The organism is Hoyosella altamirensis (genome assembly GCF_014191505.1).
Lineage (GTDB): Bacteria > Actinomycetota > Actinomycetes > Mycobacteriales > Mycobacteriaceae > Hoyosella > Hoyosella altamirensis.
The window spans coordinates 1-56398 of the sequence record NZ_JACHWS010000004.1 but is presented as its reverse complement, the minus strand read 5'-3'; the positions used below and the strand labels follow the sequence as shown (position 1 = coordinate 56398).

The 56398-nt window shown below is 62.0% G+C and carries 59 protein-coding genes and 1 riboswitch (1 of these 60 cut by a window edge); of the genes, 35 read left to right on the top strand and 24 right to left on the bottom strand.

The window, feature by feature from the left end:
* A protein-coding gene (locus FHU29_RS19430; protein ID WP_064438471.1) for an amidohydrolase family protein crosses the window boundary here: on the top strand, positions 1 to 94 show its final stretch. Its footprint begins 1322 nt before the window's first position; only the last 94 of its 1416 coding nucleotides appear in the window; the start codon falls outside the window, past its left edge; it ends in the stop codon at positions 92 to 94.
* 249 nt (positions 95 to 343) lie between these two features.
* Here FHU29_RS19430 and pucL read toward each other — a convergent pair whose 3' ends face one another.
* Complete coding sequence (pucL, locus tag FHU29_RS19425) at positions 344 to 1252, bottom strand: factor-independent urate hydroxylase (RefSeq protein ID WP_064438472.1); 909 nt, start codon at positions 1250 to 1252, stop codon at positions 344 to 346.
* A gap of 17 nt (positions 1253 to 1269) precedes the next feature.
* Positions 1270 to 1761 (bottom strand): 2-oxo-4-hydroxy-4-carboxy-5-ureidoimidazoline decarboxylase, encoded by a 492-nt coding sequence (gene uraD / locus FHU29_RS19420; RefSeq protein WP_183377625.1) that lies wholly within the window; start codon positions 1759 to 1761, stop codon positions 1270 to 1272.
* Positions 1762 to 1908: 147 nt separating this feature from the next.
* Between uraD and FHU29_RS19415 the strand changes: the two genes are divergently transcribed.
* From FHU29_RS19415 to FHU29_RS19400, 4 genes are all read left to right on the top strand, one after another.
* Positions 1909 to 2484, top strand: a complete 576-nt coding sequence (locus FHU29_RS19415; RefSeq protein WP_064438474.1) for a nucleotidyltransferase family protein — start codon at positions 1909 to 1911, stop codon at positions 2482 to 2484.
* A gap of 62 nt (positions 2485 to 2546) precedes the next feature.
* Positions 2547 to 3596 carry a DNA polymerase III subunit beta family protein gene (locus FHU29_RS19410; RefSeq protein WP_064438475.1) on the top strand — a complete coding sequence of 350 codons (1050 nt, stop codon included), beginning with the start codon at positions 2547 to 2549 and terminating at the stop codon, positions 3594 to 3596.
* Positions 3597 to 3617: 21 nt separating this feature from the next.
* Complete coding sequence (locus FHU29_RS19405) at positions 3618 to 4124, top strand: hypothetical protein (protein ID WP_064438476.1); 507 nt, start codon at positions 3618 to 3620, stop codon at positions 4122 to 4124.
* A gap of 75 nt (positions 4125 to 4199) precedes the next feature.
* Positions 4200 to 5642, top strand: a complete 1443-nt coding sequence (locus FHU29_RS19400) for an HNH endonuclease signature motif containing protein (RefSeq protein ID WP_183377624.1) — start codon at positions 4200 to 4202, stop codon at positions 5640 to 5642.
* Between the two features lie 77 nt (positions 5643 to 5719).
* Here FHU29_RS19400 and FHU29_RS19395 read toward each other — a convergent pair whose 3' ends face one another.
* From FHU29_RS19395 to FHU29_RS19385, 3 genes are all read right to left on the bottom strand, one after another.
* Complete coding sequence (locus tag FHU29_RS19395; RefSeq protein ID WP_064438477.1) at positions 5720 to 7201, bottom strand: flavin-containing monooxygenase; 1482 nt, start codon at positions 7199 to 7201, stop codon at positions 5720 to 5722.
* An 89-nt stretch (positions 7202 to 7290) separates the two neighbouring features.
* Positions 7291 to 8193: an SDR family oxidoreductase gene (locus tag FHU29_RS19390; protein WP_083962076.1), complete on the bottom strand. Its 903-nt coding sequence runs from the start codon at positions 8191 to 8193 to the stop codon at positions 7291 to 7293.
* Positions 8194 to 8203: 10 nt separating this feature from the next.
* Positions 8204 to 9148, bottom strand: coding sequence for an HAAS signaling domain-containing protein (locus FHU29_RS19385; protein ID WP_064438479.1), 945 nt, complete (start codon positions 9146 to 9148; stop codon positions 8204 to 8206).
* Positions 9149 to 9282: 134 nt separating this feature from the next.
* Here FHU29_RS19385 and FHU29_RS19380 point away from each other — a divergent pair, with 134 nt between their 5' ends.
* The gene (locus tag FHU29_RS19380) at positions 9283 to 10425 is read left to right on the top strand and encodes a hypothetical protein (protein WP_064438480.1); all 1143 of its coding nucleotides are present in this window, start codon (positions 9283 to 9285) and stop codon (positions 10423 to 10425) included.
* A 9-nt stretch (positions 10426 to 10434) separates the two neighbouring features.
* On the opposite strand, the gene FHU29_RS19375 is transcribed toward FHU29_RS19380, so the two are convergent.
* Positions 10435 to 11268 carry an SDR family oxidoreductase gene (locus FHU29_RS19375; RefSeq protein WP_064438481.1) on the bottom strand — a complete coding sequence of 278 codons (834 nt, stop codon included), beginning with the start codon at positions 11266 to 11268 and terminating at the stop codon, positions 10435 to 10437.
* A 56-nt stretch (positions 11269 to 11324) separates the two neighbouring features.
* Positions 11325 to 12560, bottom strand: coding sequence for an ROK family protein (locus tag FHU29_RS19370; protein ID WP_083962077.1), 1236 nt, complete (start codon positions 12558 to 12560; stop codon positions 11325 to 11327).
* A gap of 122 nt (positions 12561 to 12682) precedes the next feature.
* On the opposite strand from FHU29_RS19370, the gene FHU29_RS19365 reads away from it, so the two are divergent.
* From FHU29_RS19365 to FHU29_RS19335, 7 genes are all read left to right on the top strand, one after another.
* Positions 12683 to 13999, top strand: a complete 1317-nt coding sequence (locus FHU29_RS19365; RefSeq protein ID WP_064438483.1) for an ABC transporter substrate-binding protein — start codon at positions 12683 to 12685, stop codon at positions 13997 to 13999.
* Positions 14000 to 14027: 28 nt separating this feature from the next.
* On the top strand, positions 14028 to 14951 hold the full coding sequence (locus tag FHU29_RS19360) for a carbohydrate ABC transporter permease (RefSeq protein WP_064438484.1): 924 nt from the start codon (positions 14028 to 14030) through the stop codon (positions 14949 to 14951).
* Positions 14948 to 15832, top strand: coding sequence for a carbohydrate ABC transporter permease (locus tag FHU29_RS23760; RefSeq protein WP_064438485.1), 885 nt, complete (start codon positions 14948 to 14950; stop codon positions 15830 to 15832). The genes FHU29_RS19360 and FHU29_RS23760 overlap by 4 nt, the downstream gene beginning before the upstream one ends.
* A 37-nt stretch (positions 15833 to 15869) precedes the next feature.
* Entirely contained in the window at positions 15870 to 17615 is a 1746-nt protein-coding gene (locus FHU29_RS19350; RefSeq protein ID WP_083962078.1) for an alpha-amylase family glycosyl hydrolase, read from the top strand.
* A 70-nt stretch (positions 17616 to 17685) separates the two neighbouring features.
* Positions 17686 to 18768, top strand: a complete 1083-nt coding sequence (locus FHU29_RS19345; protein ID WP_064438486.1) for an ABC transporter ATP-binding protein — start codon at positions 17686 to 17688, stop codon at positions 18766 to 18768.
* A gap of 129 nt (positions 18769 to 18897) precedes the next feature.
* Positions 18898 to 20385, top strand: coding sequence for a flavin-containing monooxygenase (locus FHU29_RS19340; RefSeq protein WP_064438487.1), 1488 nt, complete (start codon positions 18898 to 18900; stop codon positions 20383 to 20385).
* A gap of 5 nt (positions 20386 to 20390) precedes the next feature.
* Positions 20391 to 21299, top strand: coding sequence for an alpha/beta hydrolase (locus FHU29_RS19335; protein ID WP_232322839.1), 909 nt, complete (start codon positions 20391 to 20393; stop codon positions 21297 to 21299).
* 24 nt (positions 21300 to 21323) lie between these two features.
* Here FHU29_RS19335 and FHU29_RS19330 read toward each other — a convergent pair whose 3' ends face one another.
* The 5 genes from FHU29_RS19330 to FHU29_RS19310 are packed head-to-tail and all read right to left on the bottom strand — an operon-like array spanning position 21324 to position 26383.
* The gene (locus FHU29_RS19330; protein WP_083962079.1) at positions 21324 to 22169 is read right to left on the bottom strand and encodes an aldo/keto reductase; all 846 of its coding nucleotides are present in this window, start codon (positions 22167 to 22169) and stop codon (positions 21324 to 21326) included.
* Positions 22169 to 23200, bottom strand: coding sequence for a Gfo/Idh/MocA family protein (locus tag FHU29_RS19325; RefSeq protein ID WP_064438488.1), 1032 nt, complete (start codon positions 23198 to 23200; stop codon positions 22169 to 22171). The genes FHU29_RS19330 and FHU29_RS19325 overlap by 1 nt, the downstream gene beginning before the upstream one ends.
* The gene (locus FHU29_RS19320; RefSeq protein ID WP_064438489.1) at positions 23200 to 24192 is read right to left on the bottom strand and encodes a Gfo/Idh/MocA family oxidoreductase; all 993 of its coding nucleotides are present in this window, start codon (positions 24190 to 24192) and stop codon (positions 23200 to 23202) included. Before FHU29_RS19320 ends, FHU29_RS19325 begins: the two co-directional genes overlap by 1 nt.
* A complete protein-coding gene (locus FHU29_RS19315; protein ID WP_064438490.1) occupies positions 24192 to 25169 on the bottom strand; it encodes a Gfo/Idh/MocA family oxidoreductase in 978 nt (325 codons plus the stop codon). Before FHU29_RS19315 ends, FHU29_RS19320 begins: the two co-directional genes overlap by 1 nt.
* 23 nt (positions 25170 to 25192) lie before the next feature.
* Positions 25193 to 26383 carry a phytanoyl-CoA dioxygenase family protein gene (locus tag FHU29_RS19310; protein WP_064438491.1) on the bottom strand — a complete coding sequence of 397 codons (1191 nt, stop codon included), beginning with the start codon at positions 26381 to 26383 and terminating at the stop codon, positions 25193 to 25195.
* A gap of 104 nt (positions 26384 to 26487) precedes the next feature.
* Between FHU29_RS19310 and FHU29_RS19305 the strand changes: the two genes are divergently transcribed.
* The 12 genes from FHU29_RS19305 (at position 26488) to FHU29_RS19250 (ending at position 35961) form a co-directional block, all read left to right on the top strand.
* Positions 26488 to 27510, top strand: coding sequence for a LacI family DNA-binding transcriptional regulator (locus FHU29_RS19305; protein ID WP_064438492.1), 1023 nt, complete (start codon positions 26488 to 26490; stop codon positions 27508 to 27510).
* A 124-nt stretch (positions 27511 to 27634) separates the two neighbouring features.
* Entirely contained in the window at positions 27635 to 28591 is a 957-nt protein-coding gene (locus FHU29_RS19300; protein ID WP_064438493.1) for a threonine ammonia-lyase, read from the top strand.
* Between the two features lie 54 nt (positions 28592 to 28645).
* Positions 28646 to 28828: a hypothetical protein gene (locus FHU29_RS19295; protein ID WP_013808995.1), complete on the top strand. Its 183-nt coding sequence runs from the start codon at positions 28646 to 28648 to the stop codon at positions 28826 to 28828.
* Between the two features lie 83 nt (positions 28829 to 28911).
* Entirely contained in the window at positions 28912 to 29295 is a 384-nt protein-coding gene (locus FHU29_RS19290; RefSeq protein WP_064438494.1) for a helix-turn-helix domain-containing protein, read from the top strand.
* A gap of 52 nt (positions 29296 to 29347) precedes the next feature.
* Complete coding sequence (locus FHU29_RS19285) at positions 29348 to 29800, top strand: VOC family protein (protein ID WP_183377623.1); 453 nt, start codon at positions 29348 to 29350, stop codon at positions 29798 to 29800.
* 26 nt (positions 29801 to 29826) lie between these two features.
* Positions 29827 to 30768: a non-homologous end-joining DNA ligase gene (gene ligD, locus FHU29_RS19280; RefSeq protein ID WP_064438495.1), complete on the top strand. Its 942-nt coding sequence runs from the start codon at positions 29827 to 29829 to the stop codon at positions 30766 to 30768.
* A gap of 11 nt (positions 30769 to 30779) precedes the next feature.
* A riboswitch (cobalamin riboswitch) is annotated at positions 30780 to 30983 on the top strand.
* Between the two features lie 29 nt (positions 30984 to 31012).
* Complete coding sequence (locus tag FHU29_RS19275; RefSeq protein ID WP_064438496.1) at positions 31013 to 32056, top strand: ABC transporter substrate-binding protein; 1044 nt, start codon at positions 31013 to 31015, stop codon at positions 32054 to 32056.
* A gap of 2 nt (positions 32057 to 32058) precedes the next feature.
* Complete coding sequence (locus FHU29_RS19270; protein ID WP_064438497.1) at positions 32059 to 33126, top strand: FecCD family ABC transporter permease; 1068 nt, start codon at positions 32059 to 32061, stop codon at positions 33124 to 33126.
* Positions 33123 to 34175, top strand: a complete 1053-nt coding sequence (locus tag FHU29_RS19265; protein WP_064438498.1) for a FecCD family ABC transporter permease — start codon at positions 33123 to 33125, stop codon at positions 34173 to 34175. Before FHU29_RS19270 ends, FHU29_RS19265 begins: the two co-directional genes overlap by 4 nt.
* Positions 34172 to 34960 (top strand): ABC transporter ATP-binding protein, encoded by a 789-nt coding sequence (locus FHU29_RS19260; protein ID WP_064438499.1) that lies wholly within the window; start codon positions 34172 to 34174, stop codon positions 34958 to 34960. Before FHU29_RS19265 ends, FHU29_RS19260 begins: the two co-directional genes overlap by 4 nt.
* Complete coding sequence (locus FHU29_RS19255) at positions 34957 to 35586, top strand: (2Fe-2S) ferredoxin domain-containing protein (RefSeq protein WP_064438500.1); 630 nt, start codon at positions 34957 to 34959, stop codon at positions 35584 to 35586. Before FHU29_RS19260 ends, FHU29_RS19255 begins: the two co-directional genes overlap by 4 nt.
* Before the next feature lie 123 nt (positions 35587 to 35709).
* Complete coding sequence (locus tag FHU29_RS19250; protein ID WP_064438501.1) at positions 35710 to 35961, top strand: hypothetical protein; 252 nt, start codon at positions 35710 to 35712, stop codon at positions 35959 to 35961.
* Positions 35962 to 36005: 44 nt separating this feature from the next.
* Here the strand turns inward: FHU29_RS19250 and lpdA are convergent, their stop codons facing one another.
* Together lpdA and lipA are read right to left on the bottom strand one after the other, a co-directional pair.
* A complete protein-coding gene (gene lpdA, locus FHU29_RS19245; RefSeq protein WP_064438502.1) occupies positions 36006 to 37361 on the bottom strand; it encodes a dihydrolipoyl dehydrogenase in 1356 nt (451 codons plus the stop codon).
* Positions 37358 to 38302 carry a lipoyl synthase gene (gene lipA / locus FHU29_RS19240; protein WP_064438503.1) on the bottom strand — a complete coding sequence of 315 codons (945 nt, stop codon included), beginning with the start codon at positions 38300 to 38302 and terminating at the stop codon, positions 37358 to 37360. Before lipA ends, lpdA begins: the two co-directional genes overlap by 4 nt.
* A gap of 265 nt (positions 38303 to 38567) precedes the next feature.
* On the opposite strand from lipA, the gene FHU29_RS19235 reads away from it, so the two are divergent.
* From FHU29_RS19235 to FHU29_RS19195, 9 genes are all read left to right on the top strand, one after another.
* On the top strand, positions 38568 to 39083 hold the full coding sequence (locus FHU29_RS19235) for an acyl-CoA thioesterase (RefSeq protein ID WP_064438504.1): 516 nt from the start codon (positions 38568 to 38570) through the stop codon (positions 39081 to 39083).
* A gap of 48 nt (positions 39084 to 39131) precedes the next feature.
* Positions 39132 to 39911 carry an acetoin reductase gene (locus FHU29_RS19230; RefSeq protein WP_064438505.1) on the top strand — a complete coding sequence of 260 codons (780 nt, stop codon included), beginning with the start codon at positions 39132 to 39134 and terminating at the stop codon, positions 39909 to 39911.
* 63 nt (positions 39912 to 39974) lie between these two features.
* Positions 39975 to 41057 carry an ATP-NAD kinase family protein gene (locus FHU29_RS19225; protein ID WP_064438506.1) on the top strand — a complete coding sequence of 361 codons (1083 nt, stop codon included), beginning with the start codon at positions 39975 to 39977 and terminating at the stop codon, positions 41055 to 41057.
* Positions 41057 to 42073, top strand: coding sequence for a thiamine pyrophosphate-dependent dehydrogenase E1 component subunit alpha (locus FHU29_RS19220; protein ID WP_064438507.1), 1017 nt, complete (start codon positions 41057 to 41059; stop codon positions 42071 to 42073). Before FHU29_RS19225 ends, FHU29_RS19220 begins: the two co-directional genes overlap by 1 nt.
* Before the next feature lie 12 nt (positions 42074 to 42085).
* On the top strand, positions 42086 to 43102 hold the full coding sequence (locus tag FHU29_RS19215) for an alpha-ketoacid dehydrogenase subunit beta (RefSeq protein WP_064438508.1): 1017 nt from the start codon (positions 42086 to 42088) through the stop codon (positions 43100 to 43102).
* Complete coding sequence (locus FHU29_RS19210) at positions 43103 to 44200, top strand: acetoin dehydrogenase dihydrolipoyllysine-residue acetyltransferase subunit (protein ID WP_064438509.1); 1098 nt, start codon at positions 43103 to 43105, stop codon at positions 44198 to 44200.
* A 21-nt stretch (positions 44201 to 44221) separates the two neighbouring features.
* Positions 44222 to 45508: a helix-turn-helix domain-containing protein gene (locus FHU29_RS19205; RefSeq protein ID WP_064438510.1), complete on the top strand. Its 1287-nt coding sequence runs from the start codon at positions 44222 to 44224 to the stop codon at positions 45506 to 45508.
* Positions 45509 to 45620: 112 nt separating this feature from the next.
* On the top strand, positions 45621 to 45962 hold the full coding sequence (locus FHU29_RS19200; protein ID WP_064438511.1) for a 2-oxo-4-hydroxy-4-carboxy-5-ureidoimidazoline decarboxylase: 342 nt from the start codon (positions 45621 to 45623) through the stop codon (positions 45960 to 45962).
* Positions 45963 to 46005: 43 nt separating this feature from the next.
* Entirely contained in the window at positions 46006 to 46476 is a 471-nt protein-coding gene (locus FHU29_RS19195; protein WP_064438512.1) for a pyridoxamine 5'-phosphate oxidase family protein, read from the top strand.
* Here FHU29_RS19195 and FHU29_RS19190 read toward each other — a convergent pair.
* From FHU29_RS19190 to FHU29_RS19165, 6 genes are all read right to left on the bottom strand, one after another.
* Complete coding sequence (locus tag FHU29_RS19190; protein WP_064438513.1) at positions 46439 to 47053, bottom strand: TetR/AcrR family transcriptional regulator; 615 nt, start codon at positions 47051 to 47053, stop codon at positions 46439 to 46441. The two genes, FHU29_RS19195 and FHU29_RS19190, sit on opposite strands and share 38 nt — an antisense overlap.
* A gap of 102 nt (positions 47054 to 47155) precedes the next feature.
* Positions 47156 to 48163, bottom strand: coding sequence for a phosphotransferase family protein (locus FHU29_RS19185; RefSeq protein ID WP_064438514.1), 1008 nt, complete (start codon positions 48161 to 48163; stop codon positions 47156 to 47158).
* Complete coding sequence (locus tag FHU29_RS19180) at positions 48160 to 49362, bottom strand: acyl-CoA dehydrogenase family protein (RefSeq protein ID WP_064438515.1); 1203 nt, start codon at positions 49360 to 49362, stop codon at positions 48160 to 48162. The genes FHU29_RS19185 and FHU29_RS19180 overlap by 4 nt, the downstream gene beginning before the upstream one ends.
* A gap of 25 nt (positions 49363 to 49387) precedes the next feature.
* Positions 49388 to 50128: an SDR family NAD(P)-dependent oxidoreductase gene (locus FHU29_RS19175; protein WP_221195236.1), complete on the bottom strand. Its 741-nt coding sequence runs from the start codon at positions 50126 to 50128 to the stop codon at positions 49388 to 49390.
* A 1-nt stretch (position 50129) separates the two neighbouring features.
* Positions 50130 to 50747: a TetR/AcrR family transcriptional regulator gene (locus FHU29_RS19170; protein ID WP_064438517.1), complete on the bottom strand. Its 618-nt coding sequence runs from the start codon at positions 50745 to 50747 to the stop codon at positions 50130 to 50132.
* Positions 50744 to 51505 carry a 3-hydroxyacyl-CoA dehydrogenase gene (locus FHU29_RS19165; protein WP_064438518.1) on the bottom strand — a complete coding sequence of 254 codons (762 nt, stop codon included), beginning with the start codon at positions 51503 to 51505 and terminating at the stop codon, positions 50744 to 50746. Before FHU29_RS19165 ends, FHU29_RS19170 begins: the two co-directional genes overlap by 4 nt.
* Before the next feature lie 110 nt (positions 51506 to 51615).
* Between FHU29_RS19165 and FHU29_RS19160 the strand changes: the two genes are divergently transcribed.
* Positions 51616 to 52233 carry a class I SAM-dependent methyltransferase gene (locus FHU29_RS19160; protein WP_064438519.1) on the top strand — a complete coding sequence of 206 codons (618 nt, stop codon included), beginning with the start codon at positions 51616 to 51618 and terminating at the stop codon, positions 52231 to 52233.
* Positions 52234 to 52306: 73 nt separating this feature from the next.
* On the opposite strand, the gene FHU29_RS19155 is transcribed toward FHU29_RS19160, so the two are convergent.
* The 4 genes from FHU29_RS19155 to FHU29_RS19140 form a co-directional block, all read right to left on the bottom strand.
* Entirely contained in the window at positions 52307 to 52789 is a 483-nt protein-coding gene (locus FHU29_RS19155) for a DUF779 domain-containing protein (RefSeq protein ID WP_064438520.1), read from the bottom strand.
* A complete protein-coding gene (gene adh / locus FHU29_RS19150) occupies positions 52789 to 54312 on the bottom strand; it encodes an aldehyde dehydrogenase (RefSeq protein WP_064438521.1) in 1524 nt (507 codons plus the stop codon). The genes FHU29_RS19155 and adh overlap by 1 nt, the downstream gene beginning before the upstream one ends.
* Positions 54313 to 54390: 78 nt before the next feature.
* Complete coding sequence (locus tag FHU29_RS19145; RefSeq protein ID WP_064438522.1) at positions 54391 to 55686, bottom strand: sigma-54-dependent transcriptional regulator family protein; 1296 nt, start codon at positions 55684 to 55686, stop codon at positions 54391 to 54393.
* Positions 55687 to 55743: 57 nt separating this feature from the next.
* Positions 55744 to 56398 (bottom strand): zinc-binding dehydrogenase (locus FHU29_RS19140; protein WP_183377622.1); only part of this gene is annotated, 655 nt, incomplete at its 5' end.

Below are 56398 nucleotides of genomic sequence, written 5' to 3'. Positions count from 1 at the left end.
GACGATGCGGGAATCGGCGATCACCGGCGTGTACGTCGCAGGTCGCGAGATTTCGGCAGGCGAGCCCGGGGCAGGCGTTTTCGCTGGCAGTTGATTCCAGCTCCGGATCCGGCCTCGCGCGACCGCGACGATGTAGACCGTAAGACATGCGCCCGCACAGATCAGCACGATGGACACCGCAACCGCGCCCACGGCGAACGCCAGCGAATCGGAAGACGTCATCCTTCACCCCCCAAAGCGATTACCCGAGCGCATTCCTTTGTACGCGCAAATAATCGCCGTGCGTGCGATGCCACGCCGTAACAACGGCACTTCATTCGCACGTCATGCAGTGTTCACCTCGTCAGGTGAGCCAGCCGAGTTGCGGCACCCATGCACGACCGGGATCTGAAGCGTCATCCCGAACAACCGACGCCTGGATCAGCCCGTACGGCCGGTCATCCGCGTGGAAAACTTCGTTACGGTTCTCGATCCCGAAGCGCTCCAAATCGTAGAGAAAGTGATGCTTGTTTGGTGCTGAGAGCCGCATTTCGACGAGTTCGCGATGAGCCTCGAGCACGTTCTTGCCAATCGCGTAGAGCGTTTGCTGGAGGGCAAGGGAATGGTGCGTGGCGAACGTCTCCACGATCGTCCTGCGCACGGACGCAAAAACCTCGTCCCAGTCGGTGTTGATGTCCGTGAAGCGCCATTGCGCGACGAGCGACGTCGCCATGACCCGGTCCGTCGTGGGTTCCAGCACAGTGAACTCGTCGCGGAGAAAGTCACGAAACTCGGAGCCCGTTGATTTGAGGAGCACGAGATCCCGAATGCCACCAACAACCCAGATTCGTTGTGCTGCACCTGACCCCGACACAGTCACCGCAGCTGTCCGTACGTCTGGCCCGCGTCGTGTCCAGGCGTGTTCGTGTTCTGCGCCATCGACGATCGCACGGTCCCACGCGTGCTCGTCGATCTCGATGCGCGCCTCGTTGACGGGTGCCACGTCGTTGACGAAGTGCCGCGCAAGCGCAATGCCGTACTCCTCGATCGTGCCGCCGCCGTGAGTCTTCGCGAAGGCATACACGGTCTGCTTCTGCGTATCGGTCGGAAGGACGGGCGACTGGTCCCCCTCGGTATGCGCGACGGCGAAATCCCCGCGCAGTGCCGTTGAGACGGTGAGATCCCGAATCTCATGCCGGGGAGTATCGCGGTAGATGCGCACCACGCGATTTTCAGCTTTGCCGTACTGGTTCTCACCGAGAGAGATATTCACCGTTCACCCTCATTCCGTTAGTCGGACACCAGTTGCCGTAACCGGTGCAAAGTGATCTTGACCAGTTCCTCGCATGCGTTGTGCCACTCTGCCGGTTGCTCGTTTTCGAGGCGCTCGTTGAGTATCGCAAGGAGCTCGTCCGCCCGACGTCCGTGCGCAAAGACCAGGTAGACGAAACCGAAGCGCGTCTCGTACTGTTCGTTCTTCCTTGTGAGCTCTCCGATGAGTTCTCGCCCAGCGGTGGCGACGTGGGCCTGCTCAGAGCTCGAGTGGCCGGTTGCGGTTCGATCTCCGATGCGCGGGTGCCCAGCGACACCCTCGCGGTAGTCAGCATCACTCAATCGGGTGAACGCTTCCTGCGCTTCGTTCAGCAGCTCGTTCACACTGGCATAGGGCCGCGCCGCCGCGACAGTTGTTGTCCACCGCCTCGACGAGCAACAGCGGTGCAGCTCAGCGACAGCGTCGTCGTATGGCAGTGCATTGAACGCATCCAGCTTGGGTCGCGTCACGGTCACCTCCGAACTGAATCGCATGTACCACTAGATCATCAAATCGGTAGTTAGGGATTTTCGCTACCTCAATCAGGCGCAATGTGGCTCTCAGGCGAGAATGGGCGTCATCTGTTTCAGCCGAATGACGGGAAAGCTGTAGGACACATGGACAGCCAGATCAGACGCGAGAGGCTAAGGGCCATAGGCGTCGTTCTCGCGGCGGGATCAGGCCGTCGCTACGGCCGGCCGAAGATACTTGCCGAGCACGGGAGATGGCTGGAATCTGCTATCAATGCCCTGGCTGACGGGGGGTGCGCCGCCGTTTGGGTGACGACGGGCGCCGCTCGGCCTCCAATTCCGGCACCGGCACTGGAACTCTACGTCCCTGAGTGGTTCCACGGTTTGAGTCAATCAGTGCGGGCAGCGGTCGCTGCTGCGAGCACCGCAGGTACCTGCCACACGCTTGTTCTGCACATCGTCGACACACCCGATGTAGGGGCTGACGTTGTCGCCCGACTGCTGTCCGTGCACAGTGGAGTTCACACCCTTGCGAGGGTGAGCTTCAGGGGCGTCCCCGGCCACCCAGTCGCTATAGGACGATCTCATTGGCCGGCACTTACCAGGTCCCTCACAGGCGATACCGGCGCAGGAAACTACCTTCGGACACACAACGTCCACCTCGTCGAGTGCGGCGACCTCGCGACGGGTGCTGATATCGATTGGAACCCTCAGCAGACGTAGTCGTCATTTGAGCTTCGAGTTGGTTGAAGGTCGATGATGACGGGGTGCAACCATCTAATCTGATGCCCATCGGGGACTTCGCCAGGCGCACTGGCCTGACCCCGAGCGCGCTGCGGTTCTATGCCGACTCTGCAGTGCTTCTGCCTGCCGAGATCGACCCAGTTTCAGGTTACCGTTATTACCATCCTGACCAGCTGGCGCGGGCGGATACGCTTCGGCAGCTCCGTGAGATCGCCATGCCATTACCCGCAGTCAGGGCAGCTCTCGACGCGGGCCCCGACGAGGTGGCCCGGATGATCGACGAGCACGTCGCGAAGATCCTCGGGGATGCCGCCGCGGCGCGGAGAAAAGCGGCCCAGCTCACCGAAAAGCTGACAGACTTGCCCAGTTTGCTGATAGCCGTGCTGAAGGGGCCGGTGTTAGCCGACGCGGTCGAGCAAGTCTTGACCGCGACAGCCAGTGACACGACGATGCCGGTACTCGGTGGCCTCTATCTGGAGGCCAGCCCAGAAGCGGTCACCCTCACCGCAACGGACCGGTACCGGCTCTCGACGCGCACCCTAGTCCCCGATGAACCGGCATCGACCACATGGTCCGCGACCGTTGATGGCGACGGCCTGCGGGTCGCGGCCGCCGAGGTACGCCGCTGCGCAATCGTGCGCGTTGAAGCGTCGACGGGCGGAATCTGGCTGCGGTCAAGGGAGCGAGAAGATCTGCACTGCATACTCCTTTCGGAGCAGTTCCCCGACTATCGGGCGATGCTGGCAGCCGTGCCCGAGGCCACGACTCGTGCCACCGTCTCTAAGGCCCTACTCCTGCGGGCCATGGAAGAAAGCGTCCGCGAACTGATCACGCTGGACGTGACCGGCTCTGCCCTGAATTTCCTTACAGACGACAAACAGCCAAGCCAATCTCTCCCGGCCGCTGTAACGGGAGCCGCTCTGCGTATCTCTTTCCATCTGACCACGTTCTACCCGGCTGTCAGCACTGCGATCGGACCCGAGGTAATGCTCGACCTGCGCGGGCCAAACCAGCCCGTCACGATCCGGTCCGCCGACCGCGGCGATCTCACCACCTTGGCTATGCCCGTCAAACCCGATCACGACGCCTGACGCGATGTAAGGAGTACTCCGATGACAACACACCCAAGCCCCGACGGGACTATGCATGCCATCACCCAGGCCGTCATCGAAGGCAGAGCCGGCGGACTCGCGTCCGCTCGGGAAAAACTGCTCGCCCTATGGTCTGAAATCGGCATCCTCGGCGACCCCTTGCACCGCTGCACTCTCGCGCACTACCTGGCTGACCTCTACAGTGATCCCGCGGAAGCCCTGGTATGGGACGTACGCGCACTCGACGCGGCCGACGCCCTGACCGACCAACGGGTTCAGGAGCACCATGCAAGCCTGCACATCGCGGGCTTCTACCCATCACTGCACCTGAATCTGGCGGACAATTACCGTCGACTCAGTTCCTTCGATGCAGCCGCCGCCCACGCCGCCGCCGCCAGACAACGCCTCTCGAGTCTGCCCGACGGTGACTACGGTGACTCGATTCGCACTGCTATCGATGAGGTCGCCGACGCCATAAGTCAGCGAAGCACCGCACCACGCGTATCTGCACCGGGTCCTTCTTCATGATGCGCAGAATGCACCCTTGACCACCGTCGGCGACAGCTGCAAAAGCTGTCAGTGGTGGCCGCTACTATCGTTCATGTGTTCGATCGCTTACTGAGGGCCGTGGCGGAGGTGGGGCTGCCTGACGCCGCCGCAGTTCCTGACGCTGACCTCGTTGACCTGGCCGTAGCTTGGCAGCGGCTGGAAACGATCGCGTGTGAGCGCAAACTGGCTGCTGCGGCAGAGTTGTTTGATCGGCGCGCCGCCGAGCATGTCGATCCGCCGCACACGTGGCATTCGACCGCGCATGAACGTGCCGAAGCTGAGGTCGCGGCGGCACTGTCAATCGGACGGCGGGCGGCAGGACGCCTCATCGGACTTGGACACTCCCTGCGTACCCGCCTGCGAAGGACTCGCGAAGCGATGGCTCGTGGAGAATTGTCCGTGCAGCAGGTCACGCAGCTCGATTCACGCACGACAAATGTCACCGATGAGACGATCGCTGCTGTCGAAACTGAGGTCCTTTCCCACGTCCTGCAGCCAGGTCGGCACGCAGTAATCGGCCGTCGGCTGCATGATCTTGTTGACCGTGTCATTCTGCGGCATGACCCGGAGGGAATCCGGCGGAGGCGGGAACGGGCACACGCCGATAGATGCGTCGAGATCTCGCCGGTCGAAGACGGCATGGCGCATCTGTTCGCTGCGCTACCCGCCGATGGGGGCCGTTTCATCGACGGGCGCCTCACCGAGATGGCTCAAGGCGTTTGCGCGAACGATCCGCGCACGTTCCAGGCCCGCCGAGCGGACGCGCTGCTGGCGCTGTGCCGAGGGGAACACCACCTCATCTGCCATTGCGAGTCGGCTGGCTGCCCGAACAGCACCGACGACCACCGCCTGGTCGCGCGCAAGACTCTTGTACACGTAGTCATGACCGAGCAGACCCTTACTGACCCGTCCGATCAGAGCCCAGCATTTCTGGAGGGACATGGGCTGATCGACGCGGAGTACGCGCGTGGTCTTGCCGGAGACGCGACGATCCGGCCCCTGCGAACGCCGAGCAGTGGGCCCGGAAAGCGCGCGTTAGAGTACCGCCCCGGCCGCGATCTTGCTGATTTGGTCCGTGCGATCTACGGGCATTGCCAGTGGCTGAACTGCGACGTTCCCGCCTGGAACTGCGATATCGACCACTTGAAAGCATTCAAATGGGACGATCCCGAATCCGGCGGGCACACCACTCTGGAAAATCTCGGGCCGTTCTGCCGTGGACACCACCGCCTGAAGACATACGGCGAATGGACCATCAAACGTGATGCGTCCGGCGCTCTAGACTTCACCGCGCCCACCGGACACAAGTACTACACCGACCGTACCGGTCCGATCCAGCACATCACCGGCGCAAACACGCGGCCACCCAGCAGAGACCGTCAGACTGCGGGCCGCTCCACTACGCCAGACACTCGCCGCGCCGCCCGCATCCGTGCCGAACGCCGACGGAACCGGCAACGCAGTGAACAAGCCGCTGGCAGTGAAGAACCGTTCTAACGCACAAGGGTTCACCATGGCGCGTGTTGCTGGCCCTCACCTGTTGCCGGTCACGTGCTCCATCACCGTGCGCAGGTTTATGCGTAGTTGTAGCTTTCCAGCGGGAACCGCTCAGCTTCACGGTGCGCGGTGATCGTCGACGTGGCCCGCAATATCGCCGCCTCGCCGTGCTGGTTGAAGTAGTAGCTGCGCGAGGTTTGGCAATTGCCCTGGTAAAACACAGAATCGCCGAGTTTTTCAGTCATCCGGTCGAGGTACTCCGCGTTGGCTTCTTCTGTGACCTCGAAGGTCGTCGCGCCGCGTCGCTTCACTTCGTTGAGGAGCCGTTTCAGGTGCTTCATCTGGACCTCAATGGTTGTGAAGTACGAGAGGCCACTGTAAGAGTAGGGGCTCGCCAACGTGAGGTAGTTCGGGAACTGCGGCACGCTGATGCCTTCGAATGCCTGAAAGCGGTTCTCACGCCACCACTTACCGAGGTTGCGCCCTTCCCTTCCGATGATCTCGATCGCAGGGAAGTTGACGTCCCAAAGGTTGAAGCCTGTCGCCAGGATGAGCGTGTCCACGTTGGCTTTGCGGCCATCCGCGGTGACTATCCCGTCCGGCTCGATGCGCTCGATAGTCGAGGTCTGTAAGTGAACATTCGGCTTGTTGAAAGTCGGAAAGTAGTCGTTTGAGAAGGTGGGTCGCTTGCAACCGAAGTCGTAGTCGGGCGTGAGTTTGCGGCGCAACTCTGGGTCCTTCACCTGTGCACGCAGGTGAAGCTTCGCGACAGCTGCGGCGGTGTTGTTGAGCAGCCGTGCCTGCCGGAAATGCAGCACTGCGGTGACCATCATTGCTTCCAGAATTGCGGTGTTCACGGCGCGGGCAGCGCGCTGTGTGAACGGCAGTCGCGCGAACAGTTCCTGCACGGGACGTGGGATCGGGGCGTCGACCTTCGGAGTCACCCAGATTGGGGTCCGCTGGTACACGGTCAGTTCGTCGACCTGCCGGGCAAGTTTCGGGATCAACTGGACCGCGGTAGCGCCGGTTCCGATGATCGCGGCTTTCCGGCCATTCAGATCATAGGAATCATCCCAGGCCGTTGTATGGATAATCTTGCCATTGAAGGTGTCGATGCCGGGGATATCCGGTGTGTGCGGCTGCGAAAGGAAGCCCGTGGCGGTAAGAAGGTACCGAGCAGTCACAGATTCTTGGCCCGCGATTGACACTGTCCACTGGCGTGCTTCGTTGTCCCACACACCACCGCCGACCACGGCACCGAACCGCATGTACTGACGCAGCTCGTATTTATCCGCCACGTGGTCCGCGTACTGCTTCAGTTCGGGCCCCGGGGCGAAGAGCCGCGACCAGTGCGGGTTCGGTTCGAACGAGTACGAATAGGTCACTGACGCGATGTCCACGGCGAGGCCCGGATACCGGTTGACGTGCCACGTCCCACCCAGATCGTCTTCGCGTTCGAGAATCAGGATGTTGCCGAGCCCAAGTTCCTTGAGCGCGATCGCCGCGCCCATTCCGCCGAAGCCTGCACCAACGATCACGGCGTCGTACTGCGGTGCCATAGGTTCTCCCTGTCCAGTTTACGAACTTCGTTGTCCGTAAATACTGAGACAGAATGTACCAATTAACCGGTCACGCGTCGATGCTGAAGCTAAACGAACTGCTGAACCACACGATCAACAATCTTGTCGAATGGTTTCGGTGCTTTCGTCAGCCCGGTCCCCAGCCGCATCGCATAATCGGAAACCGCTGTCGGCGCTAGAGAATTCAGCAGCACTGCCCCGATCGCATCCGTGCCAACAAGGTAGCGACTACGCGGACGGGCGCTGCTGAGGGCACGCCGAATGGTCTGCGCGACAGGCGTCGGCGGGGGCATGTCCGCTACGCCAGCTTCGATCTGATCGACCATGGCGTACGCCTCCTGATATGCCGACTTCTCGCGCTCAGGCAACGCCGAGAAAGCCGTATTCCAGACGCCGGTCCCGTAGCTGCCTGGCTCGATGAGGATCACCTTGACACCAAAGCCTGCTACCTCGCGTCGCGCAGCGTCAGAGATTGCTTCGAGCCCATATTTGGACGCTGCATACCATCCGAGAAACGGCAACGCGACCCGGCCAGACATAGACGAAACGTTGACAATTCGCCCCTCGCCGCGCGCACGCATAGCGGGAAGCGCGAGCCTCATAAGCCGCGCGGGGGCCAGGAGGTTGACGTCCACCTGCCGCCGCGCGAGTTCCTCGCTCACATCCTCAATGGCGCCCGCCTGGGCGATGCCCGCGTTGTTGACAAGTGCCCACGGTCCACCATCGGTAGTCGCCGCGATCTCCTCGAACGCTGCCTGCGTCTGCTCCTCATCTGTGACGTCGCAGAGAACGGTCCGAACGCTTACACCCGCGCGTTCGGCGGCATCCGCGACAGTCTCGGCGCCGTGCTCGGACCGGACCGTCCCGATGACATCAAACCCGCGTCCTGCGAGTTCGACTGCTGTAGCGAGGCCGATACCGCCGTTCGCCCCGGTGATGACGACACTCTTCCCCACTGCACTCTTCCTCACTGCGCCCTCCTCATTCCTGGGTACTCAACGCACCACTCGATACGGTAGTCGTCTTTGAGTTCACCGCAGCGGCACAAGCGACGATGTCGCCTATGAGGTAAACGGCGAAAATGCCGACCACGATCCACTGATTGAACTCGGCGGGGCTGCCGCCAAGCGCAGCAAGGAACGCCGGGCTGACGATGGGACTCGCCATCGCCGCCCACACCAGCACACCGAAAATAGCGAGGTCGAGCATGATAGCGAGGGCAGCCATGCGCAGCGTCCACTGCCCGTGTTTTATGCGGTACACGTCGATTATCAGCACGCCGGCGAACAAGACACCGATCGCGGGAAGCCAACCTCGCCACAGATATGGGTCCAGTATCGGAACCACAGAGAAAAAGTGCTGCCACGGCAGAAACCCGAGCAGCAAAACAACTGCTACCAGCGATATCACCGCATCGGGACGCGACGATGTCAGACTCTCGCGGCTCAGATCGTCGGGACTCCATGATGTCCGGAAATGCCGGTGCCGACCGCCCGTTCGCTCGGCGATCGCGAAAACCACCGTCGTCCAGAAGACGAGCTGGACACCGATAAAAAACGTCCCCAGCAGCGTCGCCCCGATAACCTGCAGCGGTTCGCCGTCGTCGATCACCACCCTGGGCAAGGCGATGATGAGAGCCACAACCGGAAGAACCACCGGAACCAGCACCTTCAGGAGTCGCACATAGTCGGGATACATCGCAGGACCGATGAGATGCTGTGCAGCCCCCGTGTATTCAGCGGCAACGCCCGCCGGGTCGCCCAGTTGATTCAGGGCATTTCGTTCAGCCTCACCCGGATCAGCAGCACCGCGATCCGCGATCATATCGGCGATAGTCGCACGCAGCTCCGCCTCCACCTCGGGGCGAAGCGTCCGCGGCAGTCGCTGGAGAACCGCCGCGATGTACTGCTCAGAAGGGCTGCCCACTCCAATACCGTGTCACATTTCGTCTGGTATGCCGAAATAGCGCGCCGGGCAATGTATGTGAGGATTCACCCTTCCGCCCAAATTGTCCTTGCTAACGTCAGGCTACAAATACAAGATCGCTTGAGCGGAGAGCAATGAAGCGGCAGACAATGGCGGCCGGTGCTATCAGTGCCGCTGCGATGCTTGTCATCTCGCCAGTAGCAGGTGCGAATACGGTCGATGGGCAGGGAGGCGGTTACGCCGAGTTTGCCGTATCAGGAGCCGCGACAAACTGGACCGGAACGATGTCGCTCGGCGGCGGGTTCCCCCAAACAACTTTCACCTCGAGTGCGCGCACAGCACAACGAATCGGGGGGACCACCAACTGGCTCGCCGCCAGTTCTCCACCAGGTGCGAAATACGGTTCGAGCCGAAACCTCCCTTACCTCAACGTGAACCCGCTCAGCAGCACGGCAGCGGATCCGCAACCTTCAGTCACCACATATTCATTCTCCAATCCCACACCTGCCGAGAATTGGATGTTCACACTCGGTGACGTCGACGCCGACTATGTGGTTGTGTCCGCTCGCGGTCGTGACGGCGATGCAGTTCCCGCCGCAGCGCTGGGATTTCGGGGCACGTTCAACTACTGCCTCGGCCCTGGCTCCCCCTCGTGCTCCCGGCCAACTGATGAACCAGTGTGGAATCCGGTGACGGGTGAGTTGCGTGGCCGCGGCAGTGACACCGACGGGGCGGCAGCCTGGTTCGAGCCCACCGTGCAACTGACCTCCCTGCGATTTGAGTTCCATAGGCTTTCAGGCACCCCCATATTTCAGACATGGTTCGCGACAGTTGCCCGAGACATCAACGGCCGCGTCTCCGGTTGCGAAGAGGCGTCTGGCAGCCCCGGAGATATCCCCGTAGCGCTACTTCGCGATGGCGTCGTGATCGCGGAAACAACCACGAGTGCGGACGGCACATATGCGTTCATCAATTATCACGCCCAGTCCGGATACACAGTCGAGGTGGATGAACCTGCAGGGTGTGTGGCGGATCGGCCATTCGTGCCGGTGAGCACCGCTTCGACAGATGCGACAGGTGTCGATTTCGTCCTCCGCGAGCGAACGGCTGAAGACGACGCGATGGATGAAGTCACTGACGAGGTCAATGAACTAGCCGAGTCCCTAGATCTGCCGATTGATATCGGCACACTCCTGACACCGCCAGATCTCACGCCAGGTGATCCAGGAAGCCTGGACGACGTCATCCAGTGGAAGCGGGGCCTTCTCCGCTGGTGACGGACGGAGTCACTGCATTGCGAGAAAGTCGCGGAAGTCCGTCGCCGGATGGCCAGCGATGCGCTCAACTACATCGGTCACGATGTCGAGTTCGCCCGTAGCGGCGGCAGCGTACGAGGTGACCCAGCCATCAAGCTCCCACTGCTCCGCGTCAAACACCTCGCGAGACGCATATGCTTCCTCGAGCGTCTCCGGACGATAAGTGACCGTTCGCCCCGTAACCTCTGTGATCATGTCAGCCGCCTCGTGCATGGTGAATGCGCGAGGACCAGTAACGTCATACGTCTCTCCGTCGTGTCCGGGCTGCGTGAGTACCGCAGCGGCGACATCAGCGACATCGTCACGTGTAACCGCACCTAGCCTGCCGTCGCCCGCGGGTCCGCGGATAACCCCGTCGTCACCAGCGAAAAGCGGCAACACATCCTGGTACATGTTGTCGCGCAGAAACGTAAAGTCGAGACCACTTGCACGGATTGCCTGTTCCGTGTGCCAGTGGTCGCGCCCGAACGTGAATGTGCAGTCAGGAGCGGCGGACACGAACGAGACATACACGATGCGGCGAACCCCAGCTTCTGCTGCAGCCTCAACCACGCGGCACTGAATGTCCTTACGGTCCCGCGATTCGGGGGCTGAAACGAAGAAGAACGTGTCTACGCCTTCGAGTGCGTCCCGCATCGTATCGAGGTGCGTGAAGTCACCGAGTGCGATCTCTGCGCCCGGCTCGCGTACTTTCTCAGGGTTTCGCACAATCAGGCGGTGCCTCGCGTCGGACGCTGCCAGACGTTGAGCGACCCGGCCGCCGATCTGGCCCGTCGCACCGCTTACCGCAATCAGTCCGCTCATATTCGGCACGCTACCGCGATGTTCCCATTCAGGGGATACTTCGATCAGAGCCAACTTCAGCTTGCTGCATGAAGGGCGTGGCTGCGGACGTACTCAATCGCTGACTGCACAGCTCCGATCAGAACGACATCAGCACCGAGCGTCGAGGCGACGACACGGGGCGGGACACGCGTGTACTTCCCAATACTGCCTTCGATGGCCCGGATCACTGGCGCGCACATTCCCGCTACCTCGCCAGCGATGATGATCGTCTGTGGATTGAGAACGCACGCGACGGTGGATAGCGCGATCGCGAAGTGATCACCCAGCCGTTGGACGATGTCACAGGCGAGCGGATCGTGGTTCGCGGCGGCGCTAAACACGTCCCGGGCGGAGAGCGCGTGCCCGCCGTCCCCCGCGATGCCGGACAGCGATGACTTACTCCCCTCGTCAAGCGCCTTTTCAGCCCACCAACGGGCTAGCGCTGCCATCCCCAGCGACGAGTAGACTCCCTCAACACGTTCCAGGTACTCCAACTCGCCGACTCCGCCGCTGTGGCCGCGCTGCAGAACACCATCGAGGACGACGCCAGCACCGAGGCCCTCATCGGCGAGCAAGGCCACAAAGCTGCCTTCTGGTTCGACTAGGCCGGCGTGCTGCTCAGCGCGGGCGGCGAGGTTCGCATCGTTTTCGATTAGAGCGGGCCAGCCCTGGCCGTTCTCAATAACCCGGGCAGGATCGATACGAACGGTTTCCCAGAAGGGGTTGCCAGGCGGCACGTTGCCGTCCCTGTCGACGGGCGCCGCGACGCCGAGGCAGACTGCCCGCACTGCGCCGGGAGCTACGCCCGCTTGGCTGAGAGCATCTCGGACCACGGATCGCACGGGCGGTAGCCGGTCGGCCGCGAGATCACCATGCGGAAAGTTGGTGCTCCCGCGCCCACAAACCGTGCCGAGGAGGTCAGCAACGACGGCGGTGACAGCGGTGAAGCTGAGGTCGATCCCGACTACATAGCCCGCGTCGGCACAGAAGGCGAACTGGCGCGCGCGCCTGCCACGGATTGCCGCCCCAGTGGGATCGGGGCCAACCTCACGGATCCACTTGAGAGCGAGGAGGTCATCGCATACCCCGAGCACAGTCGCACGGGTGAGACTAGTCCGCTCGATCAACTCAGCGGCTGTGAGGATCTGGCCTGGTCCAGCCGTCCAGAAGATGTCGAGCACCATCCGGAGATTCGACGTACGCAGAAGTTGCGGTGATGTTGCCGCCCTGCCGGGATACATCCCGCCTCGCCCTCCTGACTCCGCGTGCATTTCTCACCTTCCCTTGACATGCATCACCATTATGTGACGATAATGATTTAGATCACAAATTTAGAGTCTCAATTAAACATATTGCAGCCTTCCACACTTCCCGACGGCCAGGAGAAAGACCCATGGATCACCCCGTCAGCCACACACGGATCCGCCATCGAAGAGGTATCACTGGAGTCGCCACCTCGATCGTTCTGCTAATCGCAGGTGCACTCGGATGCTCTGGGATGGGCACAGGTGACGACTCCAGAACAGTCACTATCCGGTTCTTGCAGAACAAAAGTGAAGTGATTGGTTACTTCAACCAGGTCATCGCCAAGTTCGAGGCGGAGAATCCCGGTATCCGTGTCATCCAGGACAACAACGAGGACGGTTTCATCCCCTCACTCGTACGCAACTCCCCGCCTGACGTGGTCACCCGCGGGTGGGCTTACGCGTCAGGCGACCTAGCCCGGAGGGGCGTCTTTGAAGACCTGTCTGGACTCGCTGAGGCTGGGAGGATCAACCCCGACATTCAGTCCCTCGTGGCCGAATGGGGACTGAGCGAGCCAGACACGATTCCAGCGCTGCCATACTCACTTACCGCGGCTGGGGTCATCTACAACGAGGACTTGTTCGAGGAGCACGGCGTTCCGGTCCCCACCACGTGGGACGAATTTGTCGCAGCCTGCGAAACCTTCAACGCTGCCGGTGTGACTCCGATTTACGGCACGTTCAGAGAACCGTGGACGGTAGCGCAGGGCGTATTCGATTACGTTGGCGGCGGCACGGTCGACGTTGAAGAGTTCTACTCCGCCCTCTATGCGGAAGGCGGCGACTTCGGGCCACACAGCCCAGTCACCTTCAGCAATACCTTCGCCGACACGCTGGAAAAGATGGACTACGTCCTTTCCTCATCGCAGCCGAACGCCGCCGCCCGCAACTACGTCGAGGGCAACGCCGCATTCGCCAGGGGTGAGGCAGCGATGTATCTGCAAGGCCCCTGGGCGCTATCCGAACTTGCCAATGCGAACCCAGACCTGCGTGTGGGAACCTTCCCGCTGCCTGCCACCAATGACCCTGCAGACACCAAGGTGCGCGTCAACGTCGACCTTGCGCTCGCCATCCCCGTGGGCGCAAAACACCCCGAAGAAGCGACGAAGTTCATCGAGTTCCTTTTCCGCGAGGACGTGATCAGCGCCTACAACGACGACAATTCAGCTTTCTCCACGCTCAGCGGGGCCCGTGCTCCGGAAGATGCGCGCATCGCCGGACTTGCCCCGTACATCGACGAAGGCCGCTTCTATCAAGGGCCCTCGCAGTACCTGCCGCCCGCGGTCCCTGTCGAGGGAAACTTGCAGGTCTACGTCTTGAACCGGAACGGCGAAGCACTACTGCGCAACCTCGACGACGATTACCGGCGCGTCGCAGCCCGCAACGCCAACCGCGGAACCCTGTAGGTCTCCTCCTCACTCTCCGGAGCTCCCCATGACTAAAGCAGTACTTGCGCAACCCCCGGCTAGCACGGAACAGGCACCCCCGCGGCGCCCGAAGAAACGGATCGACCGCACCTACTACTTCATGCTGGTCCCCGCCGTCGCCTTGTTTACGTTCTTCCTGGTCCTTCCCTCCGTCATCGGTGTCACGTTCAGCCTCACCAACTACGCGGGTTACGGCGAATGGCGGTTCATCGGATTCGGGAACTATTTCGCGATGCTTGACGACCCCGCGATTCTTCGGGCCTACGGCTTCACGTTCTTCCTCGCCATCGTCGCCGTCATCGCCGTGAACATCTGCGCGATGGCTATTGCGCTTGGCCTCAACGCGAAGATCAAATGGCGCGCTGGCATCCGCACCATCTTCTTCATCCCCATGGTGCTATCCGCGATCATCGTCGCCTACATCTTCAACTACATCTTCTCCACCGGCCTGCCCACAATCGCCGAGGCCCTCGGCTTCACCCCGCTAGCGTCGAGCCTGCTCGCCAGCGAGCAGTGGGCGTGGGTGCCGATCGTCTTTGTGACCGCCTGGCAGGCCATCCCCGGCGCAACGATCATCTATCTCGCTGGCCTGCAATCAGTCCCGGAAGAAGTGTATGAGGCCGCCTACCTTGATGGCGCGGGAGCCTGGCGGCGATTCGCCAGCATCACACTCCCACTAGTGGCCGGATACGTGATGATCAATATCATCCTCGGGTTCAAAGGCTTCCTCGGTGCCTACGAAATCATCGTGGCTCTGACTGGCGGGGGCCCTGGCAACGCCACCACAACTGTCACGATGCGCATTCTCGGTGGCGTAACCGGTGGCGACTACGCATACCAGATGGCAAACGCAGTGATCTTCTTCATCATCGCCATCTCCATCTCCCTCGTCCAGTACCGAATCCTCAACCGGAAGGGGATGTCGCTGTGAGCACCACGCTTGCCACCCACGCACCCGCGGAACCTCAACCGCGCCGGAAACGGCGCCGAACCGCAAACCGAGTCAGCTGGCCCATCACCCTGCTGATGCTCGCCGCGTCCCTCACGATTCTGATCCCGCTCTACTTCACCATCGCGATGGCGCTGAAAACGCCACGGCAGGCGATTACAGGCAGCGGGTTCGAACTGCCCAGCCCCATCGCTCTGGACAACTTCTCCCGCGCCTGGGAGACGGTGGACTTCGGCCGGGCACTCATGGTTACCTCCCTGGTCACCGTGACAACGGTTCTCGGCGCGATCATCGTAAGTTCAATGGTGGCGTACGCGATCATCCGAAACTGGGAGCACCGACTGTTCCGGTACTCGTTCATCTACCTGCTGGCCGGGTTGTTCATCCCGTTCACCGTGGTGATCCTGCCGCTGATCAAGCAGACCTCCGTCCTAGGACTAGATAACCCCGCGGGCGTCGCTCTCATCCACATCGTGGGCGGCATCGCCTTCAATACGCTGCTGTTCTGCGCGTTCCTGCGGTCCATTCCGACCGAGCTCGAAGAGTCCGCCCGCATCGATGGCGCATCGACATGGCAGGTGTTCTGGCAGGTCGTGTTCCCGCTGCTCGGTCCCATGAGCGCAACGGTCGGAATCTTCGCGTTCCTCAATTCGTGGAACGACTTCATCCTGCCCCAGATGCTGATCGCGAACCCCAGCCTGCAAACCCTGCCCGTGGTGCAACACATTTTCCAGGGCGAGTTCAACATCGAGTACAACTTGGCGTTCGCGTCCTACCTAATGGCGCTCGGTCCCACCCTGATTGCCTTCATCATTGCGCAGCGCTGGGTTCTGTCGGGTGTCATGCGCGGCGCAATCAAATGACCCCAGCAATGCGCCACAAGCTCAGAAAGGAACTTCCATGATGACCCGCTCACTGGCCGCCGCTGACGTGAGGCTCGACCCCAGCGGGGAGGACGCGAACTGGTGGCGCCAGGCCGCTGTCTACCAGATCTATCCCCGCAGTTTCGCGGACGGCGACGGTGACGGCATCGGAGACCTCGCTGGCATCATCTCCCGCGTGGACTATCTGGCTGCGCTCGGTGTCGATGCAGTGTGGATGAGCCCGTTCTATCCCTCAGCGCTGGCCGACGGCGGATACGACGTCGACGATTACCGCAACATAGACCCCCGCATTGGCACTCTCGAGCAGTTCGACGAACTCGTCGCCAAGCTGCATGCCGCCGGGATCAAACTGATCATCGATATCGTGCCGAACCACAGCTCCGACCAGCACGAATGGTTCCGGGCCGCACTGGCAGCAGGCCCTGGGTCACCCGAGCGGGAGCGCTACCTCTTTCGCGACGGCCTCGGCGTAGACGGCTCACTGCCACCCGCTGACTGGCAGTCAATCTTCGGCGGACCGGCGTGGACACGAATCACCGAACCGGACGGCACTCCCGGGCAGTGGTACCTGCACACGTTCGCCAAGGAGCAGCCCGACTGGAACTGGTCCAACCCTGAGGTGCGGGCAGACTTTCTGAAAACCCTGAAGTTCTGGGGCGATCGCGGCGTCAACGGATTCCGGATCGACGTGGCCCACTGCGTTGCCAAGGACCTGCCACCCACTCTTCCTACTGAGGCTGAACTCAGGCGAGCGGGGGCTTACCCGCCCGGCCAGCACCCAGTCGTCGACCGCGATGAAGTGCACGAAATCTACGCTGAGTGGCGCGCGCTGTTCAACACGTACAGCCCACCGCTGACAGCCGTCGCTGAAGCCTGGGTTCCCGCCGAGCGGCGCGTGCGGTACGCCCAGCCCGATAGTCTCGGACAGGCTTTCAACTTCGACCTGCTGCAAGCGGTCTGGAGCGCACCCCAGTTCAACAAGATCATCTCGGACAACCTCGACCTAGCCGCCCGTTCGGGCGCGTCGAGCACCTGGGTGTTTTCTAACCACGATGTCGTGCGGCACGCGACCCGCTACGGGCTGAAGTACTCAGACGATGTTCTGCGCGCGGCAGTCGAGGCAACGCTCGCTGGAAAGCAGGCCGCTGATCATCCAAACGGTAAGGACTGGCTACTCACTGGCGGTACCCAACCCTCAGAGGATCGCGACCTCGGACTTCGCCGCGCCCGCGCGGTCAGCCTGCTGTCGTTCGCCCTGCCGGGCAGCGCCTACCTCTACCAGGGTGAGGAGCTGGGACTGCCTGAAGTCGCGGATATTCCTGATGGTCGACGTCAGGACCCGACGTTCTTCCGGACCGAAGGGGCGGAGATCGGACGCGACGGCTGCCGAATCCCAATCCCGTGGACCGTCTCAGGCACCTCGTTCGGGTTCGGAACTCAGAGTTCACATCTGCCTCAACCGGGATGGCTCGCCGAGTACGCCGTAGAGCGACAGGAAGCAGCCGCGGGCTCGACGCTTCAGTTCTACCGGACAGCGCTGCGGTTGCGCTCCGAACTTCTCAGCGGCGAAGAGTTCGAGTGGGTCAAGGCAGGTCCGGGCGTCGTTGCGTTCCGCCGCCCCCACGGCTGGCTTTCGGTGACGAACTTCAACGAGCAGCCTGTGCCTGCTCCTGAAGGGCTGGTGCTCATTGCCAGTCAGCCACTCACCGTGTCAGGAATCGTGCCGCCAGACACCACCGTGTGGATCCAGGAAAACACGTAACCCATAAGACATTTCGCCCTATTAATCGGACCGACCGGCACGTTCCTGCCGGTGAAGGGAACTTAAGACAATGCAAGCCATCACATTTGACCGCGTCACCCGCCTGCACCCAGGCGCGGAAAACCCCGCCGTCGATGCATTAGACCTACGCGTCGAGGAAGGCGAGTTTCTCGTTCTCGTCGGCCCCTCAGGCTGTGGCAAGTCCACGACGCTGCGGATGCTCGCCGGGCTCGAAGACGTCACATCTGGCAGCATCCACATCGGCAGCAAGGACATCACCGACGCCAGCCCGAAGGACCGGGACATCGCCATGGTGTTCCAGAACTATGCGCTCTACCCACACATGAACGTCGCACAGAACATGGGCTTTGCCCTGAAGCTGGCGAAACGCCCGAAGGACGAGATCAGCAGACGGGTAGCCGAGGCAGCGAAGCTGCTGGACCTGACCGACTATCTCGATCGCAAACCGAAAGCGCTTTCGGGCGGGCAACGGCAGCGCGTCGCCATGGGACGGGCGATCGTGCGGCAGCCTCAAGTGTTCCTCATGGATGAGCCGCTTTCCAACCTGGACGCTAAACTGCGCGTCTCCACCCGAACCCAGATCGCGCAGTTGCAGCGCCGACTCGGGGTGACGACCGTATACGTCACGCACGACCAGGTGGAAGCCATGACCATGGGCGACCGGGTCGCGGTGCTCAAGGGCGGGGTGCTTCAACAATGCGCGCCTCCGCGCGAACTGTACCGCAGCCCAGCCAACGTGTTCGTCGCCGGATTCATGGGCTCACCCGCGATGAACCTCTTCACCGCGCCCCTGACCGATTCGGGGGTCTCTCTTGGTGATCAGCACATCCCAGTCAAACGTGACATCCTGGCACAGGCCACCAACCAGGAGTTGATGGTCGGCGTGCGCCCCGAACACCTGACTCTTTCTGCCGACCAGGGCATTCCGATGGAGGTCGACGTCGTCGAGGAACTCGGCTCCGAGTCCTTTGTGTTCGGCCGGGCGATCATCAATGGCTCCCCGCAACCACTCGTAGCGCGGGTGGACTGGCGCAACCCACCGGCAAAAGGCGCGATCGTCAACGTCGAGATCGACCACAGCCACGTCCACCTGTTCAGTACGACTGGCGCGGGCGAACGCATCGCTGCGTAAAACAACGTCAGGTAGGCGTGGCTGAGCTCCATTCCGTGCACTGCGCCTACCTCGACAAGGCTAATGAAAGGTATAAGCCGCCAGATCTAGTATGGAATTCGTCACCGGCAGCGCAGTGAGGATTCCGCAATGACGCGACTACACCAGAGGACTCCAGTCATCGCGATCATCGGCGCGGGGTTCGGCGGGATTGGCATGGCGATCCGGCTGAAACAGGCCGGATTCTCCGAGATCGTTCTCTTCGAAAAGGCTGATGACGTCGGCGGAACATGGCGGGAGAATACCTACCCAGGCGCGGCGTGCGACGTACCTTCCCACCTGTACTCATTTTCGTTCGAACTCAAGCCAGACTGGACGCGCCGGTACGGCGAACAAAGTGAGATCCTGGGGTATCTACGTCACTGCGCCGACAAATACGATGTCAAACGGCACATCCGCTTCAACACCGAAGTTGCCGACGCTGAATTTCGCGAAGAATCAGGCAGCTGGGTGATCCGGCTTACGGACGGCACGATCCACACGGCAGACGTCCTCATCTCCGCATGCGGACAGTTGAGCCGTCCCGCATATGGCCGGATCCCTGGTCTCGATTCTTTCACTGGTGAAGTGTTCCATTCGGCCACCTGGAACCATGACTACGACCTGACAGGTAAGCGGATTGCTGTCATCGGAACTGGTGCTTCCGCAATCCAGTTCGTCCCCGCCATCGCTCCGAAGGCGAAGCAGCTCACGGTTTTTCAGCGCAGTGCTCCACACGTCATTCGGAAAACAGACTTCGCTTACCCGCAGTTGCTGCAGACGCTGTTCCGGCGAGTCCCCGGAACTCTGCGAGCGAGCCGCTGGGCCACGTACTGCGAGCTGGAGCCGCGAGCCCTGATGTTCACGAAATTCCCGGGAATCGCAGCGCTGTACGAACGCAAGTTCCTGCGAAATTTGCATCGTGAAATCACTGACCCGGTCCTTCGGGAGAAGCTCACACCTAGCGACCCGATCGGGTGCAAGCGGGTGCTGCTCTCCAATGACTGGTACGCCGCACTGCGCCGTCCGAATGTCCACGTGGAAACGGCCCCAATCACCACTGTCACGCCAGCCGCGGTCGTCACCGCGGACGGCAACTCCCATGAGGCTGATGCGATCATCCTCGGTACGGGCTTCCAGGCCAACGACTTCCTCGCCCCCATGCGTATCACGGGACGCCAGAGGGCCGACCTCAACACCGTCTGGCGCGACGGCGCCGAAGCCTACCTTGGGATCACCGTCTCGGGGTTCCCAAACTTGTTCCTGCTCTACGGACCGAACACAAACCTCGGCCACAACTCAATAATCCTGATGCTCGAAGCGCAGATCAATTACATCCTCGACGCTATGCGTCACATGCGCGACGCGAAACTCAGCTGGCTCGACGTGAAACCCGCGACACAAAATGCCTTCAACAAAACCGTGCAAGAGCGCATGGCGTCTACGATCTGGGACCGCGAGTGCACAAGCTGGTACAAAAACGACGCCGGTAAAAACACCAACAATTGGCCGGGCTTCACGTTTTCCTACCGTGCGATGACGCGCAAGCTGGATACCGCTGACTATCACACGGAGCCGATGCGAGCCTCAGTATCGTGACTACCGTGAAAATTACAGACCGTCTGAGCCCTCGCGCCATGCGACTCGGAGTTCAGCTTCTCCTGCGTCCGGTGCTGAATCCAGCAATTCCGGTGCCGGTGCAGCGCAGACTGATTGCTGCAGTAGGTGGTGCGTCGTTGCTGCCACGGAACACTGTGGTGGAGAAGGTCACGCTCGGCACACGGCCAGCAGACCGTATCAGCATCCGCGGTATCGATGCCGCTGGGTCAGTGCTCTATTTACACGGTGGCGGCTACACCGTCGGCTCGCCGGCGACGCACCGGCCACTCGCTGCCCACCTGGCGAAGGCTGCGGGCGCGACGGTCTACTCCCTCGACTACCGCCTGGCGCCCGAGACGACATATCCAGGCGCTGTCGGTGACGTCGTGGCCGCGTACCAGGCTCTCCTCGAAGACGGCGCGCACCCCGGCACAATTGTGATTGCGGGTGATTCCGCAGGCGGCGGACTCACGATGGCGGCGCTGCTTCGCATTCGCGACGCGGGAATACCACTCCCCGCAGGTGCGGTGCTGCTGTCTCCCTGGCTTGATCTGACGCTCGACCAGCTTGCCGACCGGACCGACCCGATGCTGCAGGTTTCGTGGCTGCGTAAATGTGCGGAACTGTATGTCGGCAGCAAGGACATCGCGGGCGCAATCACCAGCGAACTCGATCCGCTCACTGCAGACATAAGTGGATTGCCCGCGCTGCTGATCCATGTCGGTAGCGACGAGATTCTGTTCAACGACTCGGAACGGCTCGCTGAGCACGCGCGTGCAGCCGGGGTACCTGTCGAGTATCGGGTTTTCGACGGTCTATGGCACGTGGTGCACCTGCACGCCGGACTGGTTGCCGAATCCACAGCCGCAGTCGGCGAGGTCGGCCGGTTCATTTGGGAAGCTATACAGCGATAGCGGTGTAGTCAACGAGGCTAGAATTCAGAACTCCTCATAGTGGCGCGGGTCCTGGCCGTTGACCCGCCAGCCATTTTCCAGCGACGAGATTGCGGCGAGGTCGTCTGGGCCAAGCTCGAAATCGAAGACCTCTAGATTCTGCTCTAGGCGCGCCCGTGTCGACGCTTTCGGGAAGGTCACTATTCCCTGTTGCATGTGCCAGCGCAGAACCACCTGGACCGGTGACTTTTGGTACTTCTCTGCGATCTTCCGCAGCGCGGGCTCTTGCAGCAGGTCCCCCGCATTCCCTAGCGGCGACCACGCCTCGGTCACGATGCCGCGAGCCGCATCGTCAGCGCGCTGAAGGCGCTGTGGCTCCCGGGGATGCAGTTCGATCTGATTTACCGCTGGCACCGTTGACGAATTCTGTGCCAGCCGTTCGAGGTGTTCGGCCATGAAGTTCGACACCCCGATTGCGCGCGTCTTGCCCTCCGCCAGAAGCTCTTCCATGGCGTTCCACGATTCGATGTACTTGCCCAGCCGTGGCAGCGGCCAGTGAATGAGATACAGGTCGACGTAGTCGACACCGAGGCGGTCCAGGCTCGCATCGAGAGCTTTTTTCGCGGAATCGAATCCCTGTTCACTGCCACGCAGTTTGGTTGAAATGAACGCCTGCTCGCGCGCAAGACCCGAGTCCCTGAAGCCCCTGCCCACGCCGACTTCGTTTTCGTAGCTCGCAGCGGTGTCGATCGAGCGGTATCCCACGTCAAAAGCAACACGCACGAGCTGCTGCGTGTCCTCGTCGCTCATGCGCGCCGTACCAAGCCCCAGCTGCGGGATCGTCATCGGCTCGCGTGTGCCGTTCATCAGCGCTATCTGTGGGACCGCCATTAGGGCACCTCTTCGTTGAACACAATGCCGAGTTCGGAGCGGATCGCATCTAGCGCCGCCATGGTGGTGATGGAATCGGAAAGCGGACGCACATCGCTTTCCGTTTTGCCTTCAGCGATGCCGCGCGCCACCGCTGAAGCCTGGAAGTGCAAGCCTTCGTGCCCAATTGCTGGCTCGCTGTACTCGAGGCGGCGACCGTCTGGTGCGGTTAGCGAAAAGTTGCCCGGGAGCATGAAGGGACCGTCGATCGTGAGCACACCTTGAGTGCCGGTGATCACAGCTGTGCTTGGCGTGAACGCGAAGAGCGTCGTGTGCAGAGACGCGAGCGTCTCGTTCTGGCCTTCGAAGACAGCGGCAATCTGCCCATTCACTCCGGTGGGCGCGGGTGTTCCAGATGCTTTCACCTTCAGCGGCGCTCCGAGGACTGACGTCGTAAGCGCGACTGGATATGTGCCGAGATCGAGCAGCGGTCCACCCGCTAGGTCCTGCCTGAAAATCCGGTGATCCGGCTCGAAGTGCTCGCCGTAATCGATGTCGACAGAGCGGATTTCGCCGAGCACACCGTCAGCGAGTACCTGGCGGATCACGTCGAATTTCGGCAGGAAAAACGTCCACAACGCCTCCATACAGAACACACCCTGCGCACCTGCGAGCTCCGCAATGTCCCTGGCCTGCCGTGCGTTCAGTGCAATCGGCTTCTCGATCAGCGTGTGCTTGCCGACCGTCAGGGCGAGAGTCGCGCAGGCGTGGTGGTGGTTGTGCGGCGTCGCGACATACACGACGTCGACGTTGGGGTCACCAACGAGTTCGTCGTACGACCCGTGCGCGCGCTCGATCCCGAAATTTTCCGCGAACTTCGCCGCGCTTCCCCGGGTACGCGATCCCACAGCAACGACCTGCTGGCTGCTGTGTTTGTGCAGCGCATCAACGAATCGCTCAGCGATCCAGCCGGTACCGACAATGCCCCATTTTAGTGGGGGCGCTTCCCGTGAATCAGGGGTCCGCGGCGCGGGGAGGGACGAAGGGAACATCAGATCTCCGGAATTGTGACTGTGACGGTCTTTCCGCCGCTATTCATGGACGTGACAACAGCTTCCGCGACGGCGCTAGCGGCGAGTCCATCGCGGGCGGTCGCCAGTGGCGTGGGGCTACCGCTCATGATGGCGCCGACCCACGCTTGCAGTTCGCGACGGTAGGAATCCGCGAAGCGTGGCCGCCAGTCGCTCGGGTATCTGGTGCCGCGACGGCCAGACACGTCGACGGTCGTGTGGTCTGGCTTCGTCACTTGCACCGCGCCCGTCTCGCAAACGACCTCACAGCGAACGTCGTAACCGAATGCCGCGTTGATGAATGTTTCTGCTGTCGTGAGCACTCCGTCAGCGGTGCGGAGCAGCATGAGCTGCGGATCTTGCAGCTTCTCGGGTACCCGGCCGGAACGCTTCGGCGCGTGCCAGCTCACCTCCACGATGGGCGACCCGAGAAGCCATGGCACAGTGTCGAACTCATGGATGGCAGAGCCAGTGATCGAGAACGCTGAATCTGCACCTGGATACGATTCAACGTTGCGGTGGCTGAAGTGTACGAGCAGCGGCGCACCGAGATCACCCGACTGCGCCACAGATCGGAGCTCGGCGAAGGCGGGATCAAACCGCCGATTGAAGCCAAGCGAAATCAGTCCGGCGCCGTTCTCGGCCGCAACGACCCCGGCGGCTTCGTCGGACGTCGGCGCCAACGGCTTTTCACACAGCACCGGCTTCCCCGCCTTAACACATGCGGTTGCGAGTTCCGCGTGCGTCGAATCGTGGGAGGCAATGATGACGGCATCGACGTCTCTGTCGTTGATGAGCTCCATGCCATCAGATGAGACCGTCGCCGACTCAATCTCAGCGCCGAGCTGAGCGGAACGCTCAGCGTTGATGTCGGTCACTCGAGTGACCACAGCGTTGGCGACCATTCCGTGGAGGGTTCGCACGTGGTCGGCTCCCATGACCCCTAGCCCGATGACTCCGATTCGTACCGGCATCACATGCTCCTCAACGTTTCGACGTGAACGAAGTCTCCCCCGGATTGCATCGACGCGACAGCCGCATCTGCCACCGCGCTCGCAACCAGCCCATCGTGTGCATTGGCGAGTGGCGATGGTTCCCCTGCAGCCACCGCATCAACCCATGCTTGCAACTGAAGCCGGTATGCGTCGGCGAAGCGAGGACGCCAGTCCGGCGCGTAGCGAGTGCTCTGCTGCCTCGCAGCATCGACGACCGTCCGGACTGGTTCGGCAAGACGGACGACATGGGTCTCGCACACTACCTCGCAGCGAATGTCGTATCCGAAGCGTGCGTTGAGATAGGTCTCGACGGTGCTGAGGACCCCGTCCTCTGTCCGGACCAGCATCAACTGGGGATCGTTCAGCCCATTGACATGTGACGATTGCTTGCCCGCATGCCAGCTGACCTCAGTGATCGGGGAGTCGAGCAGCCACGCGATGGTGTCGAAGTCGTGGATCGCGGAACCGGTGATGGACGTGGCGGAATCAGCTCCCGGACCTGAGCGCACGCCACGGCTTCGGGTATGGACGACCAGCGGATTCTCGATTCCTGCCTTCAACTCGACGTAGCCGGGATCGAAGCGGCGCATGAACCCCAGTGAGATCAGGCCACGCCCGTTCTCGTGCGCAACGACCTCAGCAGCGCTTTCAAGGGTTGGTGCAAGCGGTTTCTCGCAGAGGACCGGTTTGCTGGCTTCTAGACAGGCAAGAGTGAGCGGTGCGTGCGTCGCATCGTGCGAGGCGATCACGACCGCGTCCACATCCGGATCTTCGATCAGTGTTTGGCCGTCTGGCGCGATGCTCGCCGTCGGTATCTCCGCTGCGATCTCCGCCGCACGTTCGGCGTTGATATCAGCAACCCGCGTCACAGTGGCGCCGGACACGAATCGATGCAGCGTGCGGGTGTGGTCGGCGCCCATGTTTCCGAGGCCGATCACTCCTACCCTGATTCCCATGTCTCGTACTTCTCCCATGTCGTTTAGTGCGTGAGCTTGCGCGCGGCCTGTGCTCTCAGCGCGTCCTCGAATTGCGGCTGCGGCCACTTCTCCCTCAGTGCGCGCCACACCAGTTCAGCCTGGGATTCAGGGTTGAGCGATCCGACCGGTTGATCACGATCGAGGCTGGTCGGGAATGGGTACCCCTCAGCCGACGCGGCGATGACGTTGTGCAGGGCCGTGTCAGGGACTCGTTCCTGACGTCGCTTCAGCAGCGTCGGGTACAGAGCAGAGCTGATCCGCGTCCGGTCGACTGAACCCAGCGCACGCCCGAACGCTGACGAGATCTGCAGGAGGTTCGCCATGCGCCTGACGTCAGTTGAGTGATTGGACCCGGCACCGTGAAAGAGTGCTGGGTTGAAGAAAACGGCGTCGCCCTTCGTCAGAGGAAGCTGGACATAGTGCTCGTCGAAGTACTCGCGGAATTCCGGTAGTTCCGCAGCGAGATAGCCGGGAACGTAGCGCTGCGAATATGGCAGGTACATCGTTGGTCCGGTCTCGACGGGCATGTCGCAGTGCGCGACCGCTCCCTGCAGCGTCATGAACGGCGACAACTGGTGTACGTGGGCGGGGAAGTGAGCAGCGAGGTCTTGTTCCATGAAACCGAGGTGGTAGTCGCGATGCGGTGACTGTGCCTTACCACCGGGATTCACGACGTTGAGGTCAGCGATGATCTGATAGTTCGGACCTAGCCACGCGGTCGCGACGAGCGGGATGATGTCGTTCGCGAAGTAGTCAGCAAATACATCAGGGAAGCGCACAGCAAGCTTCTCGAGTGCGCCCCAGAGTCGTTCGTTAGCCCCTGGCGCAGCGAAATGATCCCCCTGTTTGATGCCCGCCGCGCGCTGCTCAGCGAGCAGTTGGTTGTATGCGTCGGTTGCTCGGTCGATGACCGTCGTGTCCTGCCATGCCTTTTCGAAGACAGCGATGCCTGGGCCTTCAAGCAGTGCGTGGGCGAGTTCCGTCTGGACTTCCCTCGTCCGCCCCTCAGCCAGCGCTGCGCGCATCGTGGTGCTGTAAATCGGCACGTTGCGCTCGATGCTGTCGGCGAGCGGGTAGTCCGCGGGTGTGGTGGCCTGTTCGACACAGTCACGGAACTCGTCGAGTGAACAATCGGCTCTTGTCAGCCATCCGGTCCGGACAGTGACAGCGGGTTCGGGCAGAGCAAGGCTCATGGTTTTTCTCCAATCACAGCAACAGCCGGTTAAGTTCTATTCTTGAGTGGCACAACCCGTCATTCAACGGGTGAAACCCGTCAAAAACCTGTCAGGAAACCCATATGAGGCATCCCTTCCGCATTCGGGAGATCGCCGAGCAATCAGGCTTGAGCGAATCGACGGTTGAGCGTGTTCTCAACGATCGCGGGAACGTACGGGAAAGCACCGCCGAACAGGTACGGATCGCAATCGCTGACCTTGAGCGCCAGCGCGCTCAGCTGCGTCTCGGTGGGCGGACGTTTCTAGTCGACGTGGTGGTCGATTCACCGCCACAGTTCGCGGAGATGGTGCGGTCCGCCCTGGAATCAGAGCTCCCGTCGCTGCTGCCCGCCATCATTCGTGCGCGCTTCCACTTCACGGAAGACGCCTCACCCGTGGAGATGAGTGCGCTGCTCGCGAAGATCAGCCGGCGGAAAACTCACGGACTGATTCTCAAAGCACCGGACTCACCTGTGGTCGCAGAAGCGATCGATACAGTTGGCGCACCGGTGGTCACGCTGGTTACCGACCTGCCAGCGAGTAAGCGCGTCGCGTACGTGGGGCTCGACAACCGAGCGGCTGGCGCGACGGCCGCTTACTTGATGACTCAGTGGCTCGACGATCGGCCCGGGGATGTGCTCGCCGTACGTGGCAGCGGTTTGTTTCGTGGTGACGACGAACGAGAAATGGGCTTCCGCTCGCTCCTCCGCGCCACCGATCCCCAGCGCCAGCAGTGCGATGTGCTCGACCCCGGACGCTCCCCCGAGCGTCTCTACCGGGATGTGCGAGAACTTCTCGAACGCGAGCCTGGCATCCGGGGCGTGTACGCAATGTATTCGATGGGGCATGAGGCTGTGATCCGGGCATTCAAGGACAGCGGCACTCGTTACCGCGCATACATCACGCACGACATCAACGAGGAAACTCGTACACTCCTGCATCGTGGAGAGATCTCCGCGGTGCTGCACCACGATATCCGGGAGGACGTACGCCGCGCTTGCCGCATCATTCTGCAATCGCACCGGGCTCTGCCAGGGCCGATCATCAGTGCGCCCTCACCTGTCCACGTGGTGACCCCGCATAACGTACCGTTCACGATGCGCTAAGGCCCTCGTTGCCCTGAGACCCCGTAGCCTCATGGGGAACAGGACAGACTCACAAGTCGTTTCGGCGGATTTTGTCCCGTTGCTTGTGAGCCTGCCGCCGGGACCGTTGGGCTACGCTCGCCCCATGACACTGGTCACCGTCGATGACGTGCGAGGTGCCGCGACCCGGATCGCCAGCGACGTTATCAGAACACCGCTCCTCCCCTGTGCGCGCCTGTCCGACGAACTTGGTCTGCGGGTTCTCATCAAACCGGAGAGCCTGCAAAACACCGGTAGCTTCAAGGTGCGAGGAGCCCTCAACACCCTGCTCACGTGGAAGGAGAACGGCACACTCCCCGAGGGGGTCGTCGGCTTTTCCGCAGGGAACCATGCCGCTGCAGTTGCCTTCGCGGGTCAGCGGCTCGGTGTGAAAGCGATCATCGCAATGCCACACGACGCGGTCGAATCCAAAGTCATCAACGTGCGGCGCTACGGTGGGGAAATCGTGCCGACTGACGACCTGTTGGGCACCACTGAAGAACTGGCCTCGCGCTATGGGTATCCCCCGCTGCTGCCGTTCAACCTGCCCGAAGTCATCGCTGGTCAAGGCACAGTCGGGCTGGAAATCGCCGAAGACGCTCCCGAAGCGGCCGCGGTGATCGTGCCAGTCGGTGGAGGTGGTCTAATCAGCGGGATTGGGGCGGCCGTGACGGCACTAGCCCCGTCGATGCGCGTTATCGGTGTGGAGCCGGAAATCTCCAACGCGCTGTCCCTTGCGATGACGCACGGTGAAGTGCGCGAACTGCCCCGTGCCGAGCGCACCATCGCCGACGGCCTTGCGGCGCCGCGGGCCGGGAACCACACCCTAGAGAACGCGCTCGCCTACGTCGACGAAATGGCAGTGGTAAGTGAAAATGCGATAGGTGAAGCGTGGGCTGACCTCGCGGATTCGGCGAAGCTGATCGTGGAGCCAGCCGCGGCGGTGGGGCTGGCAGCGTTGCGGACCGGAGCTGTCTCATTGCCAGCCGGCTGCACCGTCGTCCTCGTCGTGTCAGGCGGAAATGCCGACTTGGTGAAGTTGGCCCAGGCCCGGATGGGCTGAGCCAGCGGGTGCGGCCCGGGTTTAACAGGGAAGCACTGCGGGTACCGCTCCCCCATGGCTGAATACCGGATCATTAACTCGTCCAAGGAAGTCGTCGAAAGCACCAAACTGCACGACGCGACAGAGGCCGTCGAATGGTTCCGAAACAACCTGCCCAACGGTGCCGACGCCTATCGTCTCGAAGTGCAAACTGACCAAGGGGACTGGGAAATGCTCGATGAAACCGAGAGCACGTAGCGCACAGAACCGACGCACCTAGAACCCCAGCGCGTAGTACCGTCGTCTGCGTGGGACGAGCGGTTGAGGAGTCGAATCGTCGCATGCTGAGGGCGCGCGACATGATCGACCGCGCCTACGCCGATGACCTCGACATCCCAGCGCTCGCCCGCGCAGCACACGTGTCGGACGCACACTTCATCCGCACATTCAAAGACACCTTCGGCGAAACACCTCACCGGTACTTGCAGCGCCGCCGAATTGAACGGTCGATGTTCCTGCTCCGCGAAACCCGCCAGAGCGTTACGGACATCTGCTTCGCCGTCGGTTTTTCCAGTCTCGGCACGTTCAGCAGAACATTTCGCGCGATCATGGGTGAATCACCCACCGAGTATCGACGTCACACCGCAGGGCTCCCCCCGGTACCTACGTGCTTCGTCATGAACTGGTACCGCCCCAGCACTGAAGTGAAGCCCGCCCCCCAATAGTGAGCAGTTTTGGAGAAGCGTGCGCTTCAGCCTGCTCCGTAGTGTTACGGGCATGGCAGATCAATTGGTAACTGGAACAACCCATTCGCAGCTTTTCGTCCTCGACCAAGATGAAGCACTCGACTTTTACGTCGGCAAGCTCGGCTTGGAGGTTCAGACCGACGCGGACATGGGTTTCATGCGCTGGCTGACCGTCGCCGTCCCCGGCGATGCACGCCACGAAATCCTTCTCATGAAGCCTGGCCCTCCCAACCACGACGAGGCTACGGCGGAACTCGTACGTGAACTCCTCACAAAAGGCGCCCTGGGCACCGTCATCTTCGGCACAGACGATTGTCAGAAGACCTTCGACGAACTCGAGAAGAAAGGTGTCGAATTCACGCAGGAACCGGTCGAGCGGTTTTATGGCACCGACTGCTCCCTCCGAGATCCCTTCGGCAACCATATCCGCATTACGCAACGCGCCTTAGAGCCCGTCACAGTCCCCACCAATCCCAAGTTCTGACGAGCGCCACCGGCTACCCTCCGAGTATGGCCAAGGCCAATTCGGCAGCGCCGGTGGAACTCGAAGTCGGCGACCGCGTCATCAAACTATCGAGTCCCGACCGCGTGTACTTCTCACAGCGCGGCGAAACAAAACTCGACCTCGCGAAGTACTACATGTCCGTCGGAGATGGCATCGTCAGGGCACTTCGCGAGCGTCCGTGCATGCTGCACCGCTTCCCGGACGGAGTCGACGGTCAGAAAGTCCATCAGAAACGCCTCCCCCGCGGAGCGCCGCCGTGGGTGGAAACGGTGCGGCTGCACTTTCCGAGATACAACCGGACCGCGGATGAACTGTGTGTCACGGAACTCGGCAGCGTCATCTGGGCCGTCCAGATGTCAACCGTGGAGTTTCATCCCTGGAACTCGCGCCGCGCGGACACTGAGAAGCCGGATGAATGGCGTATCGACCTTGATCCGATGCCCAAGTGTCCATTCTCGAAAGTACGGCGGGCAGCCGAGGTCAGCCACGAAATCCTTGAGGAGCTTGGGGCCGTCGGATGGCCGAAAACGTCTGGCGGCCACGGGCTTCACATTTATGTCCGCATCAAACCGGAGCATGGCTTCGCTGAAGTGCGACGCGCGGCGCTCGCGTTCGCACACGAAGTCGAGCGCCGCCTGCCCGACGACGTCACCACCGCCTGGTGGCGCCGGGACCGGTCACCGAGTGACCTCTTTGTGGACTACAACCAGAACGCACGCGACCACACGATCGCCGCGGCGTACTCCGTGCGCGGTAACCCGCGCGGCACGGTTTCGGCTCCCCTGAAATGGGATGAAATACCCGATGCCGAACCCAATGACTTCACCATCGCATCCATGCCAGACCGTTTCGCCAAGTTCGGCGACCTCCATGAGGGCATCGACGACGCGGTTTTCGATCTGCAGCCGCTGCTTGAGTGGGCCGACCGGGACGGCTTAGACCAATAACGGTTCACTGCTACTGTCATATCTGCCGTGGTGCTCGGGAAATCGGTGTGAAACCGGTGCGGCCCTCGCCACTGTGATCGGGAGTGAAGGTTCGTTCTGCGCCTTTCAGGTTTCTATCTAGGCGTGGAGTCACTGAAACGGCAACGTTTCGGGAAGGCAGAACCCTCGCGGCAATTCCCGTCAGCCAGGAGACCGGCCACGGCCAGCGTTATCCGATTCCACGAGGACCTGGAAGGCGGTCACTGTGACCATCTCTGCTTTGGCGTACCTGCGCACCGGTGCGCTTCTCACTACCGCTGCATTAGCACTCGCAAGCTGCAGCAACACCGAACCCGAAACCGTCGCCCATGTCGGCGAGGGCACCACTCGCGGCAACTGCGGCATCGACATCACCGCCGACGAACCACCGCAGCGGATCTACGCGGCCTATCAGCCAGCAATCGAAGTCGCGCATGCGCTGGGTGTCAGCGACCGGTTGATCGGCACGGCGTTCCTCGATTCACAAGTCCTGCCGGAATACGAAAACGCGCAAGCGGATGCAGCCTACGTGGAAAGCCTGCCGAGCCGGGACGAACTCCTTGCACAGAACCCCGACTTCGTCTTCTCCGGCTTCAACGGTGTCTTCGCTGAGTCCTCACAGAGCAGCGTCGGCACGCGAGCAAGCTTGCATAACCTCGGCGTCGGCACGTGGATTCTCAGCCCCCTCTGCCCGAGCTCTGACGGGCTCGCCGACGAGGCAATCGACCCCGCAACAGTGCGTTTCGACAATGTATACGCGGATCTGCGTGACTTGGGCGCTCTCTGGGGTGTGGAGGAGCGGGCTGAAGCAGTTATCGCCAGCCTCGAGTCACGTATCGCTGCCGTGGGCGACGCTGTGGCGGGCGCCGAACGGCCGTCTGTCGCAGTGGTGAGTCCGCGGGCTGACGGGACGTTCAGCATCGCGAGTGGCACCGACTTCATCACCCAGATCATTGACGCTGCCGGCGGGGTGAACGCCTTCTCGGATCTCACGGAACGGCGTAACATACAGATCGGCGCTGAAGAACTCATCCAGCGAAACCCGGACGTCATCCTCACCAGCACGTGCTGCGACGCCTCATACACCCGAGACGATGCCCTCCCCGATGTCGAGAAGATTGTCACGTCACCGGCGCTCGCGAACCTCACCGCGGTGCAGAACGGAACTGTCTACGCGTTCCTTTTCGCTGATCGCGCCGCGAGCGTCCGTGCCGCCCATTCGACGGAACTCGTCGCGGAACTCATCCATCCTGATCTGTTCGGGGGGTAGCGATGGTCGGTGTGGCTCATTCGCCGCAGCGCACCACTCGCGATGCCGCAGCACCGGCAACCGGACTCGCCCGGCGCGGTGTGACGCGCGGGGCGGGTCTCCTCTTCGCCGCGTTGCTCCTCGTCACGACGTGTGCAGCGTCGATTCTCGTTGGGAATCACCCACTGAGTCTGGACCAGGCTGTGCAGGCGTTCACCGACTACCAGGGCGCTGACACGGACCTGGTGGTCCATCACATCCGGCTGCCGCGCACGCTCGCGGGACTGTTCGCTGGAATCGCGCTCGGGCTCGCTGGAGCGGTGATGCAGGGGCTGACCCGCAACCCACTCGCGGGACCAGGGATTCTGGGCATCAATGCGGGTGCCGCGTTCGCGGTGGTGATCGCGATGAGCGCCCTAGGTGTGACGGCGCTGAGCGGGTACATCTGGTTCGCGTTCATTGGGGCCGCAGTTGCGGCTGTATTCGTATATGTCCTGGGTTCACTCGGGTACGGCGGGGCAACCCCCGTCAAACTGGCTCTCGCTGGCGCTGCTTTCGCCGCACTAGTCGGGTCCATGACCACCGCGATCAGTCTGCTCGACCGCAGCACATTCGACGACTTCCGATTCTGGGTAGTCGGTTCCCTTACCCGAGCCGACCTGGGGTCTCTGTCCACTGTGGTGCCATTCATGCTGGTTGGCGCGGTGCTGGCGTTCGCTGTTTCGCGCGCGCTGAACTCTATTGCGCTGGGGGATGACATGGCCCGCACGCTCGGAGCCAGACTCATCCTCATCCGCATATCTGGCGCGCTGAGTGTTGTCCTTCTCGCAGGTGCCGCCACCGCCATCGCGGGGCCCATCGGATTCATCGGACTCGTCGTGCCCCATATAGCGCGCGCAATCGGCGGTCCCGACTACCGCTGGCTGCTTGTCTGGTGCGCTGTTCTCGCGCCCACAGTGCTCCTGATTGCGGACATCCTGGGACGTATCGCGGTGCAGCCGCAGGAAATCCAGGTGGGCATCGTGACAGCACTCGCGGGCGCGCCTTTCTTCCTGTATCTCGTCCGCAACCGGAAGGTGGCGAAGCTATGACAGTTCTGCCAGCGGGCACTGTGCTGCTTAGTTCACCGGACCGGCGGATGACGTTCCGCCTGCACCAGCGCTCAATTCTGATCACCTGTGTGCTGGCCGTCGCGGCCGCGGCCATCGCCGTCTGGTCGCTGACGCTCGGGCACTACGAGATGGGCGTCGCCGACATCATTCGCGTTATGACCGGCGGCGGCACCCTCATCGAGACAGACGTGCTGCTCAACGACCGCCTGCCGCGAGTAACTGTTGCCCTCCTAACGGGGGCTGCGTTCGCGCTGTCCGGAGCAATACTGCAGCGGATCGCCTCGAATCCGCTCGTCAGCCCGGACGTCATCGGAATCAACGCGGGCGCGGCGTTCGGTGCGCTCGTGGTCATCACCGTCATCGGCGGGTCCGGAATCCACATAGTGGCCGGCGCACTCGGCGGGGCCGTCCTCGCGATGACGCTGATCCTCGCTGTCGCGAACAAAAACGGCCTGACCGGATATCGCCTCGTCCTGGTGGGTATCGGTGTGAGCGCAATGCTCTCATCGGTCATTTCGCTGATTCTGACTCGCGCGAACATTTATCAGGCGCATACCGCCGCCATGTGGCTCACCGGCAGCCTCGCTAACCGCGCGTGGACGCACGCCGTCATCATCGGCGTGACGTTAGCGGCTTTGACGCCCGCGCTCACGTATCTCGCGAGATTCCTGCGCCTGCTCGAACTCGGCGACGAACTGGCTCACACGCTGTCGGGCCGTCGCGGCTCCAACCGTGTCGCGCTGGTGATAGTCGCCGTGACGCTCGCCGCGATGGCAACTGCCGCCGCTGGGCCCATAGGGTTCGTCGCTCTCGTGGCTCCCCAGATCGTTCGCCGCCTTCTAAGAGAACGCAGCCCGGGCCTCATCCCGGCAGCAGCGGCAGGCGCACTCCTCGTCGTCACCGCTGACCTTGCCGCGCGGCTCATGTTCCCCGCAGAGCTGCCTGTCGGTGTCGTCACTGCCATCATCGGCGCGCCTGTTCTCGTGTACCTTCTTGCTCGCGCAACCCGGATCGGACATGCTGGATGACTTCCCACCTCGCGACCACAAGCCTCACTCTCGGATACGGCGGTCACACCGCCGTCACCGACGTCACCGTTGCGTTCCCCGCGGGCGAGCTCACTGTAATCGTCGGCCCCAACGGCTGCGGCAAATCAACGCTGCTGCGTGGGCTGGCGAGGCTGCTCAAACCCCAGATGGGAGCAGTGCTGCTCGACGGTACGAACATAGGCGACTTACCGGCTCGTTCGCTCGCACAGCGGCTTGGGATGCTGCCGCAGCAGCCGATTGCACCCGATGGAATCACCGTCGGCGATCTGATTTCTCGCGGCCGCCATCCCCATCAGCGATGGTTCCGGCAATGGAGCGAGCGTGACGAGACCGCTGTGCGGCGCGCAATGGAAGCAACCAGCGTGACCGAACTCGCGGAGCGGTGCATCGACGAACTCTCCGGGGGCCAGAAACAACGCGTCTGGATTGCTTTGGCCCTCGCGCAGGGGCCCGACGTGATGCTTCTCGACGAGCCCACAACATTTCTGGATCTGGCTCATCAAATTGATGTTCTCGACCTGCTGCACGATCTCAAGCCGCGCACCATCATCGCGGTGCTGCACGACCTGAATCTCGCTGCACGCTACGCCGATCATCTGGTCGCGATGAAGGACGGCCGTGTCGTCGCCCAGGGGACGCCCACGGAGGTGGTCAGAACCGACGTTGTCGAGGAGGTGTTCGGGCTGCCCTGTTCGGTGATCAACGATCCCCTCGCTGGGACACCGCTGGTCATTCCGGCTGGACGGAAGGTGACAGCTCGGTGAAAACAGACGAGTCACGCAAACGCTGCACTGTCCTCATTGCCCGCCCCACCCCGAGCGGCGTGGACCTTGCCTCCTTGCAACGCCTCGCAGACACGGTCGGAGCAGAATATGCTCTGCTCGATCAGGGCGAGCCGTCGATTCATTCTCGACTCGACGAGGCCGCGACGCGGTCACTAGCCGTCACGCTTGTTCCACTCGCGGTACCCCGTGATCGCTATCTCGAGACGTGGATCGCGCGGTCGGTCGCTAACTGGCGCGAAACCCGCGAGACTCGACTGGACGTCACAATCACTGATGGTGTTGACTCCACTTCCGGACTCACGGCCGCAGTCGAGCACTTGGCATCACAACCGGGGCGGGCGATCACCGCGAGCCCGCGAGCGTTCCGCAGCCCTGCCTGGTCTGATATGCCGGAGCACGACCGGCATATCCTGATTTGCCGCGGCCCACGTTGCACCGCCTACGGTGCGGGTGGTGTGTTCCGGGCTGTGCAGGATGAATTTCCCGATGCGCTCGTCACGCCAACTGGCTGCCTGACACCATGCAACCTCGGGCCACTCGCCATCAGCTATCCAACAGGGCGGTGGCACCCGAATCTCACCCCTGAAACCATTAGCGATCTATGACGCACTAAATAAATAATTACCGCCGGTGAATAAATTAATGGCGCATCTATTTTGCTAATCTAAAGATAGACCACATGGTCCGGTCGGGGCGAACTATCCATACCTCGGCAAAGGAGTCGACCAATGACACTGACAACCCGGTCACGGGCTAGCCTCGTCGCTGCGGCAGCAGCCGTCGCGCTCGTCATCAGCCCCGCAGCAGCAAGCGCCTGGTCATTCGGCCTCGGAGGCAGCGCAGGTGGAGGCACGTCCTTCAGTTGCTGCTCAAGCGGCGGCGGGTCGGTGAGCGGCGGCGCAGACCTCAGCGGCAACGTCGGCAAATGGTCACTAGGCGGCGGTGGCAGCGCAGGTCTCAGCTTCGGCTGGGGGCACTGACATAAAACGCGGTTTGATTGCGGCCAGCAATTCCCTGGCCGTAATCAAACATGTAGGTGGAATGGTTTCCCGGCGAGCGCCATTAATGCCTCGCCGAGAGCTTCACTCTGCGTGGGGTGCGCATGAATGAGCTTGGCCGCCGCACTAGCGGTAACGCCGAGGCTCACTAACGCCTGCGCTTCGCCAATCAACTCGCTCACCCGGTCACCGACGAGGTGCAAGCCTGCGATTTCGCCCTCGACTGCCACGACCTTCACACCACCGGCTGTGCCGAGAATCTGGCTTTTACCATTACCGGCAAGGTCGTAGACGACGGTCTCCACGGAGTTCCCGTAGCGCTCCCTCGCTTGCGCTTCTGAGAGGCCCACCGAAGCGACCTCCGGACGCGAATAGGCCACGCGCGGAATCTTCAGATCATCGATCACCTCTGGTTTGCACTCCGCGATGTCTTCAGCCACGAAAATGCCGTGCTGGTAACCACGATGAGCGAGTTGCGGTCCGGCGACGATGTCACCGGCGGCATAAACCCCCGGGACGCTGGCGCGCAGCCTCTCATCGGTGGCGACGAACCCGTTTTGGAGTTCGATGCCTGCGTCGGCAAAGCCTTGCGTATTCGGCCCCCTGCCTACCGCGACAAGAAGTATCTCCGCCTCGAGTTGTTCACCGGACTCGAGGGTGACCCGCACCGTGTCCTCGTCTTCGATCACCTCCGTGATCGCGGTGCGGGTCCTCGTCTTGATCCCCCGTTTCCGGAACGCGCGGGCCAGCTGTTTCGATGCGAACTCGTCCTCGCCGGGGAGCAGCTTGTCCTGCGCTTCCACTACCGTCACGGTAACGCCAAGAGATGCCCACGCGCTTGCGAACTCGCACCCGATTACTCCACCGCCGAACACAATGACGTCGTCGGGAAGGTACGAGAGGTCAAGAGCGCCGTCACTGGTGACGACCCGATCGCTGAGCCGGATACCTGCGGGCACTTTGGGCGACGATCCGGTGCATAACACCAGATAGTCACCCTGAATCACAAGTCCGTCCACTGTCACTTCGCGTGGGCCAGTGACCTGTCCCTCGCCGTAAACGACCGTGATTCCGCTCGCATCGATCAGCCCGCGCAGGCCGTTGTGCAGGCGGCCGACAACGGCCTCACGGTAGCTGCGCAAAGCGTCGACACTCACGCCGGACATCGATGCCTCAATGCCATACCGGGACGCTTCCCGAACTGAGTCTGCGGTTTCAGCCGCATGGAGCAGGGCTTTCGTCGGAATGCACCCGCGGTGCAAGCACGTCCCTCCGAGCTTGCCCGATTCAATAAGAATGACGGGCATTCCGAGAGCGGCTGCCCGTAAGGCGGTCGCATAGCCGGCAGATCCCCCGCCGAGAACGACGACATCTTTGGTCACGAGAGTCTCCTTCTGTGCTGAGATAGGGCGTCGCGCGCCTGGGCATGCAGTCGGCCCGCGCGGTAGGACGAACGAACAAGGGGTCCCGACATGACACCCAGGAAGCCGATTTCCCTGGCGAGGCCAGCGAGTTCGGTGAATTCGTCTGGCGGGACCCATCGCTCAACCGGATGGTGCCGCGATGTGGGCCGCAAGTACTGAGTAATGGTGATCAGGTGGCATCCGGCTGAATACAAATCGCGCAGTGCTGCCCCGACCTCATGGCGTTCCTCGCCTAGCCCGAGTATCAGGTTCGACTTGGTGACGAGTCCCGAATCCGCCGCAGAGGTGATCACGTCAAGCGAGCGCTGATAGGTGAATGCCGGACGGATTCGCCGAAACAAACGCGGTACGGTTTCAAGATTGTGCGCGAGAACCTGCGGCCCAGCATCGAAGACTTCCCGCAGCAATTCGGGCCTGCCGTTGAAGTCCGGAATGAGCAGCTCAACTGAAGTTTCTGGACTGCGCGCACGGACCTGGCGCACTGTTTCCGCATAGAGCCACGCGCCCCCATCCGGTAGATCATCGCGGGCCACACCCGTGACCGTCGCGTACCGCAATCCCATCGTCGCAATTGATTCAGCGACCCGGCGTGGCTCATCACGATCGAACTCCGCTGGCTTGCCGGTATCGATCTGACAGAAGTCACAGCGCCGTGTGCACTGGTCACCACCGATGAGGAACGTAGCTTCCCGATCCTCCCAGCATTCGAAGATGTTGGGACAGCCCGCTTCCTGGCACACAGTGTGCAGGCCTTCACGCTCGACAAGGTCATGCAGCGCACGGAATTCGGGACCCATCCGCATCGTGGTCCGGATCCACGGAGGTTTCCGTGCGATCGGTGTTTCAGAGTTGCGCACCTCAAGTCTGAGGAGGCGCCGTCCTTCTGGTGCGACTGGCATGGCGGCGAAGGTAGAAGGGCCGCACCTAACTCACAAGTGCCGCGGCTACCGCCTGCCAGTTGTCCCAGGTGGGGGCGCGCTGCAACCCTTCGCAACGCGTACCGCACCGGAACCGCACGGACTGAGCGTGCAATTCACCACATACTCACCGGTAACCGCAGCGCACCAGACATACTCTGTGCACGCCGGTTCATTCGGGTTGCACCCGCGTAAACAACGCATCGTCGCGCATTCACCAGAAACTTGCCACGTTAGGGAAAGTGCAATGAGCGACCGCCAGCGAACGCTGTACATGACTGTCTTGATGACCCCAGATTCAGCCAATTTCAGTGGAAATGTCCACGGGGGAACAATGCTGAAGCACTTAGACGAAGTCGCGTATGCATGCGCCAGCCGCTACGCCGGAACATACGTGGTGACGCTCTCTGTCGATCAGGTCGTGTTTCGGCAGCCCGTTCACGTCGGGGAACTCGTCACGTTCTCAGCGTCGATCAACTACACGGGACGCACCTCAATGGAGGTGGGTATTCGTGTCGAAACGCAGAACATCCGCACTGGGAAAGTCCGGCACACCAACAGTTCGTATTTCACGATGGTGGCCGTCGATGACTTCGGCAAACCAGCGTCCGTCCCGCGGCTCGAACCACAAACCGACCTGGAACGTCAGCGGTATGCGGCCGCTCAGCGCCGCCGCGCTGCCCGCAAAGCGGACGCAGCGCACACCGCAGCCCGGGCGGTGCAACCCCTCGCAACCCTGTCAGATGTAGCCCAGGTCACATAGAACGGACTCATTCACTCCAGCACACCGCTGGGGTTGGAAGGAGTCCCGATGACAATCACTGGCAAAGTCGCCCTCGTGACCGGAGGTGGACGCGGCATCGGTCGCGCCATCGCGCTAAGGCTCGCCGATGACGGTGCCGATATCGCGCTTGTCGACACCAATGAGCAGAACATGGAGGCCGTTGCCGCTGAAATCCGCGAACGCGGCAGAAAAGCGACGACATTCCAGGCCGACGTCAGCTCCCGGCAGCAGGTGTACGACGCCGTCGATCACGCGGAGTCCGCGCTGGGCGGCTTCGACATCATGGTCAACAACGCCGGTATCGCTCAGGTCCAGCCTCTTTCCGAGGTAACGGAAAACGAAGTGTCCACCATCCTCGGCGTCAACCTTGAAGGCGTGCTGTGGGGGATTCAGGCCGCGGCGAAAAAGTTCCAGGAACGCGAACAGCCCGGCAAAATCATCAACGCCTCTTCGATCGCGGGACACGACGGATTCGCCATGCTCGGCGTCTACTGCGCCACGAAATTCGCGGTGCGCGCGCTTACCCAAAGCGCCGCGAAGGAGTACGCGTCAGACGGCATCACCGTCAACTCCTACTGCCCCGGCGTTGTCGGCACCGACATGTGGGTAGAAATCGACGAACGCTTCGCCGAACTCACCGGAGCACCAAAAGGTGCGACATACGAAAAGTTCGTCGAAGGTATCGCACTGGGACGAGCGCAAACCCCCGAAGACGTGGCCGGTTTCGTTTCGTACCTGGCTGGGCCGGATTCCGACTATATGACCGGGCAGAGCCCCATGATCGACGGCGGGCTCATATACCGCTGACCGTTGCAACTCCCCGCAACCCTCCCCAGCGTGTCCCCGGTCACATAGAAACGAAGCGTGAGCATGCACCCGCAGCACGTCGTCCCCGGCAGTGCGATTGGCATCATTCCCAATCCGATGTCAGGCCGAGACATTCGTCGCCTCATCGCGCAGGCATCCGTTTTTCCCAACACCGAGAAAGCTTCGATGGTTCTGCGCATCATTCGTGCCGCGGGCGCCCTCGGAGTCGAGCGAGTGCTGATGTCGACCGACAAGTTCGGCATCGCCGCCGGAGTGCTGAGAGAGATGGAGCGGCTCAAGAACGCCGCTCGAACCCAACATGTTCGCTGGCCCGAAGTCGAGTTCCTCACCCTGGAAAATGCGACCGAAACTGCCTCCGACACAACGCGCTACACCGAACGGATCGCCGCGGAATGCGCGGCAGCAGTGGTGCTGCTCGGTGGCGACGGGACAATGCGCGCCGCTGCCCCCGCACTAGGCGATACACCGATGCTCGCGCTCAGCACAGGCACCAACAACGCGTTCCCCATCATGATCGAGGCGACCGTAGCGGGCATGGCCGCAGGCCTTGTCGCCACCGGCCGTGCACCTGCGCCAGCCCGCCGCAGCAAACTTCTGCACGTCGCCGTCACACGCTCAGATGGCACCACAATCCGCGAACTCGCGCTCGTCGACGTCTGCGTCAACTCGCTCAGCGACATCGGGTCCCGAGCGCTGTGGAAGCCGGACACACTGCGCGAGCTGTACTGCACGTTTGCCGAACCGCACGCCATCGGACTCTCGTCGATCGCGGGCCAGGTACTACCGACAAGCAGGACAGCCCCCGACGGTGTGGGCGTGGCCCTGGATCCAGATGGCGTCCGTGTACTTGCACCCATCGCCCCGGGCCTGCTCGAGCCTGTCGGCGTCGGTCGCGCGTACCCACTCTTACCGAATGTCCCCAATATCGTCGCCACGCAAACCAATTCTTTGCGGGGCACCATCGCGCTCGATGGCGAGCGCGAAATCGAGTTCGGGCCCAACGATCATGTCACCGTCACGCTGAAGCACGACGGACCGTACGTGATCGATGTTCCCGCAACACTTGCTCACCCCAGCCAGCCACATGTGGCTCCTCAAAAAATGGCTACAGCAGGGAGGTCCTGATGACGCAAACACTGTCTTCGCTGGGCTCAGATGCACCAGATGCAACTGGGCTCAGCGAATCCCAACTACTCGACGCCTACCGCACGATGCGCACCATCCGCGCATTCGAGGACCGGGTGCACGACGAATTCGCCTCGGGTGACATCCCGGGTTTCGTGCACCTCTACGCAGGCGAAGAAGCCTCCGCCACTGGAGTGTGCGCCCACCTCGCACCGGGTCGCGACACCATCGCCTCAACCCACCGCGGCCACGGCCACTGCATCGCCAAGGGCGTCGACGTCAAGCCCATGATGGCCGAGATCTTCGGTAAGAAAACTGGATCATGCCGGGGCAAAGGCGGTTCGATGCACATCGCCGATTTGTCGAAAGGCATGCTCGGAGCGAACGGCATCGTCGGTGGCGGACCGCCGCTGATCTGCGGGACTGCCCTCGCAGCAAAACTCACAGGTGACGGCGGTGTGGGCGTTGCGTTCTTCGGCGACGGTGCATCAAACCAGGGCACAACGCTTGAAGCGATGAACCTCGCATCGGTATGGAACCTTCCGGCGATCTTTGTCGCGGAGAACAACGGATATGCGGAGGCGACGAGTTCGACCTGGTCCGTATCGGCGGACAACATCGCCGACCGGGCCGCTGGGTTCGGCATGCCGGGCGTCATCGTCGACGGTTTCGACTTCTTCGCAGTCTATGAAGCGGCCGGTGAAGCAATCGCCAGGGCCCGCGAAGGGGGTGGCCCCACACTGATCGAAGTGAAGTTCACCAGGTACTACGGGCACTTCGAAGGCGATCAGCAGACCTACCGGGCCCGCGACGAGGTAGCCAACGCAAAGGCAAACCTGGACTGCCTCACACGCTTCCGGCGCCGCGTCACAGAATCCGGGCGGCTGACCAACGCTCAACTGGACCAGGCTGACGCCGAGATCGCGCAACTGATCGACGAATCTGTCGACGAAGCAAAGGCTGCCCCCGTCCCGACCGCCGAAGACGTGCTGACCGACGTCTACGTGAAGTACTGAGAGGAAGAACCAATGGCTACACGCAAGCTCAGCTACCGCGAGGCGATCAACGAAGCGCTGCGGCAGGAAATGGAACGGGACGAGTCCGTCATTGTCATGGGTGAGGACAACGCGGGCGGGGCGGGCGCACCCGGCGAAGATGATGCGTGGGGAGGTGTTCTCGGCGTCACCAAGGGGCTCTACGAAAGGTTCCCAGGGCGGGTGCTCGACACTCCCATCACGGAGTCCGCCTTCATCGGAGCGGCGGTGGGGGCAGCCACTCGCGGTATGCGCCCGGTCGCTGAGCTGATGTTCATCGACTTTGCGGGTGTCTGCCTGGATCAGATCATGAACCAGGCAGCGAAGTTCCGGTACATGTTCGGCGGCAAAGCCGTCACACCTGTCACGATCCGCGCCATGTACGGCGCGGGACTTCGCGCCGCGGCGCAGCACTCACAGGCGCTCTACCCGATCTTCACGCACCTTCCGGGGCTGAAGGTCGTTCTGCCTTCGAGTCCCTACGAGGCGAAGGGTCTGCTCATCCAGTCGATTCGAGACAACGACCCGGTGATCTTCCTCGAACACAAAGCTATGTACGACGCGACAGGCGAGGTGCCCGAGGAGTCATACACCATCCCGTTCGGGGAAGCGAACGTCGCCCGTGAAGGTGACAACGTCACCATCGTCGCGCTTGGCCGCATGGTGAACTTCGCGCTGGAAGCCGCGATGGAACTCGAAGGCTCGGGCATCAGTGCCGAGGTAATCGATCCGCGCACCGTGAGTCCGCTCGATCTCGACACGATCCTCGAATCCGTCGAGAACACCGGCCGTCTCGTCGTCGTCGACGAAGCCAGCCCGCGCTGCAACATCGCGACCGACATCTCCGCGCAGGTCGTGCAGGAGGCTTTCGCGGACCTCAAAGCACCAATCAGGATGGTGAGTCCACCGCACACGCCGGTGCCGTTCGCCGAGTCGCTCGAAGACGCCTACATTCCGTCCGCGCAAGACATCGTGAACGCGGCGAAGTCCGTCGCTGATTGGAGCAAGTAAATGAGCGACATCCAGCGCGTCACCATGCCGAAATGGGGGCTGTCGATGGAGTCCGGCAAGATCACCGAATGGCTGGTTAAACCCGGCGACACAATCGCCGAGGGAGACCCGATCTGCGAAATCGACACCGACAAGATCGCCGGTGAACTCGAATCCACCTGGGACGGCACCGTCCGGGCACTGGTCGTGGATGTCAACGAGGACGTCCCGGTTGGCGGCACCATCGCTGTCGTCGCACCACCTGAGGTTTCCGACGACGACATCAGCGCCGTGGTCGCTCAAGCACGGGAACAACTCGCTTCCGGTGCCGTCGAGGACGAGTCTGGCCCGAAGATCGCGACCGTCAAAGTCGACGGGAGGCAGATCTCGTACGCCTCGCTCGGCGAGGGCGACGAAACACCGATCGTCTTCATTCACGGGTACGGCGGCGACAAGAACTCGTGGCTTTTTGTCCAGGAGCCCGTTGCCACGAATCGGGTTACCTACGCTTTGGACCTGCCCGGACATGGCGCTTCGTCGAAAGACGTGGGAGACGGTTCCCTCGGAACCTTGGCGCGCACTGTGCTCGGTTTCCTCGACGAAATCGGTGTCAGCAAAGCGCATCTCGTCGCACATTCGATGGGTGGCGCGGTAGCTGTCATGGCTGCAGGACACAGCCCAGAGAGGGTCGTGTCGCTGACACTGATCTCGCCAGCCGGGTTCGGTCCAGAGATCAACTCGTCGTACATCAACGGTTTCGCGACAGCTGAAACGCGACGCGAACTGAAGCCACATCTACAGCAGCTCTTCGCCGATCCTGGCCTCGTCACCCGGCAGCTCATCGATGACCTGCTGAAGTACAAGCGCCTCGACGGGGTCGACGAGGCGCTGCGGCAGCTGTCAGCAACCCTGACCAGCGAGGGGCTCGACGTCAGAAGCGACTTCGGCCGCTACACCGGCAAAGCTGGCGTGGTGTGGGGCGCGGACGACAGGATCGTGCCCGTATCTAACGCGTCGAGCCTCAACGATGTGAAGGTGCTCGATGGTGTCGGACATATGGCTCACATGGAGTCACCTCAGCACGTCGTCGCGGCCATTCGGGACGCTACAAGCGTGTGATCTGAGGCACAATGAAGGGTGATGACCCAAACGATGCCTGAACCAGCAGTGGCGGCGGGGGAAGATCCTCGCCGCTACGCTCAGTTGCTGTCGAACGTCTACGACGCGATCATGACGGGCGCGCGACCGCCGGCGCGACCGCGCGACATCATCGCTGACTCGTGGCGCCGTCTGCAGCGCAGCGGCATCAACCCTGACTTCGGCGTCACAGTCCGTCCGGTAGCTGGCGATGAGCTCGAGGATCTTCGGCACAGTTCTGGCCTCGCCGAGGTGTACGACGGGATTTCTCACGCACTCGAGAGCATCACGGCTGACACGGAGAACATCCTCGTGGTGGCGGATCGTTCCGGCAGGGTGTTGTGGCGCGCTGGACCGACCCCAGTGCTCGCTCACGCAGACCGGCTCGGCTTTATCCTTGGCGCCAATTGGTCAGAAACGACGGTCGGGACAAACGCGATCGGCACGGCCCTCGTGTCGCGGCGGTCAGTGCAAATTTTCTCTGCCGAACATTACGTGCGCACCCATCATGCGTGGACCTGCGCGGGCGCGCCCGTTCGTGACCCTCGTGACGGACGGGTGCTCGGCGCCATCGACGTGAGTGGGCCCGCCCGGACCGTGCATCCGACAACGATCGCGCTCGTCGATGCGGTCGCGAAACTCACCGAGTCACAACTCCGGGAAGTGCATCGCAAGTCGCTCGACCGGCTCCGAACGGTTGCCTCGCCGGTCCTCGCAAAGTCGGGCGGCCCGGCACTGGCGATCGATGCACACGGGTGGGTCGCGGCGGTCGAAGGTATCGCGCCACAGAACCGTCTAGCGCTTCCTGACCAGATGGAAGCCGGTCAGGCGTGGCTGCCAGCGCTGGGATTGTGCGTCTGCGAACCGATCCCCGGCGGCTGGCTCGTCAGGCCGGTCCGCGACGCGGCCACACCCACCGCACCCACCGCAGTTGAGGTGGATCTCCGCGGCAGCCAGCCGCAGCTCACCGTCGCAGGCCCATGCGGCAACTGGACCACCACTCTCACGCCGCGACACGCTGAAATCTTGTTCGTCCTCGCGACCCACCGCGATGGCTGTACGGCGCGACAGCTCGCCGAACACCTCTTCGGCGATGCCAGCCGAGCGGTGACTGTACGCGCGGAACTCTTGCGTCTGCGACGCCACCTCGGCGCGGTTGTGCTGGGGCAGCCCTACCGGTTCGACCCCAATGCGATCGTCGCGGTGCAGGTGCCCACCGATCCGTCGCACCTGCTGCCAGGGTCGACGGCGCCCGCGGTCGTCCAGGCACGCATCCCTACTGGCCTTTGACAGCTTTCACAGAGCCGTTACACCGGCGTCACCGCAGGCGATGTCACGCTTCCTAGCCTTGGAGCAGCCGCTCACGAAGCGGCATTTCAGTTCCTAGGCAAGGCGGTGACGTATGACGATCGCGCATTTCAACGCGCTGAGCGCCGAACGAGCGGCGGCAATGATCAGCAGGTGCGCCTCCATTCCGCGCTGGGTTGACACGATTGTCGCGCGGCGGCCTTTCCCCTCGGTTGACCGGCTGCTTGAATTCGCTGAACGTGCATCCATGTGCTGGACGCCAGACGAGGTCGCGGCCGCCCTCGCGAAGCATCCTCAGATCAGTGAACGCGTCGCCAGTATGACGGGGCGCGCAGATGGCTCAGTCGCAGGCACTGGGCCGCAGAGCCCAGCGGCGCAGTCTCACGAACTGCGCACACTCGCTATGCACAGAATGGAATGGCTTTTCGGTACGTGACTCCGGCCTCCTTGGTGGAGCATGCAGCAGTAGGCTACAGCTCATGACCTCGGAGCAACCCCTGGAATCCCAGAAACGCGGCCGCCGGATCGCGATGAGCAAGCCCGAACTCGATGCGTACCTCGCCGCTGAGCGCACCTGCCGGGTTGCGACGGTCAGTAAGTCGGGGCCGCACGTGACACCACTCTGGTTTGTGTGGGACGGCGAATGCCTGTGGCTGTATTCGCTCACCCGAAGTTTGCGCTGGGCAGATATGCAGCGAGACCCCCGCATCGCTGTTGTCGTGGACGACGGTCATGACTACACCGAGTTGCGGGGCGTGGAGGTTGTCGGCGACGTCGAGGTGGTCGGTGAAGCCCCCCGTAAGGGTTCCGACGTCCCTGAACTTGCGCAACCGGAGTCACTCTTCGCGAGGAAGTACTTCGGGATGGACGCGATGCCTCACGACGGCCGCCATGGGTGGCTTCGCTTGCGGCCTAACGCAATCCGAAGCTGGGACTTCCGGAAAATGTGAAACCTTCAACCATCCCCGTCGCGAGTCGGCGGACCTCGTCGTCGAGCTCCAGAACTGGAACGTCGAAACGTCCGGCAAGCTGGCGGCGCAATAATGCGTATCCCACCGTGAGTGCGATAATCACGGAATAGAGTGCTGCAGCATTCACATCCGACCTCAGGACCCCCCGTTCCTGATCACGCTCGAAACCTTGCCGGATGGCATTTGCTGGGGTCAGCAACGCCGTCCGCTCACCATCGGTGACCAACATCGCAAGTGCCCGGAAAGCCTCGTATTGTTCACACGCGACTTGCAGCATTCTCCTGGTCAAACACGCTGCCGACGATACCGGGGGCAACTGATCGATCAGGTTCTTGTCGACGTAACGGCTCAGCGACTCGACGATGAGCCGTCGACGGGACCCGAAATAGTGGTAAACCAGACCCCTATTCACTCCCGCTGTGTCAGCAACGTTCTTGATACTCAAGCCGCAGAAAACTCCGCTCTGCTGAACGACAGTAATCGCCGCATCTTCGATGAGCGCAGCCGTCTTGTCCTGATCGAACGCCGCGCCCGTGTTGCACTCTTCCCGGAACATCCCGACATTATGCGCAGTGAGTGTGACACAAACCCTGACGAGTCCGATTTAGCAGAACGCTAAATCTCAATTCGCGGTACCGATGCAGAACAGCCTGTGCGGCTAGCTCAGCACTCTCAGCCCAGCCGCGGCGAGTTCAGCCACTGCCCCACCGACTCGTTCGTACCCGTCTCCGACGGTTTGCCCCGCGACATACCGCGCGTGGATACCTTCCGCGATCACCGCGATCTTGAAGTATCCCAGCGCAAGGTAGAAGTCGAGGTTACTGAGGTCCCGGCCGGACACCTGCGCGTAACGCTGAGCCTGCGCATCAGCAGAGGGCATTCGGGCACTTGTGGATGCCGCTGCATCAGCGAGCACATGTGCGAACGCGGTGTCGCGATAAACGAGGGCAAGCCCAAGGTCGGCGAGCGGGTCACCGAGAGTGGCCATTTCCCAATCGACGACCGCGCGTATGTCACCGGGGTCACCGAGAATCGCGTTGTCGATCCGGAAGTCACCGTGCACGATTGATGCGCCCGACTCGCGCGGCACCCGATCTGCCAGCTTGGTGTGCAGGGTCTCGATGTCATTGAGTTCCCGCGTCGCGACCCGCTGCCACTGGTCGCGCCAGCGCCGCACCTGTCGTCCCAGGTAGCCCTCGGGACGGCCGAACTCACCGAGCCCTACCCGCTCGTATGGCACAGCGTGCAACGTCGCGAGGGTTCCCATCAACGCATCCGAAACGGCCTGAATATCGATGTCGGACAGAGTCTTCAAATCCGATTCGCTTCGGATCACGGTGCCTTCCACAAAGGAAGCGACCGCAAACGGGACACCGATAACACTGCTGTCCTCACAGAGCACAATTGTGCGCGCGACAGGGACGCCGCTGTCTTGCAAGGCCTCGACCACTCGATATTCTCGGCTCATGTCATGCGCGGAGGGTGTGAGGCCCCCGAGAGGTGGTCGCCGGAGCACCCACCGCTGATCACCAGCGGTGAGCGCATACGTCAGGTTTGAACGGCCGCCGGAGAGCAACTCCGCGCTATCAACCTCAGGTGCATCGGGGATGGCGGCACGCAGGTAGCGGCGCAACGAGTCAACGTGCAGACCTACAGGATCAGTCATGACTCACCGCCTTGCCTGGCCGCCTTCGCAGCACGCTTCGCGATCGCCCAGCGGTGCGTCTCTGAGGGGCCGTCGTAAATGCGGAAGGGACGGACTTCGCGCAGGAAGCGTGACAGCAGGATGTCGCCGGACACTCCGAGCGAGCCACACAACTGCAGGCTGTTGTCGACAACCCGCCATACCGCCTCGGCCACAAAAGTTTTCGCTATCGACACGGAACTCGTTCCGGCTATCTCCTGGTCGAGTTCCCAGCACGCATGCAGAATCAGCGCTCGCGCGGCGGCAATATCAATTTCGTTGTCCGCGATCATCTTTTGCGCCATGCCCAGATCCGCGAGTCGGGACCCAAAGACTTGCCGCTCGTTGACGCGACTGAGCGCGATATCCTGTGCGCGCTTAGCAATTCCGAGCCACCGCATGCAATGGGTCATCCGGGCCGGACCGAGCCGCACCTGGGCGTACTCGAAACCCCGATCCACCTCGCCAAGCACGGCGCTATCAGGGACCTCGCAGTTGCTGAAATCAATCTCGCAATGCCCACCGTAGAGCGTCTCATCCAGGGTCTCAATGTGCCTGGTGATCGACATGCCGGGATTGTCAGCGTCAACAAGAAACATCGTCGCGCCACCGCGGCCGCCAGGCTCCCCCGAGGTGCGGGCCATGCAGATCGCGTACGCCGCACCGTCAGCGCCGGTAATGAACCACTTGCGACCGTTGATGCGCCAGCCGCCAGCCACCTTCTCGGCAGTGGTGCGCAACGCACCAGGGTCAGACCCCGCACCAGGCGCGGGCTCTGTCATCGCGAAACACGAACGGATCTCACCGGCTGCCAGCGGCTTCAGGTATTTTTCCTGCTGCTCCTCACTGGCGATACGTTCGAGCATGTGCATGTTGCCCTCGTCGGGTGCGGCGATGTTCAGCGCGAGCGGGCCGAGCAGCGAGTATCCAGCCGCCTCGAAAACTGGTGCGCGGGCACACATATCGAGGCCCTTCCCGCCATACTCAACACCCACGTGGGGGGCGAAGACGCCCGCATCCTTGGCTGCCTGCTGAAGTTCGAAGCGCACCGCTTCTCCCTTTGCGCCGTTCAGGACGCTTTTCGTGGCCTCTTCAGCCTTGATCACCACGTCACGGATGAACGTATCCGTTCGCTGGACGAGTTCGTTCACTTCAGGGCTGTGATTCAGGTTCAGAGTCATTTCGGTTCCTTGAATAGCGGCATGGTCACGCGCGCCAGATCTGTGCACCGCGGCGAGAGACGACGATGTTGGGGACGACAGCGTTGACGGACAAGCGCGAAATCGCGGCAGCTAGTTCCGCGACATCATTTGCGGCGAGCATCTCCGACGGCGCGACTGCATCATGCTTCCACTGGGCCATATCGGTATCCACGTATCCCGGCGATATGGCGCTGGCCGTCACACCGTTTACCGACTCCTCCAGAGTCACCGTTTCGCAGAGGGATATCAGCGCCGCTTTGCTTGCACCGTAGGCGCTGAGCTGAGCCTCGGAGGCGACGCCGGTGATCGACGCGAGCGCGATGATCTTCGCGCCGCGATCGGGTGCGCTCGCCGCGGTTTTTCGCAGTAGCGGCAGTGCCTCCTGAATGAGGATGAACTGTGCCCGCAAATTCACGTTGATCGCAAGGTCAAACATTTTCGTCGGCAGGTCCGCCACTAAACCTAGCGTTCCGACGCCAGCATTCAGTACAAGCACATCAAGTTGGCCGAACTGTGCCGCATGCGAGGCCAGCAGAGCGCGAACATCGTCCTCGACAGCCATGTTCGCGGCGACGGTATGGATTTCAGCTCCCGTCTGGTCGCGCAGGCGCTCGGCGGTGTCGCGTAGGCCCGGCTCCCGCCGGGCCGAAAGCGTAAGTCTGTAGCCTTCTTCCGCGAGTTTCTGCGCGATCGCGGCTCCTATGCCGCGTGAAGCGCCCGTAATAAGCGCCGTTCGTTGAGTCAATTCAGACACCTTTTTCGCGAGCGCCGACGGTCATCAGCGCGATTTCGACATACTGTTCTGCCAGTTCTGTCGGGCTCAGCGGGCCATCGGGGTTGTACCAGCGACCAATTGACTGACACATACCGAGGATTGCCCTCGCAGTTTCCGCGGCCAGGCCGGTGGTGAATACCTTTTCGAGAACGCCCTTTTCGACGATCTTCGTCACCAGGTTCTCGACTTCCTTCCGCCGGGCCGCGTACCGTTTCCGGTTGTCCGGCGACAGGTGCCGCAGTTCCTGATCGAGTGCGGCCAGGCGGGTGCGGTGCGCCATGTGGAGCACAACAGTTTCCACCACGTTGATGAACTGCTGCCGCACGTCCGCGCCGCCCGCATCAGACGCTGCCCGGACTCGCCACGCCACTTCGCCTGTGGCGAGTTCAAGCAAGGCCACAAAGACGCCTTCCTTGCTTTCGTGGTGGTAGTAGATGGAGGGCACTGTCAGACCGACGCGGCGAGCCAGGTCGCGAACCGTCGTTCCATGGAAACCGTGCTCGTAGAACGCGTCGGCAGCAGCTGCCAGGATCGGGCTCAGTTCGAGTGGCGCGTAGGTTCGCCAGTCCCGTTCCTGTTTCGTTGTCAACGGGGAGCCATGCGGATAGCGCCATCAAGGCGAATGGTCTCGCCGTTGAGCATCGGATTCTCCACAATGTGACGCGCGAGTGCGCCGTACTCGACCGGGTCTCCCAGACGCGATGGGTGCGGAACCTGAGCACCAAGGGAGTTGATCGCTTCTTCGGGGAGTGAGGCGAACAGGGGTGTGTGGAACAGCCCAGGGGCGATCGTGACGACGCGGATCTTTAGGCTGGCAAGATCGCGAGCGATCGGCAGTGTCATACCTACGATGCCACCTTTGGAGGCAGAGTAAGCGGCCTGGCCCACCTGACCGTCGAACGCCGCGACTGACGCGGTGTTGATGATGACGCCGCGCTCTTCCCCAATCGGCTCGGATTTGGCCATTCGCTCAGCAGTCAGCCGAATTACGTTGAACGTTCCGACCAGGTTGACATTAAGCACCTTCGTGAAGTCGGCCAGCGGAAAGGCACCCGACTTCCCCACGGTTTTGATGGCGTTACCGATTCCCGCGCAGTTCACGACCACCCGCAGATCGCCCAGCGTATCCGCTTCACTGATTGCTGCGGCCACCTCCGTTTCACTGGTCACGTCGGCCGCTGCGAAAACTGCGCCGTCACCCAGTTCCTTCGCGATCGTCGCGCCGTCGGATGAGGGCAAGTCGACGATGACAACTTTGGCCCCCTTGCTGTGGAGTTCGCGCACAGTTGCCAAACCGAGGCCGGACGCTCCGCCAGTTACGAGTGCGACAGTGCTGCTGGGTTCCATATGACTGCTCCTTTAGGTTGGCTAGACATACTCACGTTATCTAACGATCGCTAAGTTAGAAAGACTAGACGGCTAAGCTGTCCCTAAAGCACTTCTCTAAGGAGTCAGCGATGGGGTTCTACGGCGACCATGTCGTGCCACGGATAATCAACTTCGCCTGCGGAATGAAAATGGGCGATCCGCAGCGCCGTCGGGTCTGTGCTGGCCTTGCCGGCGATGTCGTCGAAATCGGGTTCGGGTCAGGACTTAACATTCCGTTTTACCCAGCGTCGGTCAACAGTGTCGCCGCGATCGAACCGGCAGACGTTGCGTGGAAGCTGGCCCAGAAGCGGGTGCAAAGCTCACCGGTACCAATCAGACGCTCCGGACTGGACGGCCAGTCGCTCCCACTCGACGATGACAGCTTCGATTCGGCATTGACGACGTGGACGCTGTGCACCATTCCCGACCCGGTGACCGCGCTCAAAGAAGTGCGCCGGGTGCTGAAACCCGGCGGGCGGCTGCACTTCGTGGAACATGGACTCGCCCCGGACGAGAACGTGCAGCGGTGGCAGCACCGGCTGAACCCCATGCAGCAGCGCCTCTTCGGTGGATGCAATCTCAACCGTCAGATAGTCAGTCTGGTGCAGGAAGCTGGGTTCAGCGTCGACGAACTCGACCAGTTCTACGAGAATGGTGCACCGAAAGCGATGGGTGCGCTCTCCTTGGGAACCGCCGTGGCGCGCTGACCCGACTACCGCCAGATCGTGAAGGACTTACCCTCCGTGAGAGGGAAGATCCTTCACGATCCGAGCACACGTGCTACAAATCACGCAGCCCAGGGGCCGGACAAGCGTCGGCGACATCGACAACTACCTGCCCGGCCTCCGCTGGCTCCGGCCGCACGCCGGTTTTCCAGCCAGCGCCATCAATCACCTGTTCCGCAGCGAGCGCCGACAACTCGTCCGCCTCGAACGCGCGTCCCCTGCTCAGGAATCGCACGCCTTCGGGCGACTCCAGACTGAATCCCGACCCCCGGCCCGGCACCACGTCAAGCACGAGCTGGGTGTGCTTCCAGGTTTCGAACTGGGAGCCCGATATCCAGACCGGAACACTTCCGTCGCCGAGTTCAAGCACGCCGAGGAGGACGTCGCGCTCGCCAACGATGAAGTCGCCCAGTGGGTAGCACATCGGTGCTGAGCCATCACAACAGCCGCCAGATTGATGGAGCATCAACGGGCCGTGGCGGCCAGCGAGCTGCTTAAGCAGATCGCGAGCCGCCACGGTCATCACCACACGGTGCATCAGAAGAAGCCTTGTGCGCCTGGTGCGTAGCTCACCAGCAGATTCTTGGTCTGCTGGTAGTGATCGAGCATCATCCGGTGGTTCTCACGACCGATACCCGACTGCTTGTATCCACCGAACGCAGCGTGAGCTGGGTACTGGTGGTAGGTGTTCGTCCACACCCGCCCCGCCTGGATCTCTCGGCCCGCGCGGTATGCGGTGTCACCGGTCCGTGACCACACACCAGCTCCCAGGCCGTACAGCGTGTCATTCGCGATGCGGATCGCATCATCAAAGTCCTTGAAAGATGTCACCGAAACAACCGGCCCGAAGATCTCTTCCTGGAAGATGCGCATCTTGTTGTTGCCGGTGAAGATCGTCGGCTGCACGTAGTAGCCACCGGACAGATCGCCACCGAGGTCCGCACGCTCACCGCCGGTGACAACATGTGCGCCTTCACTCTTGCCGATCTCGATGTACGAGAGGATCTTCTCGAGCTGATCGTTGGATGCCTGGGCACCGATCATCGTGTCAGTGTCGAGAGGGTTGCCCTGGCGTACTGCCTTGGTGCGTATCGCGGCGAGCTCGAGAAACTCGTCGTAGATGTCTTCCTGGATCAGCGCACGTGACGGGCAGGTGCACACTTCACCCTGGTTCAGCGCGAACATGGTGAAGCCTTCGAGCGCCTTGTCCTGGTAGCTGTCGTTCTGGGCGAGAACATCCGAGAAGAAGATATTCGGGCTTTTTCCGCCGAGTTCCAGCGTCACGGGGATCAGGTTCTCCGACGCGTACTGCATGATCAGACGACCGGTGGTGGTCTCACCGGTGAAGGCGATCTTCCGGATCCGGTTGCTCGATGCCAGCGGCTTCCCGGCTTCCACACCGAAACCGTTGACGATGTTGAGGACACCGGGCGGCAGCAGGTCACCGATAATTGAGATCAGGTACATGATCGAAGCTGGGGTTTGCTCCGCAGGCTTCAGGACGATGGCGTTGCCAGCAGCGAGCGCGGGAGCCAGCTTCCAGACAGCCATGAGAATGGGGAAGTTCCACGGAATGATTTGTCCGACCACCCCGAGTGGCTCGTGGAAGTGGTAGGCAACGGTGTCATCGTTCAGTTCCGACAGCGAGCCTTCCTGAGCGCGAATCGCACCGGCAAAGTAGCGGAAATGGTCGATCGCGAGCGGAATGTCTGCGTTGAGTGTTTCGCGGATGGGCTTGCCGTTGTCCCACGCCTCCGCGAGTGCGATGGATTCGAGGTTCTCCTCGATGCGGTCAGCGATCTTGTTGAGGATGTTGGCGCGGACAGCAACGGGCGTCTTGCCCCATTTGGGCGCGGCCGCGTGCGCCGCGTCGAGAGCCTTCTCAATATCCTCAGCGGTGGAACGTGCAATTTCGATGAATGGCTGGCCGGTCACTGGGGTGACGTTCTCGAAGTACTCGCCCTTCGCGGGCGCTACCCATTCGCCACCGATCCAGTTGTCATACCGCGACGGGTACGACATCAGCGCGTCAGGTGAACCGGGACGGGAATACTCGGTCATGAACTCCTCCAGTGCTTGTGGGTTGTGATCCACGACACTAGGCGCACTAACGTTGCAACACAGTTGCATGATCGCGAGTTAGCGGCTGTACTCCCGATTGAGCCGGTCGACGCGCGCTTTGACCTGGCAGAACAGCGGAGCCGCCGGATCGAGAGAGCTGAGATACGCGGTGAGGGCAACGATGTCTTCTCGCCCGTGCACGGACGATGTCCATCGGGCTAGCAACTCAGTATCACCCGCTCGCAGCAGCGCAGCCTGGATCCGTACTTGCAGTTCCTCGCGCAGGTCGACGACGCCCGGCGCAAAAGACTCCGGCAAGACAGGCCCCGGATAGGCACGCAAAGCGGCGCGGACGTCACCGCGGTCCAAAGCTGAGCGCACTTCGGCGACATCGGTGCGAAGCTCGGTGAGCAGCCGGTACGGACGCGAACCGAGCCGCTCTGCCCCGATAACCTTGCGGAGCCGGGAAAGCTCGGCGCGCACAGTGACGTCGTCCAGTTCCTCTTCGTCAAGAAGGACCGCGAGGCGCTGCGACGTGAGACCTTCGGGATGCTCAGCAAGCAGCAACAGAATCTCCGCATGCCGCTGCGACAACCTGTTGTGGTCAGCACCCAAGTGCAGCACGGGCCGGACCGCCCCTAGCGTTTCGAGCCGCGGCACCGCCTCCGTCAAGGCATGCGGCGACCGAAGCAGATGCAGCCGCAATTCGGTTTCCGCCGCCATCACGGTTGCTTTCACGAGCTGCAGCACTTCCGGCGCGGCGACGCGGGGACCGCCTGTGATGTCGATCGCGCCGATGATCCGGCCTGATAGTGGATCATGCACGGGCGCGGCTGAACAGCTCCACTCATGCACGGAACGATTGAAGTGCTCCGTACCGAAGATCTGCACCGAATGATCGAGTGCGAGCGCTGTGCCGGGCGCGTTCGTTCCGACACGTTCTTCGCTCCAGTCCGCGCCTTCCACAAAGCTCATTCCGACGGCACGGTCGCGTGCGAGATGGTCACCCTCAACCCAGAGCAAACGGCCCGCTTCGTCCGTCATCGCGACGAGCAGCTCGCTGTCCGCGGCATCTTCGACGAGGAGCTTGCGAACCACTGGGCGGATCAGCGCCATCGGATGCGCAGATCGGTAGCCCTTGAGTTCCTCCTCGACAAGAAACCCGGTCTGGTCGACGGTTTCCGGGGAGATACCGCGCTCCTTCGCGCGCAACCAGGACTCGCGCACAACCTTGCGCACCGACGCGGGCGCTGCGCCATTCGGCGTGGCAAGGAACGACTGCCACGCCGCAGACAGGTCCCGGGCGAGCCGTGTGATGTCCTCGCCCGGTGGCAGCGCCAGCCACGGGTTACCGGTGGGCCGCGGTTGGGTCATTGATGTCTGTGCCTCCTCCCTACCGAGAGTAACCCACGTCACTCTCGGAGAGAGACCTCACAGAGATGGGTCAATGAGCACTTTCATCTTCTTGCCCGCATGCAGCGCATGGAATCCCTCATCGACTACCTGCTCGATGGGGATGGTGGTGACCCAGCCGGTCGTGTCGTAATGCCCGTTCGCCATGAGGTCGATGACCGCACGGTAGTCGTCGCCGGTGTAGCAGAGTGAGCCCTGAATGCGCGATTCGTTCATCACCAGGTTGAGCAACGGCGTTTCCAGCGGCTTTTCGTAGATGGCAACGCTCACCAGAGGTTTGTGGGCGCCGATGCATTGCAGCGCCGTTTCGACTGCGGGCTGAACACCCGCGGCGTCATAGGCGGCGTCGACGCCGCTGCCACCAGTGTGGTCGCCGATGAACTCCGCGACATTCACCGACGTCGGATCGAGGGTTTTCGCGCCCAGGTTTTCGATCGACGCGCGCCGCACCGGGGATGGTTCCACCACATACACGTCGTCGAGTCCGAGTCCCTTCAGCGCGAACCACACACCGATACCGATCGGCCCGGCCCCCATCACCACGGCGGTGTCCCCGGCCCGCACATTTCCGAGCTTCGCAGCGTGGTACGCGACAGACATCGGCTCGACGAGAGCGCCGAGTTGCAGCGACACCGAGTCAGGCAGCTTGTGCAGCATGTTTTGTGGAACCACG

Excerpts from the sequence above, each read along its gene's own strand:
- FHU29_RS19415 (WP_064438474.1), top strand. The coding sequence starts at position 1,909 with ATGGACAGCCAGATCAGACGCGAGAGGCTAAGGGCCATAGGCGTCGTT.
- FHU29_RS19410 (WP_064438475.1), top strand. The coding sequence starts at position 2,547 with ATGCCCATCGGGGACTTCGCCAGGCGCACTGGCCTGACCCCGAGCGCG.
- FHU29_RS19405 (WP_064438476.1), top strand. The coding sequence starts at position 3,618 with ATGACAACACACCCAAGCCCCGACGGGACTATGCATGCCATCACCCAG.
- FHU29_RS19395 (WP_064438477.1), bottom strand. The coding sequence starts at position 7,201 with ATGGCACCGCAGTACGACGCCGTGATCGTTGGTGCAGGCTTCGGCGGA.
- FHU29_RS19380 (WP_064438480.1), top strand. The coding sequence starts at position 9,283 with ATGAAGCGGCAGACAATGGCGGCCGGTGCTATCAGTGCCGCTGCGATG.
- FHU29_RS19375 (WP_064438481.1), bottom strand. The coding sequence starts at position 11,268 with ATGAGCGGACTGATTGCGGTAAGCGGTGCGACGGGCCAGATCGGCGGC.
- FHU29_RS19370 (WP_083962077.1), bottom strand. The coding sequence starts at position 12,560 with ATGCACGCGGAGTCAGGAGGGCGAGGCGGGATGTATCCCGGCAGGGCG.
- FHU29_RS19365 (WP_064438483.1), top strand. The coding sequence starts at position 12,683 with ATGGATCACCCCGTCAGCCACACACGGATCCGCCATCGAAGAGGTATC.
- FHU29_RS19360 (WP_064438484.1), top strand. The coding sequence starts at position 14,028 with ATGACTAAAGCAGTACTTGCGCAACCCCCGGCTAGCACGGAACAGGCA.
- FHU29_RS19350 (WP_083962078.1), top strand. The coding sequence starts at position 15,870 with ATGATGACCCGCTCACTGGCCGCCGCTGACGTGAGGCTCGACCCCAGC.
- FHU29_RS19345 (WP_064438486.1), top strand. The coding sequence starts at position 17,686 with ATGCAAGCCATCACATTTGACCGCGTCACCCGCCTGCACCCAGGCGCG.
- FHU29_RS19340 (WP_064438487.1), top strand. The coding sequence starts at position 18,898 with ATGACGCGACTACACCAGAGGACTCCAGTCATCGCGATCATCGGCGCG.
- FHU29_RS19330 (WP_083962079.1), bottom strand. The coding sequence starts at position 22,169 with ATGGCGGTCCCACAGATAGCGCTGATGAACGGCACACGCGAGCCGATG.
- FHU29_RS19325 (WP_064438488.1), bottom strand. The coding sequence starts at position 23,200 with ATGTTCCCTTCGTCCCTCCCCGCGCCGCGGACCCCTGATTCACGGGAA.
- FHU29_RS19320 (WP_064438489.1), bottom strand. The coding sequence starts at position 24,192 with ATGCCGGTACGAATCGGAGTCATCGGGCTAGGGGTCATGGGAGCCGAC.
- FHU29_RS19315 (WP_064438490.1), bottom strand. The coding sequence starts at position 25,169 with ATGGGAATCAGGGTAGGAGTGATCGGCCTCGGAAACATGGGCGCCGAC.
- FHU29_RS19310 (WP_064438491.1), bottom strand. The coding sequence starts at position 26,383 with ATGAGCCTTGCTCTGCCCGAACCCGCTGTCACTGTCCGGACCGGATGG.
- FHU29_RS19305 (WP_064438492.1), top strand. The coding sequence starts at position 26,488 with ATGAGGCATCCCTTCCGCATTCGGGAGATCGCCGAGCAATCAGGCTTG.
- FHU29_RS19300 (WP_064438493.1), top strand. The coding sequence starts at position 27,635 with ATGACACTGGTCACCGTCGATGACGTGCGAGGTGCCGCGACCCGGATC.
- FHU29_RS19295 (WP_013808995.1), top strand. The coding sequence starts at position 28,646 with ATGGCTGAATACCGGATCATTAACTCGTCCAAGGAAGTCGTCGAAAGC.
- FHU29_RS19290 (WP_064438494.1), top strand. The coding sequence starts at position 28,912 with ATGCTGAGGGCGCGCGACATGATCGACCGCGCCTACGCCGATGACCTC.
- FHU29_RS19285 (WP_183377623.1), top strand. The coding sequence starts at position 29,348 with ATGGCAGATCAATTGGTAACTGGAACAACCCATTCGCAGCTTTTCGTC.
- ligD (WP_064438495.1), top strand. The coding sequence starts at position 29,827 with ATGGCCAAGGCCAATTCGGCAGCGCCGGTGGAACTCGAAGTCGGCGAC.
- FHU29_RS19270 (WP_064438497.1), top strand. The coding sequence starts at position 32,059 with ATGGTCGGTGTGGCTCATTCGCCGCAGCGCACCACTCGCGATGCCGCA.
- FHU29_RS19265 (WP_064438498.1), top strand. The coding sequence starts at position 33,123 with ATGACAGTTCTGCCAGCGGGCACTGTGCTGCTTAGTTCACCGGACCGG.
- FHU29_RS19260 (WP_064438499.1), top strand. The coding sequence starts at position 34,172 with ATGACTTCCCACCTCGCGACCACAAGCCTCACTCTCGGATACGGCGGT.
- FHU29_RS19250 (WP_064438501.1), top strand. The coding sequence starts at position 35,710 with ATGACACTGACAACCCGGTCACGGGCTAGCCTCGTCGCTGCGGCAGCA.
- lipA (WP_064438503.1), bottom strand. The coding sequence starts at position 38,302 with ATGCCAGTCGCACCAGAAGGACGGCGCCTCCTCAGACTTGAGGTGCGC.
- FHU29_RS19235 (WP_064438504.1), top strand. The coding sequence starts at position 38,568 with ATGAGCGACCGCCAGCGAACGCTGTACATGACTGTCTTGATGACCCCA.
- FHU29_RS19230 (WP_064438505.1), top strand. The coding sequence starts at position 39,132 with ATGACAATCACTGGCAAAGTCGCCCTCGTGACCGGAGGTGGACGCGGC.
- FHU29_RS19225 (WP_064438506.1), top strand. The coding sequence starts at position 39,975 with ATGCACCCGCAGCACGTCGTCCCCGGCAGTGCGATTGGCATCATTCCC.
- FHU29_RS19220 (WP_064438507.1), top strand. The coding sequence starts at position 41,057 with ATGACGCAAACACTGTCTTCGCTGGGCTCAGATGCACCAGATGCAACT.
- FHU29_RS19215 (WP_064438508.1), top strand. The coding sequence starts at position 42,086 with ATGGCTACACGCAAGCTCAGCTACCGCGAGGCGATCAACGAAGCGCTG.
- FHU29_RS19210 (WP_064438509.1), top strand. The coding sequence starts at position 43,103 with ATGAGCGACATCCAGCGCGTCACCATGCCGAAATGGGGGCTGTCGATG.
- FHU29_RS19205 (WP_064438510.1), top strand. The coding sequence starts at position 44,222 with ATGACCCAAACGATGCCTGAACCAGCAGTGGCGGCGGGGGAAGATCCT.
- FHU29_RS19200 (WP_064438511.1), top strand. The coding sequence starts at position 45,621 with ATGACGATCGCGCATTTCAACGCGCTGAGCGCCGAACGAGCGGCGGCA.
- FHU29_RS19195 (WP_064438512.1), top strand. The coding sequence starts at position 46,006 with ATGACCTCGGAGCAACCCCTGGAATCCCAGAAACGCGGCCGCCGGATC.
- FHU29_RS19190 (WP_064438513.1), bottom strand. The coding sequence starts at position 47,053 with ATGTTCCGGGAAGAGTGCAACACGGGCGCGGCGTTCGATCAGGACAAG.
- FHU29_RS19185 (WP_064438514.1), bottom strand. The coding sequence starts at position 48,163 with ATGACTGATCCTGTAGGTCTGCACGTTGACTCGTTGCGCCGCTACCTG.
- FHU29_RS19180 (WP_064438515.1), bottom strand. The coding sequence starts at position 49,362 with ATGACTCTGAACCTGAATCACAGCCCTGAAGTGAACGAACTCGTCCAG.
- FHU29_RS19165 (WP_064438518.1), bottom strand. The coding sequence starts at position 51,505 with ATGGAACCCAGCAGCACTGTCGCACTCGTAACTGGCGGAGCGTCCGGC.
- FHU29_RS19160 (WP_064438519.1), top strand. The coding sequence starts at position 51,616 with ATGGGGTTCTACGGCGACCATGTCGTGCCACGGATAATCAACTTCGCC.
- FHU29_RS19155 (WP_064438520.1), bottom strand. The coding sequence starts at position 52,789 with ATGCACCGTGTGGTGATGACCGTGGCGGCTCGCGATCTGCTTAAGCAG.
- adh (WP_064438521.1), bottom strand. The coding sequence starts at position 54,312 with ATGACCGAGTATTCCCGTCCCGGTTCACCTGACGCGCTGATGTCGTAC.
- FHU29_RS19145 (WP_064438522.1), bottom strand. The coding sequence starts at position 55,686 with ATGACCCAACCGCGGCCCACCGGTAACCCGTGGCTGGCGCTGCCACCG.